The following is a 56,141-nucleotide window of genomic DNA, read 5'->3' as shown; positions in this document are numbered from 1 at the left end:
ATGAATTATGTTTGCATACATTTTTGTAGCTCGATGCCAAATCATTGTAGAGACGTAGCAATGCTACGTCTGGTCATACCCGTGAATTGTAAATTCATATCTTGATTCAGCAACGCCCCTTTAACACCTAAGCTTTGAAAAATCTGGTTTTTATTTATCACTTTTCCCTGCTTGTTTTCCTGTCCACTGCTCCCAACGTATAATTCCGCGACTGACTAATTCCGGGTTCTCATCTCCTATAAAACAGATACGCCCCAATCTTTCACAAGCAATGAGAATTTCACCATTTCCCATGAACGGAGCAATCACAAATTTATCTTGGTAACTTGTGTATAGATTAATGAGGTAATTGACTATTCCCTCTACGCCTTCAATATTGATTGGTGTTTGAGGTTTAGATATTGCTTGGCGAGAAAAAATGCCTACATACAAATTGTCAATTACAAATTCATATTGAAATGGCATCCGAGTTCGGCTGCAAAATTCATAAACATTGCCCTGGGAACGCATTACAGCAACAATCCGCGCCTCGTCGATTAAATAATCATGATTCCAGGTTGGTGATAGGGTAGCGATCGCCAAAGCCGCATTCGAGGGCAACAGTTCCCTGAATTCTTGACTGCTAGTATCGCTACAATAAACTAAGTGCCTACCAAGCATCAATTCGTCACCGACTTTGACTCTCGGTTCTTTGACATTAACAGTTGCTTTCTTAACGGGTTGTTCTGCTTGCAGCGATACTTTCTTAACAGCTGACTTTGCTTGTTTTTGTGCCATAGCACTTTTGAAAGCTAACAACTGTAGCTCTTTTTGCTTGGTTCGTGCTTCTTTTGCCAAGGTAGCTTGCCGTTCGGCTTCTTGTTGCTCTCCTTTGGCTTTGGCTAGTTGTGCAGCCTTTTCTGCTTCTTCTGCCAAGAGACGTTCTTGAGTTGCAGTTCTGGCTATCTCTAATTGAGTTGTCGTACTTTTAGCCAGTGGTGTTTCTTTAATTATCTGTTTAACTTCTGGGTGAATTGCTTTAGCTATCTGTAAGCCTTGCTGCAAAGTACGTTCAGAGTAGCCAGCTTTTTTTGCCATTTCCCGAGTAGTCTTGGCAGGTGGTGCAATGGTTGCACTACCTTGGAGAGTGTATTGGTTATCTCCTGCTTTCGCCCTCAATCCCATACGCTGAAGAATTTGCTCCCGTTCTAACCACAGTTCATGACGCTCTAGGGGTTCTAACTCGTTGCGGATCAAATTCTCGTCAATCTCGGCTAGGCGAGCTTGCTCAGTATATTCATAATTAACAATATTGCACTCAATTTCTTGTAAATCCAGCATTTGACAGGCTGTCAGACGGTGCAGCCCAGCAATCAAGTTATAATTCTGGTCTATTGTAATGGGATTCAGTAGCCCATTAGCTTGAATAGATTCTTTTAAATCCTTAACTTTTTCGCCATTTAATGGACGACGGTTCACACCAATTTTAATTTTGTCTATAGGTATTCTAGGCATAATTACTATTTTTTGTGTCGTCAGTGAAAATACCAACAAGACGATAAACCCAATATTATTTCACCAGTATTATCAAAAACGTGAAATTTTTGAGAAATCTGATGAGAATGTCTTATGATTCATGGTCAAGAAGTAACAGTCAATCAACAGTATTTATTTACCTAGTAGCTCTACGAAGTAAATCGCTATCAAAAAGTTCCCCATCTCAACTTTGATCTGATAACAAAAACTGATTGTTTGCACTCATGCCCAAGTAAGAAGGGCGGTAGTCGCGACAAGGGAAGGCAGAAGTTGTGGCTCTTGACGTTTGCCTTTCAAGACACGGTACTGGTAGCGTAAAGGGGATTGGGGATTGGGAATTGGAAATTGGTTTTCTTACCGATGCCCCATGCCCTTTGCCCTATGCTCCACAATCCCCAGTAAAGAGTACCCAGTCCCGGAGCGGCATTCCCTGCCCACCAACGAATACGTATGGTGGGCATTGCTGAATCAAGATATGAATTTACAATTCACGGGTATGTAGAGACGTAGCATTGCTACGTCTCTACAAAAATGTATGCAAACATAATTCATGACCAAATTCAGCAACGCCGTATGGTGAGGGACTCCTTGCCGCGACCAGTTGATAAAAGTATTTTCATACAATTAAAAGTAGGTTTTGAAACTGAAGCTCAATCTGTAAATTAGACAAATAAAATTTTTTGTAATTTTTGCAACTTTTTAACTATTTTTTATGGATTTTATTGAAATGCTAGCAGTTAAGAATCTTTTTTTTGCGTGTAATGTTCACACTATATATAGTGTCAGCAGCAGCTATGCTGAGAAATATTATTTAGCTTGACAACATCAAACTTTTTTGCCATACTGGAAAGCAAGTTTTTTGATGCCAACATTATCGTCGCTTCGTTGTGTTTTAGTTCTTCCAGAACTGAAGTCTTCTAGTTAATTTTACATCGCTTTGGGAATATTTTTGCTGATGTTTACTGAGAGCAAAGTGCAGAATATTTTGGTACAAAACCACCATAGTTTTTGCAGTTAATTTGTTTGTACCAATACAGCATTTATAACTCCTTTTTGATTAAGTGGGAGACTAGAAGTTTCAGTTACATAAACTAAGTTCGCGCATAATGGCACTGGAGAAAAGGAGATACAAATTTCTCTTCGTGTCTTGGTGTCTTGGTGGTTCAAAAAATTTTTAACCACCAAGATAAATACAAGTATTTTTCGTGTTGAATTTTAGTAGTTTGCTGTTTTTCGTTTGAACCAATCACTGTATCGGCGCAAGGTTTTGCGCTTCTACCAACAACCCTCCGGGTTCGCCAACAGCGAGTGGGGGAGACCCCCTTTGGAGCGCGCTGGCTCACCATCAACAATCAACTAAAAACCAACAACAATATGACAACAGACAAGAAAAGCCTATTTTTCGGAAAACCCGTAGCTAGGTGGGGAATTTTTTTGGCAGTTTCTATTGCTTTAGCTACCGGATTGGTATCTTTTTTCAGTTTGTTAATGTTTCGCTCTCCTGTTCAAACTCAACAGCAAAAGGCTGTTAAAACTACGCCAGCGAGAGTTGCAGTCACAGCTTTAGGACGGATAGTGCCTGATGGGGAAGTGACTCAGTTGTCTGCTCCCAGTTCACTGACTGGTGTGCGAGTGGAAAAACTTTTAGTCAAGGAAAGAGAGCAGGTAAAAGCAGGGCAAATAGTAGCATTGCTGGAAGGATATGCTCGTTCTCTAGCAGCTGTACAACAGGCTGTAGACAATGTTCAAGTTGCTCAAGCTAAACTGGCACAGGTGAAAGCTGGGGCGAAAACAGGTGATATTAATGCCCAAAAAGCAGCGATCGCCCAAGTAGAGTCGCAATTACAAGGAGAAGTAAATGCACAAAAAGCAGCGATCGCCAGCCTCCAGGCGCAAGTAAATAATGCCCAAACCGAGAACGCCCGGTATCAACAGCTATACAAAGAAGGTGCGGTTTCTGCGTCTACAGCAGCTAGTAAATCCTTGCAACTAGAGACACTGCAACAGCAGCTTACCGAAGCCAAAGCTACCCTTAGCCGTACAGTAGACACTCTCCAAGAGCAACTGAGAGAGGCAAAAGCCAAACTCGGGAGTATTAAAGAGGTACGTCCAACAGATGTACGCTTGGCAGAAGCCGAACTCAAAACAGCAATATCTGCTGTTAAACAAGCCAAAGCAGAACACGATTTAACTTATGTTAAATCTCCCATAGATGGAAAAGTTTTGAAAGTTCACGCCAAATCCGGAGAAGTAGTAGCCTCTACGGGAATTATTGAGGTAGGTAAAACCTCTCAAATGCACGTCATCGCAGAAGTTTATCAAACCGATATCCAGAAAGTACGTGTAGGTCAAAAAGCTATTATTACCAGTACAGCTTTTCCTGGAAAAAAATTGCAAGGAACAGTCAGCGAAATAGGTTTGCTAGTTGACAGACAGAACATCTTAAGCATTAATCCAGGAGCAGATACAGACCGCAGAGTAATTCAAGTGAAAATCCGCATCGATAACCCAGCAGATAGCCAACAAGTTGCTGGTTTAACCAACTTACAGGTAGATGTAGCTATCAAAATTTAGGTAATCCAGGCATCGTTAAATTACTCGCAAAACTACAATCCCAAAAGCTGGAATCATGGCGTTTAAAATTCCTTTGGCATGGCTGCAACTAGTCAGAAACAAAATTCGTTCTTTAGTAGCTGTAGCTGGCATAGGTTTTATTGTGATTTTGATGTTTATGCAACTTGGATTTCAAGACGCACTTTACTCTAGTGCTACCCAAGTGCATCGCAATCTCCAAGGTGATTTATTTTTAGTCAGTTCCCAATATAAATCTTTGACTGCAATTCAGAGCTTTTTTCGGACTCGATTGTATCAAGCCTTGGGGTTTAATGGTGTGGAATCAGTTAGTCCCATGTATTTGGGATTTGCCAAATTTAAGAACCCCGAAAACGGCGAGAAATATTCAATCTATGTGATTGGTTTTGAACCGGGTAGACCTGTGATGAGTTTGGCAGAAGTGGAGAAAAATATAGATAAAATTAAAATCCCCGATGTCGTGCTTTTTGACCGCAACTCTCGCCCAGAATTTGGCCCAGTTGCTCAGAAATTCGTTCAAGAAAATACCGAACAGATACTTGAAATATTTCCCTTTGATTCATTAAGAGGGTACAGAGTCAGAGTCGGTGGTTTATTTGGCTTGGGCCCATCCTTTGGCGTAGATGGCAACTTAATAGTCAGTGATACAACTTTCTTGAGGATATTTCCTAACAGTCGTCCTGCGGAAATGATAGATGTAGGTGTAATTAAACTTCAACCAGGAGCCAATCCTAAAAAGGTCTTGGAAGAACTCAAAGCCAACTTACCAGATGATGTGAAAATTTTTACTCACGAAGGATTTATTGATTTTGAGAAACAATATTGGGCTACCAGAACTCCTATTGGTTTCATCCTGAATCTTATGCTAACAATGGCATCAGTTGTTGGTATTGTGATTGTCTATCAAATTCTTTACAGTAATATTTCTACTCAACTAATCGCCTACGCCACATTAAAAGCTATAGGCTATGAAAATAACTACTTATTAAATGTTGTGTTTCAACAAGCTCTGATTCTGTCAGTATTAGGTTACATCCCAGGATTGATTATTTCCATATTCTTATATGAATTTGCTATGGAAGCAACCAAATTACCTATCATGATGAGCTTTCAGAATGCAGCAATTGTTCTCATATCAACGATACTAATGTGCATGACTTCGGGAGCATTGGCTATCAATAAACTCCGTTCTACAGATCCAGCAGATATTTTCTAATGCGTTGTTTGTTGATGGTTCATTGTTGTTTGGATAAAAACAACAAACAACCAACAACCAACAAACAACAAACAACAAACAACAACCAACAAATAACACAGAGTTAGCATGGATTTCCAAAATAAAACTCTTCTCATCACCGGAATTGGCGAATTTATTGGTTTACGTACTGCTGAACTTGCTATTGCAAAGGGGATGAAAGTTTGTGGATTGCAAAGTTCCACAGATAAAGCTAAAAAAGCGCAGAACTTGGGCGCTAAAGTCATGATTGGCAGCATCACCGATCCTGCTAATGCTGAATTAGCTTGTCAGGGAACAGACATAGTTATACACACAGATGAAATTGCCAAAGAAGGTGGTTCAATTGAAGAATTTCGTGAGGTAAATGTCGGCGGTAGCATTAACATAGCTAAAGCTGCTAAGACTGCTGGTGTTAAAACCTTCGTTTATATTTCCAGTGCTTTAGTTTACGGCTTCAACTATCCTAATCGTGTTACAGAAGACGGGCCGCTTTCAGGCGAGAATAATCCTTACTGTCAGACAAAAATAGAAGCTGAAAAAGCACTTTTACAACTGAATAACCCACCTAATTTTGGCGTTATTATTATTAGACCAGGTGATGTTTACGGCCCAGGTAGTATTCCTTGGATAGTTCGACCGCTATCATTAATGCGGCAAAAATTGTTTGCCTATGCTAACGATGGGCAGGGAGTTATCAATCACGTATATATCGACAACCTGATTGAAGCTATCTTTCTTGCCTTAGAAAAAGAAACCTACGGTGAAATTTTTAATATCACAGATGGGCAAGAAACTTCTTGGAAGGAGTATTTCATACGCTTGGCAGAAATGGCGGGTTTACCAGCACCATTTTCTCTGCCAAAAGATGAACTTAAATTATTTCTCAAGCTGCGTTATCAAGGGCAAAAACTTTTTCGCAAACAAGCCGATATTTTGCCGGAAGTCGTAGATTTTATGACTCGTCCCTATGCTTATTCAATTGAGAAAGCACGAAAAACCTTAAGTTATGAACCAACCATTAATTTAGAACAAGGAATGCAGCTGACACAAGAATGGCTGAAAAAAACGGACATCAAAAAAGTGATGAACTAAGTAAATGGTTAGTAGTTAGTGGATAGTGGTTAGTAGTCAATGTCCCCTACTAACCACTATCCACTAACCACTAACAAACAAATACATTTATTGATGGGAATGACAATGTTAGCTAAAGCCTCGAAGTTTATTTTGTTTTTTCTACCTACCATAGCAAGTATTGGTTTAGCTTGTACTGTTAAAGCAGAATCCAACACTACACTTACTGTAGTAGTAAATGGCATCAAAAGCCAAAATGGTCAGGTTTGCCTCAGAGTATTTTCTAGTGAAAAAGGGTTTCCTTTTAGTGATACCAGTGAAGTTAAAAGTGGCTGCACTAAGATTACAGGGAGCTCTATCAAAAAGCAGTTTGCTGGTTTGAAACCGGGAACTTATGCAGTTGCTGTTGTTGACGATCAAAACGGAGACTATATACTCAACAGAGATTTTTTAGGCATTCCTCAAGAAGGTTTTGGTATTTCCAATAACCCAACCGTGTCAGTTATAACTGGTGCACCAAAGTTTCGCGATGCAAGTTTTTCATTGAACAAAAACACAACAATCAAGATTGCAATGAAGTATGGACTCGATCCATAAACATTAGTCATTGGTCATTGGTCATTGGTCATTAGTCATTAGTCATTGTTTAGTAGGGGCGCAAAGCTTTGCGCCCGTACAGTGGTAAACAACCAACAAACAACAAGCAACAAATGACAAATGACAAAGAACAATTTTGTTAAAGGCTGGCTATCTTATCTCTCTTCCTTCTTCCTTAACAATGAAAGAATTGGCGATATTTCTGTGTAGACTTTTGATAGGCTGGCTGGTCATTCAAGTATCTATATTACTGGTATTTTTATGGGTATTGCGATCGCACCGCAAAAATTCCTTACCAGACGATCAGTTACCCAAAACAGCAGTCATTCTTTGTTTGCGGGGTGGCGATCCGTTTTTGCCTAATTGTTTGCGATCGCTCTTACAACAAAACTACCCGCAATACGATCTAAAGCTGATCGTCGATAACCGAGAAGATCCAGCTTGGCAAATTGCCACTGAGACTATAGCCTCTATAGGAGCAACTAACGTCCAAATTAGCCCTTTAACGATCAGGCGATACAACTGTAGCCTCAAATGCAGTTCCATCGTGCAAGCTGTCTCAGAATTGGATGATTCCTACAAAGCAGTTGCACTGGTAGATGCTGATGCAGTGGTTCATCCCAACTGGCTGCGCGAATTAGTCAGTCCTCTAACCGATGCTAAAGTTGGGGCGACTACTGGTAATCGTTGGTACTTACCCACAGGTAGATATTGGGGTTCATTGGTGCGATACTTCTGGAATGCCTCCGCAGTTGTGCAGATGTACCTGTATCGCATTCCTTGGGGTGGTACTTTGGCGCTGAAAACAGAAGTAATTCGCCAAACCGGATTGCTAGATAGATGGGCGCGAGCCTATTGTGAAGATACCATGATTCGCAACGTCCTAGCACAGCATGGGTTGCAGGTTAAGTTTGTACCATCTCTGCTGATTCTCAATCGCGAAGAGTGCGACTTACCCAGATTAATAGGCTGGACAAAGCGTCAACTACTTGCTTCTCGACTTTATCATCCCCAGTGGTGGGCTGTAATTGCTGATGCGCTGCAAACAGTACTGCTACCAAATTTACTTTTAATATTGTGTCTGGCGGCGTTATTTCAGCAAAAATGGGATGCGGCTACAGTTGCCTTTGCTGGTTTCGGCGGTTATATAGTGGCATTGCTATTAATGGCGATCGCTCTAGAAAAAGGAGTACAACCAATAATTCGCAACAATACAGGGACAATCACCAGATTGTCAATTACCACTGTAGTGAAAATGTTGCTTGGCATTCCCCTGACACACTGGGTTTATGCGTTTGTGATGGTATCGTCTGCGTGGATGCCAAAAATTAACTGGCGCGGCATTACTTATCAGATCAAAGGGCCTTGGAACATCCGGCTAGTCGAATATCGCCCTTATCAAATGTTAGACCAACCTGTTGATAGCAAAGTATCTCTTTGACATCTAGGTAGTTAGTAGTTAGTGGTTAGTGGTTAGTAGGGGCGGGTTTTGTTGATTATCTTTCGGTTCAAACCGACATTTTATCCTCTAAACCCGCCCGTACAGTGGTTGTTGGTTATTTCCAATGCCCAATACCCAATGCCCATCTCCCCAACTCTTTAAACAACTCCCTTGAACTATGAATAAACAACCTCTTCGCATTGCCCTGATTACAGGATTATATGCGCCATTCTTGACAGGGGTTTCAGTTGCAGTACACCAACGGGTGCGGTGGTTACTACAACAGGGACATGAAGTTTTTCTTGTTCACCCAGAAATCAACGACCAGTATCCCAAAGAGGTTGGTAGTCGTCCCATGCCAGGACTGGAAGAACTACAATCTTTCCCCAAATTTTCTTCTTACGCATTCCCTACCCAACCTCTGATATTCTACAAATCTCTTCCCCAACCATTACACTATCGCCATTGGAGTGATACCAAATTGTTGGAGGAATTCCAACCAGATATTGTGGTGGTTGAAGAAGCACCGCAAATGAGAGGATTTTATTCACTGTATTTGCAAGGTTACGGTCGTCCTGTGGGAGCTGAATACGCTAGAAAAACTAACACCCCAATCGTATCTCTGTTTCACACAGATATCGTAGCTTATATTCGATATTACATGGGAAATCAGTTTTTTAGCTTTATTCGTCCCATGCTGCCTATGTTAATTAAGCAGTTCAGTGAAACCTACGACTATAACTTCTTTCCTTCGCGAGAACAACTTGAGAAATACAAAAGTCTGAAATCCCAACGCAGTGAATATCTCCCCTATCAAGGAATAGATTGCCAAAAATTTAATCCTGCCAACATCTGTTACGATCCTATTCCTGGCGATCATCGTCCCACCCTCCTGTTTGTCGGACGCATTGCCCCGGAAAAAAGTGTCATTCAGCTTCTCGATATATATCCAATCATCGCTGCCCAAATACCTGATGTGCATCTAGTTATTGTTGGTAGCGGTCCCCAACAGGAAGAGATGCGCCAGCGCGCCGCCAAATTTGGATCGGGTGTTACAGTATGGGGTGAATCTCACGGAACAGAACTTTTGGGTTGGTATGCACGAGCCGATGTGTTTGTCAATCCATCCATTACCGAAAACTTCTGCACCTCCAACAACGAAGCCTTAGCTTCTGGAACTCCTGTAGTTGCAGTCAAAGCACCTTCAACCTCAGAACAGGTATTCCCCGATCGCAACGGCTTTTTAGCCGAACCCAACAATCCTTGGGATTTTGCCAACAAAGTGATTCAAATTTTAGAAAATCCCGACCTCAAAGAAGAAATGTCCATGCAAGCCCGCTTTTCCGTACTCGAATATGATTGGTCAGTATGTATGGAAAAGTTTGAAGAGAAACTATATCAAATAGTTGAAAAATCAAAAGATTTGGCAGCAACACCGATTTAATAATTGGTAGTAACGCACCGCCCATTATATTTTGCTTGGTGTCTTAGTGCCTTGGTGGTGAAAAAGAATGTCTTTTTAAACCACAAAGACACTAAGACACAAAGGTTAAGTATTCATATCTTGAACAATCCGTATTGTTTCCACGTCACTGTCCATACTTATTGCCATAAATCTATCACTTGTTCGTAGTAAGCGCTTTAGCGCTTGAATATTTCAGGCTTAAAGTCCTTACTACGAACTTCTTATAATTAATGTCACTTCATCCTTTCTAGCAAATGTTCTCCCACTCGCAAAGCATTTGCCATAATCGTTAGAGATGGATTCACAGCACTACTAGAGGGGAAAAAGCTACCATCGACAACATAAAGATTATCAACATCGTGAGTGCGGCAGTTGATATCAAGTACAGACTTTCTTGGATCTTCGCCAAAACGACAAGTACCACACTGATGTCCCACCTCTTTTAGAGTCAATTTTTGAGGAATAAAAAAAGAAAAATGTCCTTTTTGAGAGTGTAGTTTAATTGATTTCAGTACCGAAATCCAACGCTTAATTAAACGATTAAAAGCTTGTTCATTGTTATTTGTATATTCGAGAAAAATTTTATCACCTTTGACGCGCACGCGATTTTTGAGATCTGGTAAGTCTTCAGTCATTAACAACCATGAAACAGAATGATTTGCGATTGCCTCAGCAATAAGATCGGGTGTAAAAGGAGGTGCATATGCAGCGACTCTATTTGTAGTGATGTTACCTAACAGTTGTGCGCTTCCCATTGGATAAGGAAAATATTTTTCCCCCCAATAGAAATCATTGACAGCTAGAGTTTTGTGAAAAACTGTAGAATTTAATTTTGTAGACAAAGCCATGACCACGGCAAACTTATGAGCCATATAATTTCGTCCTACGAGATTAGAACTATTAGCTAATCCATTCGGGTGTTGATCATTAGCAGATTTGAGTAACAATACTGCTGAATTAATTGCACCACACGCAATAACAACAATATCTCCAGAAAAAATATGCTGTTTACCTGCGATTTCTGCTGTTACTCCAGTGACTTCGCAACCAGATGCACTTGTATGCAGTTGGAAAACTTTTGCTTGAGTAATTAAAGTTAGATTCTGATGAGCTATGGCTGGTCGCACACAGTTAACATCAGCATCAGCCTTAGCATTAATAAAACACGGAAAGCCATCACAAGTATCACAACGAATACAAGTACTTAAAAAACGATTAGCTTCATTAAGCTTAATACCAAGTGGCAGATAAAATGGATGTAAGCCTTTATCTTTTAAGGCATCGTGAATTTCTTGAATGTAAGGTTCGTGGCTGACTGCTGGGAACGGATAGTCTTCACTGATATGAGGTTCAGTAGGATCTAAACCTCGTTGACCGTGTACTTCATATAGTTTTTCTGCTTGAGTATAGTAGGGGGCAAAGTCCCGATACTTTAATGGCCATTCAGGAGATATACCATCTTTATGAAAAACTGTGTTGAAGTCATGGTCGCGAAATCTAAATAATGCACCGCCATAAAATTTAGTATTACCACCAACATAATAGTGCGTGACTGGACGAATTACTTTACCGTGTTTGTCATACCACACTTCTGCTGGGCGATAGCGCTCTTTTTGAAAAAGTTGCAGTGAATCCCAATTTGCTTTTTCTTTAGGTACAAAAGTACCTCGCTCTAGGACTAAAATTTTCTTCCCACTTGGGGCTAATTTATATGCCAGTGTTCCGCCACCAGCACCCGTACCAATGATGATGACATCATAATGACTATCAGCCATTTTTTCTCCGTTTGTTGAGTTAGTGGTGATTCACTAGGTGTGAGGAGAGAAGAAATAAGTTGAAGAATGAAATTAACGACTTATTAATTGGAGTAAATCTATGAAAAATGAAAAATCCAGACTTTTCAGTTGTGATTTTTGCTATTTTTGTGTAATATTTATGATTTTTATTAAAAAAACACAGTCTAGATATTAGAACTGTGTTATATATCAAAATACTTAGTTTTTGATTCTACTAAAATTGATTTCAGTTTGTAGTAAGTCCTACCTATCTATAGCACTAACTACAAACATCAAAAATCATTAGTTATGCAATCGTTTTTCGATACGCATTTGATTTTCTGCACAAGTTAGGTTCAGATTGGTCAAACCAATCCAACGGTAAATTGCATCTCCAAAATCGGGGAAAAGTTGTATATTGGAAAACAATAGCCTGGTAAGAAATCCATCAAGTAGAACTTCTCCTTTGTTATGTTTAATAGCTTGTAGCACTGCATGAGCCACAGCCTTTGGTTCAGAAATACGCGCCAATTTAGGTGCTGGCAAGCCAAACTTTAAAAACATTCCTGCTTTTGTGTATCCCGGGCAAACGACTGAAACCCCTACATTGGTATTAGTTAATTCCTGCCGTATCGCATCTGTCCACATAATTAAACCAGCTTTACTAGCTGAATAAATGCTGTTGTAAGGCGCTCCTTTTTTCCCAGAACCAGAGGCGATATTAACAATGTTACCGCTATTACGCTCTAGCATGCTTGGCAATACCAACCTAGCCAACTCCATCCCAGCTAGTAAATTAGTTATTAATATAGACTGGATATCCTTTTGGGAGTAATATTGAAAAGGTCGGTATTTTTCAATGGCAGCATTATTAATCAAAATATCAACTGCACCTGCAAGTTGATTAATCTGCTGCACAAGGATTGGTAATTCTTCCAATTTGCTGATATCAAATGGAATACTGATACCTTTACCACCTGCCAATTCGACCTCAGCACGTATTTGTTCCAGCCGATCTTGGGAACGAGAAACACAGACTACTGTTGCTTGTTCTTTTGCTAACGCACGGGCAATAAATACTCCAATACCACCGGAAGCACCAGTCAACAGTACTGTTTTACCTGCTATGTTTTTCATCATTACTTATGACTAATTAGGTGTTGTTGGTAGTTTCTAGGGGCGAAGTATTTGTATGGGTATCTTTCCATCAAAACGAAATATCTTCGTACAAATGCTTCGCCCGTACAGTGGTTAGCTGTTGATTTTTGTTGACTACTAACCACTAATTTTTACAGCTGTAGCTTCAAATTATGGTGCGTTAGGACGGTAGTCCGTAACGCACCCTACAGTTTTTGTTTTGTTTATTTGCAAACCGTCCAATTTGCACTTTTTTCGTTAAGACTGTCATGAGTTATTTGTCTTTAGTACGACAGCAAATATAAATAACAAATGACTACTGACTCATGACAAATAAATACAACGTTCCAAAAGACGGTTATTACTCTACTTCTTCCAGTAGATCTTTTACATCACTTATTAACCACGAACTTTGAGAGCAAATGCAATTAATAACATATCGAGTGTCTTCTTACGCTTGATTCCCTTAATGCTCTCAGTCCACTTATTGAATTTGACACTCGATACTAGATGCAGCAATGCTGCTGCATTTTTGTAGGGATTAATGGCTAATTTAATTTAATTAAAACACAAGTTTAATAATTTTCACGTTTTTTTAGGCAACATACAAAAATCTCTTCCCCATATGAAGGAAGGTAGTGTTATATACGTGTTAATTTAATTATCAAATTCTTGTTGGCAAGCGTTTTATTTTTGGCTTTTCAACACATCTTGAACACTAAGTAGATGGACGTAATTAAACATAAAGTGCTTATTTTTTGACAAGGGTGGGCGTCTCGCCCGCCCTATTTTTACTTTATTTATGTCTATCTACTTACCTGTTTAATCAATATATGGTAAGGATCTTAATCATTAACTTCCTTAAGTTGCGATCGCTGGTGAATGTTGTTGGTGTCTGTCAGTAACTGGTTGTGATTGCACAGGTAGTTCTCGATTTTAAGCTAAATGAGTGTGCGATTCGGAGTTAGAGTGTTAGTGCAAGATATTAAAATAAGAATTAGGATCAGCAAATGCGATCGCACTCCTCCCTTTAGAAAAACCTGCTCAAATCAGCAAGCGCCTTATTCAAATCTACTCACGTCGGACACCGTTTTTGGCTTGCATATTAGTAAATATTTATACAAAAACCCCTAACAATCAAACCCATCCAGCCGCACGCTAAGCGCAGATTTGAGTAACTTTTATGAAACCCAAACAAACAGTCAGAGGCGTGGCCTATGAAGCGAGAACGAAGAATGAGTTGGCGGCTCCCGATCTTAGTCAGCCTAGTAGCGATCGCTTTTGCTGGTTTTAGTGCGAATACGTTGGCTGACGATGGCAACCAAGAAAATCCCTTTACTAATAAGCCCAGCTTCATCCACGGAGAAATCATCAAAACCAGCTATGATGGTAGCAAAAATGACTTATTAACCGGTGGACTGGGGAAGAGTGGGTTAGCTGGTTCAGCTCCAACTTTCACCGACCCCAAAAACCCGACTGCCAGTGAATTGCGTACACTAGCGATTTACAATAACTATCGAGCGCTGGTTGACATAAGTGAGGGTGGGGGCTACGGTGTTCTTTACGGCCCCAACATAACGATCAACGGTAAAATTACTGATAACGAGGGTCTGATTGCTGGAGATGAGTTCCTAGCTTTCGCTGACAATGGCTCAGGTAGAGAAAACATCACTATGATGGTGCAGGTGCCCGCTACCTTCAACCCTCTTCTTGCTTGTATCATCACCGCTCCCTCCCCAGGATCGCGTGGTGTCTACGGTGCGATCGCAACGGCGGGTGAATGGGGACTCAAGCATGGCTGTGCTGTTGCATACACCGACAAGGGAACCGGCACTGGCGCTCACAACCTCCAAAATCATATGGTGAATTTAATTCAGGGCCAGCGCGTGGACGCCGATACCGCAGGCAAAAACTCAAACTTCACCACCATGCTTAAAGAACGCGATCGCCAGATCTTCAATGCTAAAACTCCAAACCGTTTTGCCTTCAAGCACGCTCATTCTCAGCTCAACCCAGAGAAGGACTGGGGCAAAAATGTGTTGCAGTCTATCGAATTTGCCTTTTTTGTGCTGAACAAAGAGTTTGGCGAGTCCATCGGCAATGGAAAGAATAAGAAGGTGCAGCCCAGCATTACCCCAGACAACACCATCGTTATTGCCTCCAGTGTGTCCAACGGAGGTGCTGCTTCAATACGGGCGGCAGAGCAGGATAAGCAAAGCCTCATAGATGGCGTGGCTGTTTCTGAACCCAACGTTAATCCAGTGTTCGATTCAGGATTTAGAATCGTCCAAGGTAATCGCAAACCAGTATTTGAACATAGCCGCAGCCTCTATGATTACACGACCATGCTCAACGTCTACCAAGGGTGTGTTAACCGCGACCCTGCACTGGCCGGTGTGCCGTTGAACATGACCCCTTCAGAACTCGGCCAGAACCGTTGTGTGTCCCTACACGAATTGGGTCTGCTGCAATCGACCACACCAGAAGAGCAGGCAACCGAAGCACAGCGGCTGATTAACGACTTTGGGCTTCTTCCCGAGCAAAACATTATCCAGCCATCGAACTGGTTTATTAGCGTGCCACAGGCACTTGCAGTTACTTACGCCAACGCCTATGCTCGGCAGCGGGTAGAGAACAATCTCTGTGACTACAGCTTTGGAGCCACTGATTTAATCACCGGTAAATCGGTGCCACTATCTGTTGAGACTGAGGTGAAACTGTTCAGCGTTAGCACTGGTATTCCGCCAACCCCGCTCATTGGGGGAGTGGACGTGATTAATAACGCCTCGGTCGGCGAACCCAAGCGGCAGCGCGAGTCGATATCGCCCTCTAGCCAGCGCCAAGACGAAAATTTGGACGGTGCGCTTTGTTTGCGCTCGCTTGCGACTGGTATTGATGTGATTACCAAAAACAAGCTTACAGGACAGATGAGGAGCATACATGCCAAACTCACCAGAGGAATTGAACAGGTTCGTGCCACCGGAAATCTTCACGGCATCCCAACCGTCATTGTTACCGGACGCAACGACCAGATTCTGCCACCGAATCATACTTCCCGCGCCTATTTTGGTCTCAACCAGCGTGTCGAAGGCGAAGCTAGTAACTTGCGCTACTACGAGGTTACTAACGCCCAGCACTTGGACACCTTGAACGCCTCTAGCGGCTTCGACAATCGCTTCATCCCCCTGCACTATTACTTGATCGAGGCGTTGGATTTAATGTTTGCTCACTTGACGAACGGTACACCCTTACCGCCAAATCAAGTTATCCACACAACACCGCGCGGTGGAACTGATGGATTGGCTTTGCCCATCAGCGATGCCAACTTGCCGCCGATTGCTGCAAATCCAGATGCTGAGGATTTGATCACCTTTACAGGTGATGCCGTCTTGATTCCAGAATGAGACTGTTTAGCTAAGAGGAACTCTTAAAAAAGTGCCCTTAGCATAGAGCCAACCCGGAAAGGGCTTGGCACGTCCCTAAGGTGAAGGAGGCCATGATGAGATTACAAGGTAAAACAGCCCTAATTACCGGCTCGCTGACTGGCATCGGTCGCGGCATTGCCTCAGCAATGGCGCAAGAAGGAGCGAATATTGTTCTCAATGGTATCAATACGCCCGAAGAAGCAGAAAATACCCGCCAAGAGTTGGAAAAGATGGGGCGAACAATTTTATATTACAAGGCCGATGTGGGTAATGTGCAGGAGGTGACGACGATGATTACCGATACACAAAAGAAACTAGGTAGCCTAGATATTCTAGTTAATAATGCCGGTATTCAGCATGTCGAGCCGATAGATACTTTCCCAATTGAGAAATGGGATGCGATTATTGCCACAAACCTGTCTTCAGCTTTTTATACTATCCGTGCCGTATTGCCATTTATGAAACAGAACAAATGGGGACGGATCATCAATATCGCTTCTGTACATGGTCTGGTAGCATCGGCTTACAAGTCAGCTTATGTGAGTGCTAAGCATGGACTAGTAGGGTTAACCAAGGCAGCAGCGCTAGATTTAGCCGAATTTGGCATTACCGTAAATGCCATCTGTCCTGGCTATGTTGATACTCCTTTGGTACGTCAGCAAATTTCCGAACAAGCGAAAGCCCACAATATGTCAGAGGATGAAGTGATTCCTAAAGTCCTGCTGGCGCATCATGCCATTAAGGAGTTTGTAACTGTAGAACAGATTGCAGCTATGACCATTTATCTATGCAGCGATGCCTGTAAAACTTTGACTGGAACAGCATTGCCGATTGATGCGGGTTGGTCGGCACAATAACAGCGATCGGCGTTTTAGCGGTGCTTAGTGGTGCGCCACACCAACGCGTGCAAGTGGTGAACTTCAGGGGCTACTCAGGGGCGGAGGAGAAAAATAACTTGTACAAATCTCTCCTCTGCACAAGCTGCTTTATCTAGTGTTTGGGTAGATATGAACCGCCAATAGCAAACAGAATAGAAAACTTCATCGGTGAGAATAGATAATTCCTCGGTATAGCATCTGCACTATACCGAGCGATCGCCTTACCGAGGAATTTGTCCAGAAACTTTTTGAATTTGCTCGGAAAAGTAACCTTCCTCATATTTTAATTGTTGCGCTACTTCTAGCCCTTTTTGAAAAGCTTTTAATGCTTGAGGATAGTCTTTGCGTTCTAAATTCATCTGTCCGATGAGGTCGTAGGCGTTCATCAAACCGTAAAAATTTGATGCTAATTGTTGAGACTGTACAAGAATTTCGCTAGCTTGCAGTGCATTGTTTATTTGTCCTTGAGAACGGTACAGTGCAATTAACTTTTGCAAAGCCTCACTTGCGCGTACGTACTGTTGCAATTGCCAAGCAGTTGTATAAGCTTGTTGATAGTTATTGAAAGCTTCTTGTAAAAGATTAGGATTTTCTCGCGCCAGAGATTCATAATCTGAGCCAATGGCTAGCTTTAAAGCTGGTAATGCAGTGAGATTGTTTTGTTTCTGGTAGATTTCTGCTAGCCGATTGCGTATGTTCACAGCTTGTTGGGGTTGTTTTGCTTGCTCGTAAATGTAAGCTAACTGTTGCAAGTATATTAGCTCATTCACACTATCGCCCCTAGCAGTAGCTAATTTCAATAATTCCTGATAAATAGCCGCAGCTTTGGGATAATCAAACCAACTCAGATGCACTTCTCCGATTGTCTGTAGGGTTTGTATTTCTTTGGCTGTGTCTTGTTGCTGTCGCACATTAGTTAAAACTTGCTCATATACTACCACCGCGTTTTGAGGCGATCGCACTTGTCGGTAAGCTTGTCCTAACGCTTGCAATAGTTCTAGATCGTTTGTTTTTTGGGATTGTGCCTGTTTTTGAATTGCTTGCAACCTTTGAGTAATATATTGTACCTCTGGGCGGTTGTTTTTTTGATAGGCGATCGCACCCACACGTCCTAGTGCTTGTACCTCTTTTAGCGAACCTAAGTAGCGACGCAACCGCAGTTCTCGGTTCCACGTATCAAATGCTCCCAACTCATCTCCCGCTTGCAACTTAGCCGCAGCTTCTTGATTTAACTGATCCAGTGCTGTCTCTAACTGTTGTAATTCACTCGCAGATAACGGCTGTTTTTTTGGATCGCGTGGTAATAGTGGATCGGGTGTGGTAGTCTCTAGCGGATTAGGGGGAAATTTATCTGGCTGTTGAGGCTTTTTAGTCTCTGCCAGCGTCAACGAATTGCAAAGTAGCCAAAATGTAGCAGTGGCAGTAATTGTCACACTTAATCGCTGTAACATCAATATTTTACCTTGTTAGTGGATAGTGGATAGTGGTTAGTGGATAGTGGGTAGTGGTAAATTATTTGGAACTACTAACTACTAACCACTAACTAATCCCAATATGACGATAGCCACTCAAAAATTCTCCTGCAAAACAAACATCTACAAGTTTTAAAATACTCGCAGACTCTTTAAAAGTAACTGGTGTATTGTCTGTAATGACTCATTCTACGGATATTGCCACTTTAGCCCGCTGGATGGCAGCAGATTTTAGCAATCAAGAACAAGCTTTTGAAAACCCGCCTTTTTATGCCCATATTCGGGTTTGTATGCGTCCTCTTCCTTTGGAAATGCTATCAGGAGTGAGTTTTTTTGTTGAACAAGCTTATGACTACACGCTTCACGATCCCTATCGCCTGCGGGTGTTAAAGTTGGTTAACGGAGGAAATCACATCGCCATTGAAAATTACTGTGTAAAAGAAGAACAGAGGTTTTACGGTGCGTCTCGTAACCTCGAACGCCTGAAAACTGTAAGCGTCGACGATTTGGAAAAACTACCAGGCTGCAACATGATTGTAGAGTGGACTGGTAACAGTTTCAAAGGCAAGGTAGAGCCAGGAAAAGGCTGTATAGTCTTTCGCAAAGGTCAAAAGACCTATCTTGATAGTGAATTTGAAATTGACGAAGAAAAATTTATCAGCCTGGATCGAGGACGCCACCCGGAAACCGATGAACATATCTGGGGATCTGTCGCTGGCCCATTTCACTTTGTCCGCTGGCAGAGTTTCGCCGATGAAGTGAGAATTTAAGAGGGAATGGGGAATGGTAAAAGAGTAAACAGATTTTTCTTTCCTTTCCCCCTTACCCTTTCACCTTTTCCCTTGAAATCTTTCACCGTACCCTTACACCTAGCTGTTTATCCCAGTGAAGTGGTTTGTCTGCTTTTGGCAGAGGAGATTCTGGAATTTGACCCACTGACACGCCATATTTCCAGTCTGGCGGACAGATAGCAATATAACGTGCATAACCTCCCAAGCCACCCCGGAATTTGGGATAGCCAATTGCCACCAAAGCGCCAGTTTCCGGCACTTTATCCAGATTTGCCACACCCTCTGCTTGGGTATATCCGTTATTTAACAGCCAATCTTCCCCTTCCAGAGTAGGCGTGCTATCTGTATCGAGGGGTTCGTGTCCGTGGAAAAGAATCTTGCGCTGGAGGTGCAAAAACTGCAAGGCTTCTAATTTTACCCCAGGAAACTTTTTTCTTTTAGTTAGTTCGGGGTTTGGCCATTGCTTAGACCAGTCAGAGCGAACAAACACAACCGAGCCTTCCGGAATTCTACCATGCTTGCGTTCCCAATCCTGAATATCCTTGACAGTGAGGTGATAATTAGGGTCACGAGCTACTTTGTCTTGAATGGGAATGACTACCAAAGGGCGAACAGCAAAGGTAGCAGGTAACTCATCAATAGCCGGATAGTCAGGGTTCCAGTGGGCGGGTGGATCTAGCTGGGTTCCGAGTTGATCGGTGGACAAATCGTAATGAGTTGCTTCAAAGCCATCTTTTTGGTAGGTGTATGGTTCACCCGTTTTTGGATTAATGGTGGGTGCAAACTTGGACGAACCAAAACCTGACCATACAGGAATTGTAGGAGCGATCGCATGAGTCAAGTCAACATATTTGGCTGATTTAAGCGATCGCTGATAGACTTGCCATAAGGGAGGCTCGCCTCTGGGTTGTGCTGCATCTACCGAAAGAACAACAACTGCGCTCAACAAACCTAATAAACAAACAATTATTGAGAAGGTTCTTTTGACTGGTTGACGAAAAAATCCATGTAAAATGCTGACTAGAAAAGAGTTGGCACGAGATCTAGCTTGGCTCATACAGAAATAAATTTTCAACTTTATGTAATAAGTAAAACAAAATCTTACTACAGCGATCGCGCCAAACTAGATATTTCCCTCTGAGGAACTCGAACCTCCCACGTAGACGGCGCTTTCTGCGAAGTAGTGAGGATTAAAAGCACTTCTTCTGATTCCCAATTTCTAGACTGTTCTCCCACCACAGAACTCATCACAGAAAAATTTGCGTTTTAGGAGTGCAATTCTATATAAAACTTTGGTAAGATAGAATCTCGCAAGTCTGGCGGCATAGCCAAGTGGTAAGGCAGAGGTCTGCAAAACCTCCATTCCCCGGTTCAAATCCGGGTGCCGCCTTTGAGAAATAACAAGCCTCAGAGCTATTACAGGAATGGGTTTTACTCATTCCTTAATTATTTTCTGGGGTAAATCAACCTCCAACTAACTGCTTTTTGCTTTGCCATTCTTTGCCATTTTTAGCCGTATCATGTCAAAAGTTGTCACAATTTTTGCTACAAAATGGACATTGATCGGAAGATACAGCAGGCGAATGAGCAACTTAAGAAGAAAGGGACAAGGGTAGTAATTTATAGGCGTGGTAATAAGTTGTGGCTTAGGGGAACGCTGCCACCCAAACCGCACATTAACAAAAACGAGGATTATTCACAATATGCATCGCTAGGAAGAAACGCGATCGCCTCAGACAAAGGCATACTGTACGCTGTTACCAAAGCTCACTTACTTACTGCTCAACTGCTAGCAGGCACTTTTAACTGGGACGAGTGGATTGATTTAGATAAAGTTGCTCCCACTAGAATTGAGGCGCGGCGGGTGGGGGATTGGTGTAACGAGTATGAGAAAGACTATTGGCAAAAAGTAAAGCGCACACCGGAGCGCGAGGTTAACTGGAACAAGGATCACGGTTTGGTATTTTCTAAACTGCCACAGGATGAGCAGTTAACTATTGAAGTGTTACTGGAATACATTCAAACCACAGAACCCGATAGCCGCTCAAGAAAACGGGCTTGTGATTACTGCTACAAATTGGCTGAATTTGCTGGACTAGAAGGGAGAGAGCAAATTCGCTCATGAACAGGTAATTACTCTTCAGCGTCCGCTGACCCGCGATCGCTTCCCAGCGATCAAGAGATTTTTAATTTCTGCAACAGTATTAAAGACCCTAGCTGGCGCTGGGTTGTGAGAATGCTTGCTACCTACGGACTCAGAAATTATGAACCATTCCGACTGGATTTACAAGATTTTCCCACAATTAGAGTGCTAAAAGGAAAAACTGGTAGACGGTTTGTGGTTCCCCTTTATCCTGAATGGGCTTCGGACTGGGAATTGCACAAAGTTTTTTTACCAAATATCAGTTTAGATCATCCCAATTCAAAAATCGGGACTAAGGTTTCAGGCTGGTTTTACGATAATAAAATTCCGTTCTCAGCGTACAATCTTAGACATAGTTATGCTCGTCGCTGTTTTGAATTCGATATTGCACCTGACAGAGCAGCTAAATTTATGGGGCATTCGCTTTCTGTGCATCTAAACGTATACAGAGCGTGGTTTGATGAATCAGTTTATTTGGCTGATTATCAAAGGGCGATCGCGAAACTTGATAGACCAAAACCACCTAGCTATTAATATCAATCAGGTTTTGCTTAATTAATGGTAAGTAGACTTTGATGATGCCATTTACACCACCTGTGCGGAAGTAATGCTTGCCTTGGATGTATTCACCATTGGCAATTCTTCGTCTTAAGGTTCTAGGGCTGTACCCCCTCCCTAGCTTGGCGTGTACCTCGTCTAGGGTAAATAAATCAGACTCATTGATGTCACCAGCTTTTAACTTGGACTTTGGCATATTTGCATCATCCGTAGGTAAAGCGCGGATGTTTTTATTTTTTAATCAGAGATCAAAATCTGAGTGATGGGGCTTTCAGACTTATTTGCTGGATAAACTCTCACAGGGATGATTTTGAAATCACTTTTTGTGAGCTTCAGAAAGCATTGGGATATGGGCGGGACAAGTTAAGGGCTATTGTGCAAAACGGCATTGAAGCCGGCTATATCATCAGACAACGTTTTAATAATGCCGCAACTGGACTTTTTGATTGGATATATGCAGCTTTTACAAACAAGGAAGAAGCAAAAGAATTCGCTCAAAGCATTATAAATCAACATTTTTTACCATCGACTGAAAACCCGTCTATGGATGGGGAACCATGCCCTGAAAATCCGGCGATGGTTGAACCATCGCCGGATAACCCGTCTATGGACACATATATAGATAAAGAAAACAAAAAAGAAGAAAAACAAAGTAGAGAAGATCCCCCTACCCCCACAGCCGATTTTCTGCTTGACGAAATTCAACAACAGCCCACTCCACAATTACTCGCTTCGTTGTCAAAAGAGCCAGAATCTCTGCACCAAAACGAAGATCCCTCATCTGTCCCAGTTGTGCCAAATTTGTTCGGCAAACCCGAATTATCGAACATCGTCTTATTTCCAGACGTGGCAGATCATTCATCGCGCGATGCTGCCAAGCGACAGAAATATCAACAACTTGATGCTGATGGTATCAAGCTCAAACAGCCAGAACTACGTGACTGGGCGGCTTTAGAAATTGGTCAATACGTCAAGACTTACCGTAAAAGCGGCTTTATCCTCACTGGCGGTAACGATGTCTCATGCGAGTTTGCTATTTATGTCGCCAAACAAAACTGCAAGAAGGGACAAGAACCAACCATCACACTCGGTTTCAACGCGATCAACAAGTGCGAAAACAATCCCCGTTGCTGGCAGAAGTTGGCAATTTGGGTGACGGAATGGCAACAGCAGCGTCAAACCGGACAGTCAGTGAATGTCGCTGCTGCCGTCAATCACCAACAGGAAATCCAACGCATTCGACAAGCTGCTAATACCAAATTTGAACTTTAGGAGGAATTGTGATTAGCCAATCGAAATTTGAAAACGGAATCACACTACTGCAAGCACACTTCAATCGCAAGTTATGCCCAAGCGCGATCGCCATTTGGCTAGAATATCTCAACGAGCATCTTGATGATGAGACATTTACGCTTGCGGTCAAAGAAGCAATTCTCTCGCTTGATTTCTTCCCCAGCGCTAAGAGACTCGTAGAATTCGCTACCACCAGCAATGAAGTTCAAGCGATCGCTGACTGGCAAGTCATTCTCGCTGCTGCCAGGACTTCTAATGAACAATGGCAACAAAAAATTCTCCAGCCTCTGTGTGAACGCGCTCATATTGCACTTGCGGCTATTGGCGGACTACAAGCAGTAGCGCTGGCTGAAGATTGGCAGTTGAACAAAAAAGAAAAGCAATTCCACACCGTTTACAACCAATCTCCTGCGGGTGTTAAATTTTTACCTCCTCCTCGTATACAGCCTTCAATTGTTGAGGTAATTGAGCCTGATAAACCGACTGCAAACATTAACCTGGAGACGAAATCACCATCTATCCGCCGGGTACTCGAAAATCTCAATCTGCGATCGCTGGGCTATGACATTCCAATTGAGCAAGTTTACGCCAATACCTTTGCTCGTTACGGTTGGGAGATTGATGAAAACCGCTTGAACTATTTTCTAGCGATGGACGCAGAAAGTAAACAGCAGATTTTAGCTAAATTCCAATTTGCAATGAAACATAAAAGCGAATGGCGCTCTGCTGTATCAATCTTTGACGAGATCAGTGGCTATCAGGCTCCACGTCCTGAGATTGATGCGAAGGCGATAGCTCGTGAGTGGTTAGAAGAGAGTGCTTGAAGATGGCAACCACAAAAACTAACCAATTCGCCACCTTAAGCGACAAACAGCTAAACATGGCCTGGAGCATTGCCCAATACGACGTACAAGCCGCTTATAGATATTGCACAATTATCGCTGCCAAAAACTTGATGAAATGTCCATTTTGTGGACAAGACTTTTCAAGGATTTATCAGCAACGACATGGGAGTTTAGCTTTGGCTTGCTTTAGATGCAGTCCGAGGAGGAAGTATGCAAGCCATTAGCTTATTTACTGGCATCGGTGGATTTGAAATTGCTAAGACCCCGTCCTTAAGGACGGGGATTATCCAGATGGTAGAAATTGACCCCGATGCACAGCAAGTCTTGCGATCGCACTTTCCCTACACCCCCATTCATCCAGATATCCGCACCTACAGCCCCGATGTCAACTGGAACTACACAACTGGACTTATTTTTGGTGGATTCCCTTGCAGCGGCACAAGCGCCGCCGGAGATAGAACAGGACTTGAACATCCCGAATCAAGTTTGTGGTGGGAGATGCACCGAATCATTACCACAGTTAAACCCCGTTTTATTCTCATCGAAAATCCAGAAGGTTTGCGACATCGAGGACTTACCGAAGTTATCTACTCCCTTGCCCAAGTCGGGTATGTGGGTGAATGGCAGTGTATTTCAGCAGCCCACCTTGGAGCGCCCCATCAAAGAGAAAGGTTGTTTATCATTGCCTACCCCGAATGCCTCTACGCCCAAAAACAGCCGCCCCTCTGGTCAGACCAAATGCGAGCAGTGGTTCAAAAACAACGGGCTATTAGCTCCTTCCCAGTGTTTGAGCAGCGAGATGATGGCGTTGCTTATGGGTTTCCCACCGGATTGGACAGCGTGCCTCTCTCAGTCTCCCAAGGTACACCAGGGAGAATCCGCAGCCGCTACCTGTACGGACGCTCAGTCGTGCCAGCCTGTGCAGCTGTTGCCTTTCACAGAATCAAGTTCCTTGAGCAGTGGTGGCGAGATGCGTAAAAAGTACGAGTACGTAAGTTTTGCTTGTGGGAATGTGATTGTTAAGCTTGTAAATGGTGAATTTAATTTCAGACGCGAACAATTGAAATGGATTTCCACAAAAGAACAAGCGCCGCAGTTTCATAATTTCCAAGAAGGCGATCGCGACGACGAAGGTCAATATGAGAAAGCAGCTAGTCATCCTGATAAAGAACTTATAGAGTTTGTAGTAGCGCGAGATAGAGGGCGTGAATTTATAGAGAGAATCAGGTCTAAAGCTGGTATGAATAACGTTACTTGGCCTATTATCAGCAAGGTGTGTCTAGGCAGTCTTCATGCTTTTGAAGAAATTAATCTAGCGGCTACAACGAAGTATCAAAAAGAGTTGGTTGAGAAGCTGCCTACTCTTATGGCCGATTACATCCTTGAAACAGGAGATATTACAGATATGCAGTGGCTTGACGAGACCTTCAAATCCAAAGTGGAGGCATTGTTAGAAGCAAAAAAGCAGCATCCGTACCATTCTAATGATTGGGTACGGAATCTGGAGACTGGTGAAATATGGCAAGTACGCAGTTTTGATGGTGAATGGTTATCGGTGAAGCAACAGAACAAGATTGCTTCGCTGCATAAATCGGAAGTTGAGTTAATTAAACGGGAAGCGGCTTGATGCGATTTGCTCAGAGTCTTTTGTACGGAGGAATGATTCTATGCCTACCCTAGAAGCCCTCAAACGCCGTCACCCTGAACACCAGCGCTACTGCGAATATTGGGAATTACTCACCGCCGTAGTTGAGGGCGGTGACTCGATGACGGACGACATGAAACGCAAGCTGCTACCCAACCCCGATGGTAGACCCGAAGCAGTGATGAAAGAAAGGGTGAGACTTGCTACCTACTGTAGTAAGATTACTCCTATTTTGTCCCGCTTCAACTCGGAACTTTTTAAAAACCCAGCTACACCGACTGGGAGTAATGACCCATTTTGGAGTGAGCAATTTTTCACAGGTGGCGCGCTACTAGATGGTGATGACGATGGTAGGGCCAGCTTTAACAGTTTTTTAATGCAAGCGATGATGACGGCGTTGACGACCGGAAAGGCGATCGCCCAAATTGACACCAAAAGAGCCAATGGTGCGGTAAATAAGGCGCAGCAACGAGAAGCAGGCGAACTCAACCCCTACGTCATCTTGCATCCCCGGTCAGCATTGTGGGATTGGGATTCGGGGAGGGATGGGTTTAATTTCGTCAAGCTGCATCAGTTTCGAATAGTGCGATCGCGTTGGGATTCACCACCCATCCCCGAACACGTTTTCACCATTTTCTACCGTGAAAATGGTGCAATTCTCACATCTAAATACGTGGTTCGCAAAATAGAACGCGATTCTAAACCGCTACTTCCAGAACCTTTCATTTCGCACTGTGCTGAACGTGATATATCCATAGAAGCAATTATGGAGAACGCGCCTATATTTAACGTGGGAGGTAGGTTTGAGTTTCCGGTGGTGACTCTCACTTTACCCAAAGCACTTTGGATGGCGGCACAGTTGTTTGATTGCCAAAAATCTTATTTCAACCAAACAGCGGCGCTCGAATATGCGCTCTACAGTAATAACTTTGCTATGCCAGTTATCACCGGGGTTGACGATGATGAAGACCCATTGCAGGGGCGGTTGATGGGTGACGGGTATTATCTGACCCTCAAGTCCGGACAGGGAATAACCACCTTTGAGCGCAGTGGTGCAAGTATTCAAACAGCAATCGGCTACCGCGCTGAAGTAAAACGAGATATTTACGATGTGCTGCAACAGATAGCGATGAGCGCGGCTGATGGTGCTTCAATTATTGCTCGCAGTGGTGAAAGTAAGGCGGAAGACAGGCGACCTGAAGAAATTTTACTGGAACGCTATGGACAGGTGGTGAAAGAGTTTATTGTGCAGGTATTAAAACCTGCTGCGATCGCACGAGGTGAAATCGTAGATTGGCAAGTAACTGGATATGATGAATTTCTTGGTTTTTCGATTACTGACTTACTAACTGATATGCAGGGCATCGCCGCCGTTAATATCCCCTCACCTACATTTAAAAAGGAAATTCAAAAGCACTTTGTAAAACGGGCAGCAAGAGCGTACGACCTTGAGCAGCACGCGGTACAAAAAGCACTTGAAGAAATTGATTCAGATACTAAAATTCCTTAGACATCCCTTGCCGTGGTTAAAACATTCTGTTTAACCCAGGTATAAACTAAGCTGCGTACTTGATTATAAGCTAGAGTCATTGTGCTTTGTTGGTCTTCCAAAGGTATAGGGATCTCATAGCGTAATCGCTTGATGGGCAATTTCCCCAGTGTCTTTGCCTCAATAGAAGCCCAGATATCTAAGGACACCTCCGCATGAGCGCCACCCTTCCAAACAAATTCTCGCAAAGCAATGTAAGCGCCTTCAAGTTGAAGACCAATTTCATCAATAGAAATATCTGTTTTTAAAGCCATATTCAAGAAAAAGTACAACGACTAAAAACAACACTGAATGTGCCTTGAGCATTGTTGCCATTTGTGTAATTTACACGAGCGTATGCTCCATAAACTTTTTGCTCAAAAAGCGTGATTCCCGCAGTGCAACTAATAGAATTTCCTATTTGTTTGAAACCACTAGTTGTGTGGCTTTGCTCTAAAACTAAAGTTCCAGGTTGATCAGTTTCAACCCAGCCCCTGATAGTTGAGTAACTGCTTAAAGCTTGAGTACTAGAAGTGTAATTGGCATTCGCACCCAAGGGTGTGGATGTTAGCTGAATGGTTGAATTGTTGGCATTATTTGTGGCAGCGACGCTACCAGAAGAAACAGTGACACTAGGGGTGTTATTGACTGCGACAGGAACAGATTGATTTTGTCCGCCGCCACCGCCTCGACCAGCCGTAATTTCGGCTGTAATTTCTTCAATATCTTGAACTACAATTGCATCTAGCTTTAAGTTTGTGTTAGATGCGGGTGCTGTACCTAAATTTTTGGCGCGAATGCGGATGAAATAATCTAAATTCGGGTCAGGAATTTGTCTGGTCAAAACAGCACTTGATAAGCCTCTGCCATTGCTTGAATTAGCATTTCTACTGTATAAATTCACTTCATCGGAATTAATTTCAAGCTCTGCAATTCCATAAGAAGAAGTGCTAAAACTTGTAGAAGAAATTGAGCCAGTGGAGTTATTATCGTTCGCACAGTTGAGTTTTGCTGTACCCGCCGAAGTGGCATCTAGTAAAATAGAGGCGCGATGATTGCCACTAGAATCTGCAATTTCTAAATAAAATTCTTGGTTGACTATTCGCTGTGAAAGAGTGAATATAAATAGTACTCTAAAGGGAATTTTAAAACTTAAAGTGCTGGTAATAATCGTTTCTGCATTCGCCGTTGTTCCAGCAGCAATTGTCAATTCAGAGGCACTTACTGTGATGGATTGTCCTGCACCAGTTTGATTGATTGTCCAATTACTTGAAAGGCTGGTTCCGTTGAACTCTTCCCGCCATTTCTTGAGCATACTTTTGATTGGAGCAGCTGTGCCGACACTGGGCAGGCGATCGCGTATAGCCTCAAGTCTATTAATCTCGATTAATTGGTTGGCAGCCGAAGCATCACCAGAACCTCCACCACCAGTACCACCAGAAACTGGAAGTGGATTAGTCGAGGTAAATTCTTTTCTAAGAGCTTTTGCTACGTCTTGGCTCATAACTTTGTATGTTAAGTACCGTTATTTTGTCCATAAAAGCCCCTCAGTATTGACTGAGGGGCTGACATCATGTGTGCTTTTAGAATGGCACATTATCTACATCTGGTTCGTCGTCATTAGCTTTTTTCAAAAGTTTGTTGTTATAAAAGCCTGTTTTACTCTTACTCCGCAACACTCACTAAGAAGATTTTGCAAGGGAGTGACGCTCTAACCATTCCATCACAGATGGCAAAATATCGGCTGGCAAAGGATATCGCACCCTGAATAGAAGTGTGTGCTAAGGTGCGATCGCCTATCACTCCATTCACCACAGCAAAATCAGCACACATATCACAGATGAGTTTCTCCAAAGCATCTGGTGGCATCATGCCTGTGCGATCGTAACCATAGTGGCGACACTGAGCCACTATCCAGCTTGCATCGTGATTAGTAACTGTCCTCACTTTTTGCACAATATTTTTGTGAGCGGGATATAAATCTTGCTGTTGATTATTAGCTGATATATTGCCAGCAGTTAGTTCTAGCAGTGAAGGCTCACCTTTCACAATAGGACTTGGCTTTCCTGATATTCCAGCTTCACGGCGTACTTCGGTAGCTAGCTTGCGAACTGCTTGCTGTCTTTCTTCATCACTTTGAGGGTCTACAGTCACAATATCTAGCAAGCAGTTGATATTGTATCTGCGTCCATAAGAGATTTTTATGCCAAGCTCCTTTGGTTCGCCATCAGGTGAGAAAGGCAGAGGAAAGAACGATTCGATTGACTCCCCACTTTCGTGCCTGAGTGAGGTAATCAAGCCGAATTTATCACCCACGAAGCCAAGCTGAGAGATTGTAGCTAATCCGTGCTTGGACAAAATAGGCACAACCGCCTCGGCAATTTCTTCTAGTTCTGTGTAGGTAAAGCTGATTTCTCTACCGCTTTTGGTGGGGATCTTCACTTTTCGATTCTCTAAGATTTTTGGAAACTCAGCCTTGGCTTTGGCGATCGCTTCATTTAATTTTGGTGTTTGCATCTTTCGTCCCTTCACTTTACGCCTACTCATCAGAACCTATGTGTCCGTTTTATCGTGTGCCACTGCCTATAGGTTGTCCATCCGGGCCACCGCAGTTGGGTGGTTTAAATCCCCGTCCTTAAGGACGGGGTCTCTAATAGCAACTAGGATCGGTTGAAGCTTTGGTTGTTGGGGATAAGCAACCTTCACGGCGGTTGCCACAATCTTCTCTGGAGACGGTAGCAGCTGTAGCTACAGACAGGGCAACAGTCAGCGTCAAACAAGCATTGACAATAACTACAAACAATTTCATAATCTATTACCTCGTTTCGAGTAGAGGTAGCGATCGCTTGCTTTAGTCGAGTCGGGCGATCGCAAAGCGGCTCCCGTAAGGGAGCATCGCTTGTTACGCTGCTACAGTCTGATACAAATCCTTGCGAGTTAGTTGTGCTAGCTTCAAGCCACACTCGCGCCAATCTTTGTACTCTGTGCCATCACCATTAATCCAAAATTGTCTCCAATTGTTCCAGCGATCCTCTGTTTCAGTAAGCCAGATGTACCCAATGAGTTGACCATTGATTCGGAAGGTATATTGCTGTCCTTTGTTATCAATAAGGTTGCAATCCTCGATTGTGCAGGGTTCGGTTTCTTCTACCGCTGGTAAAGTCCCCTGTTTGTAGTGCCAAATGATGTAATTTTCTGCCCTAGTTTGGGTATTGGTGCGGTGTATTTCTGTACCACCTACAGCTACTACATAGCGCTGTGTCAGATGTTCGCAGTCGTAGCTAATTGTGGCAATGGATAGCCCATCTACAGTAGCTTCCCAATTGTCATCGAGTGAGGTGAATTGAATATTAGGTAGTGGTGCAATCTTTTGGGCTTGCTGCTCAATATACTGATTTAGTTCAGCTTGGGCAAAGACTCGGTAGCCCTGCTTTTCTTCTGTGCTGTGCTGGGCTTCATATTCCAGGTGGTAGCCTCGAATTGCAAGGGGTGCAATTTCCTCAATCTCGCCTGAGCGCTGCTGAATTTCTGTGCTATTTGCTTCTATAGAAATATCATCTATTAATGCCCAGGCTTGAGCAAAAGCCGCTTGCTTCTGGGGTTGTGTCGCTCCCCAGAATATTGCTTGGCATCCTTTGACCCCTTCAATGGGTTGGTCGAAAAGGATGGGTGACTCTAGGTGGTAGGCGTAGCAGCCATATTCAGCATCCCAGGTGCAATTTGTAATCTGGGCTGCTCCAATTATTGCGCCGCGCTTGATTGTGTCCTTAGAAATGCCGTAATCAGCAAAGCAATGGTCAGAGTCTTTTGATTGGGAGGCATGAATTAAAATCCAGCCGCGTCTATCGGTTGGCTGGCTGCGGTATTCCGCCTTTTTGATGCCCATGCAAATAGCGTAGGCATGGGGCGCATGGATTGATATGGCCTTGAGAGATTCGGGATATGATTGCATATAAGACTCTTGCGAAAGGGTTTATCAAAGAGCGATTGTTTTGCTTGCGAGGCGGCGATCGCTCTTTTGATTTCTATCTCGTATTATTAGCGGCAATAGTAAAAGTCAATAGCCGCTAAAAAATAATTTTACTGCTGCCAACTATTACAGAAGCTAGTAATTACACAGATTACGCACCTAAATATGTAGTTGTAGTTAAGCTCTTGTGAAAAGAGTTAGCAAAGCTAGCCGGATGCACACACTAAATACAGCGTGTTTTTGGTGAATTATGTTTAAACCTATTAAACTTGCTTTTATTGCTTTAGTGGCTTTGCTGCCTACTCAAGCTTTGGCGTTAGAGCCTTTCATTATTCCACAGCCAACTGAGGCACATTAAATCCCCGTCCTTAAGGACGGGGTCTCTAAAGGACGGGGTCTCTAAAGGACGGGGTCTCTAAATACGAAGTGGGGTTAGAGCGATTTTTCTCATTACCTGGAATATCAGACAAAGCTGGTACTTATTACAGAACTAGTGACCAAAAACGCAGAAGAGACGGGTGGGTATTCTGTAGTATGCTAACTGCTTATTCTGTAGGGGAACATCTACGCTTAACACTAGGATCTTATGAAATAATTTACCGAGATAATCCTAAAAAACATCAGGAAGAGTCCGCTTACACACTAGGCGTGGCGACAGCAGCTATTGATTCTATATGCACTGAACATAGAGCAGAACTTATAGATTTTGTTGAGCAGTCAAATAAGTAAAAGTAAAGTGAGCAGGTAGGTTATGACAACCTACCTGCTAGTGCGACATACGCTTTACTCATGAATAAATCCATCACATCGCAACCCAAGGCATAACAAAGAGTTGTTAAAACATCTAAAGAAACTTCTATTGTCTCGGAATAACCCTTGCTTTTGCGTCTTTTCATTTCGTACTTTGGGGTTTCTAGCTGTTGAATATACTGCCAAGTGATTTTTAGGTATTTATCAGGATATTGTTCGTTTAATTCCTTGGTTTTATCAGCTAATGCTTGCCTAGAAATTTTACCCCTTAAGTTTTTTAGCTTGTCCGCAAGCTCTTCATCCCACTTAATTGCGGCGATGTACTTAATATCTATCATATACGCTTCATTTTTACTATCGGCACTAGTTGACATTGTGAACATCTAATTATATCTTTGTCAATAAGCAATGTTAAAGCATTTACTGTTCGGAACGGTACAGTTGAAATGCTTCGCGTTTGCCTGCCCATATTTTGCTGACTGTAAAAATTCACCAAGCCCTAGAACCTATACAGTTGTTAAGAAAGACGGAGAGAAACATGTTATTGCCAATCAAGGTCAGACATAATAAGCCTCATAGCCTGATGTTTATCCTAATTTAAACTTATTACTCTCACTCCCATTCTTCTGAAACAAAATCCCAGTATACGGATACAACCTAGCTCGAATTGCAGCTAGGTTTTTGTGCGGTCGCAGCTGATATCCATCTTTATCGATGTTGCTGGGGTCGAGTGAAATACACTCGAATTCTTCTAAGATTACCCCAACCCTTTCAACTTGCGATTGTGATTCATTAATCGCCGCGATCGCATCCAGTAGTGCTTGTCTTACTGATGTATTGCTACCAAATAAATCAGGTTGCAAGCGAGAAGTACCCTCACCACCAATCACAACAGTAGTAGAGCGCACAGTTATTTCATAGACTTCAAAAAGTAGATTTACTTGGTGGTCGGTGAGCATACATAATTCGTAATTCGTAATTAACAACCCAATTACGAATTAAAAGTATCTATTCAAAATTAATTTGGGTTGATAGTGTTACCCAGTCAATATCAGGAATTTTAGCTATCAAGTCTTCAACTGTTGCGTAGGGCCGCCCATCCTTAAGTTCTTTCGCCTGGGGTGTGGATAGTCCAAAGCGTTCTGATAATTCTTTCAGGGATGCGGAGTTGATTTTGACTCTACCGGGTGCTTCCTCTTCCTTGTTCTCTGGTATTTGTTCACCTGTGGGCTTTGGAGTCGGAGGAGGGGGCGTGTATGGTGGCGTGGTGCGATATCCCAATGCCAGAAAATCATTTTCTCTTCCATCGGGTACTTGCACAGGCATACCATGCTGGGGTTCGTACATTATTGGCATACTTTTAATTCTCACGTTCTTAATTCGTAATTCGTAATTAAAGACTCAGAATTAAGCCACATTTGCGAAAGTCGGTAATTTTGGAACCCGTCAGCATATAGGCAGCGTTTTTCTCTGACACCGTGCCTAAATCGTACTGTCCTGTGAATACCTGGATGCTCAAGTTGGTATTAGGGTCTGTGATACTTGCTGCAACTGCACCACTACCCCTTCTTGGTTCAGCAATGCGGCGTGTAGCCATTGCTAATCCTTCCATGTGATTGACGGTGTTTACGCTGGGGATGGTGGGGATGCTGAAAAGGTCTGTTCCTGGGGTAATTCTGGCTGCTGTTAATTTAGTGCCATCGGGAGCATAGGGGACTAAGGTAATCACGTTGCCAGTAATCCGCAAAATCACACCAAAGGCGGTAGCCTTTGTGGCAGTCCCAATTCTGGCAATTTGCCCTACAGCCACACCTTGTAGTGCTGTACCCACAGTTAGAGTAAAGTCCACCGCACCCACTGAGGTTACAGTTCCTTGGTCGGCGTAACGAAAAACCGTGTTAGCGGCTACAGAAGCAATGGGCAGAGTTGCTTGAGTGCCGGCGGCTGTGTCCAGGTCAGCAATACCTGCCTGATTACCTACAGCATTGGAGCCGCCAACCATAAAACCGTAGCGCTCAACAAAGTCACCCAATTGCAGTCCGCGCTGAATTAGCTGACCACTACCGATACTTGCGGCTGCAAAACCAGTGACTACAACAGAATCACCAAGGAACGCTCCTTTGGCAGTGGAAGAAATTATGCAATACCGATTAGAGGAAGGTACATTTTCCATATCAAGGAAAACGGTCGCACCACGCAAGCCTTCGTTGTCGAAGTTGGTTAATTGCCCATTGCTATCTACACACGCACTGATGGCGATTGGGGGATGGTCGCCCAAGTCTACGTTGCCAGTTGCGGCAATGTTCCACGTCCGAAACTGGCTGTACATGTAGCTATCGTTGGGAGTAACGATAGCATCGGCAATCTGTTCTGCTGTCTCGGCTATGTAACGCTCCATTGTTTGCGTTGAATCGTAACCATAGGTCAAAAACCCGTCTGTCCACAACCTTTCAAGCCTCACGTTCCCTGCAAAGAATTGAGCTTCAGTGAAGGTATAAGGTGCAACACGGGGGTTAAGGTCTATGGCCGTACGACGCTTTGGGCGACGAATTTTCACTTCATCCCCACGCTCAAATGCTCCAGGCTCAAAATCCCGCACAGCGACACGGGGATACATGGCGGCGAGATTCAATTGAGTTAAGGCGCGTTGAGCGATCGCGGTTTCTAGTAGTGCGGTGTTGGGTGAAAATGGCGGGGTTGGCATATTCTAAGTATTTTTTAGCTAGGTTTCCCATACTGCTTTTCAAGTTCGGAAATCAAAGCTTTTTGGGCTTCTTGGTTATTGCCGTAACTGTTGTAGATATCTTGGGCGGTCATCCCCTCAAAATTGTATTGTGAATGTGAAGGCGTGGCGCGAGTTCCAGGGCCGCCATCTGTACCTGTGCCGCCACGAGGTACGGCAAAGTGGGCAAAGTCAGTTTCTAGCATCTTGGGCAAGATGTCTTTGAATTCTGATTTAATTACATCACCGAATTTATCGACATCTTTGACAAACAAGCGATCGCCTTCTTCTACCAGTAATCCGCGTTTTTCGAGTAGCGTCAGCAAATCTTCTTCGGTGTTGGGACGCACTGTACCCAGTCCACGCATCGTATTTAATACTTCGTTACGCATTTTGGCTTGACGTTCAGCTTCACGCAGTGCTTTGGTTTCTTTATCGCGCTCGTCAAGCTGTTGCTGTACTGCTGTTAATTTACCTTCATACTCTTGTTTAACTTCACTAAGAATAGATGCGCGAAGGGCTTCAATGTCTACTGGTTCTATTTTATCTTTGGGTTTAGTTTTATCTTTAGGGTCTGTTTCTTGAGCTTTTTTCAGTTGCTCTAAATAGTCTAAGGATGGCTTGATATTGTTAAATCGCTCATCTAATTGCCGAGGGATTGAAGTAGTTAAAGTTGTTACGGATTCTGATAGTTTTTTGTTATCGTGTTGAATTTTTTCAAACTGCTCAGAGAATGGTTTGATCGCTTCGTTTATAGCTGTGGGCAAAGATTCTTTGATGGCTTCTTGAATGGCTTTGAGAGTTTCGGAGTCTAGGGGCATAATCGCGTTACTGAAATGTCATATCGATTATTCCCCCTCAACTTCTTCGTACAAATCCCAAGGCAAACAATTCAAAGCCTTACAAATTTTAGCAACACGGACTATTTGCTTTACCCCTGTTCGCTCATGTTCCCAATTGGCAACAGTAGTTTCTGTTGTTCCCGCTAAATCAGCTAATTCTTTTTGTGTTAAACCAGCAGATTCTCTCAATTGTGTAATTTTAAGTTTTATCCGCTTCTTTTTTACCATAAGATATCTTAGCTAAAAATTCATAAGTACATCATAAACCATAAGATATCTTAGGGTAAAATAATAATGAGGATGAAAGAAAACGAAAACGAACAGGAGGATAATGAAGAGGAGGATAATAAAAACTAAGTAAAATAGTAATCAGCCCCAGGTCGCATCTGGGGCTGATTTCAACTAAATGACTTATGACCATCATACATCCTGCTCACTGGCAAATTTACATTCGCAAGCCTGATGGCTGGTGTTACAAAACTGGGCCTGTTCTTTACAATCCCAATAACGAGACTATTGACCCTGACAACTTGTGTTCTCTCTACGATCTCACTCATAAAGATGTGATTGTTGAGCTATTTCGGCGCTATCACGGGAAACTGGGGTATTACTTGGCAAATCTGCGTGACAGACAATATTATTACTGTGGCTTAGAGTTTGAAGATGTGAGAACAAAATTCCTGGAATTGGGTATTGGTAGAGTTGATTAGAGACCCCGTCCTTAAGGACGGGGATTTTTAATCCATCTTAGGCTGCTAACCCTCCGGGTTTACGTTTACCAGTTTTTTTGTCGCGTGTTTCCTTTTTAAACGGATAAATACTGTGTATCAAATAACCCGCTGCGTCTGACAAGTGAGAGAGTAGCGGGTTATCTGATTTGTTGATACTCTCTTCATTCCACGTAACTTGTTCAAAATCCTTCACCAGATTTTGGCAATTAGCAAAATGCACGAAGCAACGAGATTGACGAAATAGCTGATTAACTGAGTGAACGCGGTTAACCACGTAGGGATTGCTGTCAGCGAATTTCCGTACCAGATACCCCCTACCGCGTTGTTTGGCTAATGGTTCTAAGCCTTGAAAAACGATATCCCAACTACTTAGCTTGCTAGCAGCTGTGCGAGCGCGTCCTGTGGCATCACCAAATATCTGAATTTCTGGTGGGATACCGTTGCTTTCTACCCAATCCACAATTTGCTCGGTCAGTTCCCAAATGTCACTATCCATCAAAAACCACTCTTGACAAAAGTGGATTTCGTTACCTCGGCGTTGGGCTGCTAGAGCAACTATAGGAGTGTGGTTAAAGTCAAATGTCAGCAGTAGAGGTAAATTGTGGTCGTATTCTAAAAGCTGCGCGTCCTCTTCATTCAAACAATGCTTTGCCCTTGAAAAGTATTTGTAAATCAATCCCTGTGCGCTGTTGACGAACTGTCCCATAATTTCTTGCTGGTACAGTTCATCTGAGTAGTTCGCTTCCAAAGACGCTACATAATCTTCACCCAAGTGCTTTTTGTTTTCCAGTGATGGCATGGAAACCATTTGGTAAATTCGCTTGAGGTCATCACTGCGAGTTGGATCGCCAAATTTATCCCAGAGGTAGTTATAGCCGGCTGGTGAAGTGGTAAGTATCCCCTGTCCCTTTAATGTGCCAGGGCCGCGTCCTAAGCGTCCGTCAATTGTGAGAAACGCTTTCTCGGCAGCATAAGCAAATTCATCTCCCCAAAACCAGCGTATTTGCAAACCCCGTCCTGCTTGGGTGTTTCCGGTGAACGCCGTCGCGGACAAGACGTACACAAACGCTCGGTCAGGCCCAATATAACATCGCTGACAGTTGGCGATCGCTAGCGCCTGGTCTTCAGGAGACTCGCGCCACGGTTCTAGGGGGATATTGAAGGTGCGGCAGACTTCCACTAGTGCTAGCAGCGTAGCACGGGCTAATTGTCCGTAACTATTGGCTGAAATCATCCCCCGTGCATCTGGTGCAAGTAAAGCACGGCTGCACGCCCAAATAGCCCCGGCGTAACTCTTGCCCCCTCCTATTCCACCCAAAAGCCCACTCCATCTGTGTTTTAGCGGTTCGGTTGATGTCCAATTGGTTAGCTCCAAAAACCGCGCCTGTCCACCAGGATTAGGCTCAAAGTCTTCAAACAGCGTGATTTTACTCTCGCCCTGTGCTTCCACAGCCAACGCCTGCTGTGTTGCTATCTCCAAAATATATGGATAAATACTTTTAAAAGTTATGTCACGCAAACCACTTATAATTATCCATCCCGATACCAAAGAAGAGTTAACAGTTGAGCAAGCAGCAGCGCTAGTGGGAATCACACCAGGGGCAATGCGGCGGCGGCTAAGTGACCCTAGCTGGAATTTAAGAAAAGCACTGACACAAAAAGGCGATTGGAGCCGTTCTAAGAATGCTAAGAGTCGGAAACCACCTGCTTTTGTGACTACAGTAATGGTTCATGAGTCACTATTGAATAAGTTGGGGCGATCGCCTAATGCAGTGGTTAAGGAAAGGTTGGCGACAGTTGAGAAATTAGCACCTGTACAATTAGAAACCGGGACAACCAAACAAGTCAGAATTGCACTTACTGAAGAAGAACGAGATAAGTTACATTGGCTGATGCTTGATGGCAACAATAGTAATTTGACATCTGCTATTGTTGCGTTGCTAAGTCATGTTCAAGCGAGTCAATGTTCCTCTACGTAGCTTTTACTGCAGGGGCTAAAAGCTTTGCTATATAAGGCTTATAAAATGTGCAAGTTAGGAGTTAAGAGTTCCCTCTGAACCGACCCTTGGATAAAAGGCGCAAACCTCCTGTAAAATTTTTCAGCTTTGATTGCTCTAAGAATGCAAAAAGTTCCTTAGCCACCTAATCGCTTCACTTGTTGTTTGCTCACTTGCAATTTGCAGGCATCGCTGCACAATTTCTGAAACGTTAGGAAAGTATTTGCTTTCTCTAAGTACATAACTAGAGTCTTGCAACCTATAAACTAGTAACTGTTTATTCTTCAGGAGCCAAACCTCTGGCACTTTGTAAGGGAAATAATCATTAACATTAGTGTAACTAGTAACGTCTATTTCTATTACCAAATCTGGTGGCGGGTCATTTAGCCAGTCGATACGATTTTTGCCTTGGACTTGCTGCCAATTCTCAATGTAAAAGCAATAGTCCGGCTCAATACCACTAATCTCTGGCAAACTCATGGTGATGGGTGTAAATGAGTCGTAGGTGCAATTTAAATGGTCAAGTAGAGTTATTACCACCAAGGAAAGTAAGCTTGCATCTCTTCCATGCTCTGGTAGCGGGGCCATCAACAAAATTTCTCCTGGTCGGTATTTAATTCGGGGTATAGAGCGATCGCCCAATTGCAAAACCATTCTTTGGTACTCTTGCCAGTTTCCTAAAAGTTTCAACACCGCCCCAGGTGGCAACTCTATTTTTTCTGATGTAATTACAGTTTTCATAAATATCGATAGCAAAATATATAGGGATAAACATTTATGCGATCGCACTTCCTGGTAGGAGCGAACGCTATTTTTCTGCCCTGTAAAACAAATCTCCCAATGGTTTTTTGAAGTAATCACAAATTAGCTGCCAAGTTAGACAGTCAACTCTATCAAATTGGTTTTTAGCCAATCTTCTAACTGCTCCAACACTGATACCCGCAGCTTCAGCAATTGTTGAATAGTTTTCGCCTGATTCATCTATCCATTCCTGAAGTCGGCAGCGAATACTGTGCTTTTCGCTCATTACTGCATACACTCAAGTTTCTCCTGCAAGTTACTCGATATAAATATATTAATCTATATTGCTATATCACTACTGCTATAGTAGCATAGTGAAAGAGAAAACAAAGCCGCTTTGGTTCACAAGTTTCTCAGGCTGGAGAACCAAAACGACTTTCTTAACCCCTTTACGGAGTCTATCTATTCAAAGCACCACCAGGGCGCTGCTGTTTCAAAAGTTCTTCAACCACCACACCCCGAATTGAACTTTGTAGTCGTGGCACATCCACCGAAGTCTGACCACCACCCTGAACAGTCACAGGAATATTGATGGTCATACCTCCTTCACCTTCTGCCCTTTGCCTTCCGGCCGGCGTAAGGGGGTTTCTGCCAGTTGATGTCGTGCCCACAACCCCACCATTAGCAAAATTCAAAACTTTATCTAAACGCAGTTCTTGAAAGCGTTTAGCTTGTCCCACCGTCAGCACCATTTCACCAGGGGTTAGTGCCGCCAGTACTGGATTACGCCCAGATGCAGCGCGCTCTCGCTGCAATGCGTTGGCGATCGCTCTTACACTACCTCCTTTTGCATAGTTGGGGACGATTCCACCTTGATAAAAACCAAGCAGACCTAAACCGCCCCCGTTCCCTCCGCCACCCCCACCGCCAAATAAACCACCACCAAATAAGCCAGATATCAATTTATTGACTGCTAGCTGTGCAAGTTGGTTAGCGATGTTGCCAATCAAATCTTGAAAAGCTTCACTTGCGGATTTGGAACCAGTAATAATATCGGTAAAGAAAGTTCCAAGAGCGTTTTTAGCAACGTCCATCAAGTCTTTGCCAAGCGTCCTTACCTGAGAAGAAATATTTTCTAAATTAATTTTATTTAGTGCTTCAGCATTCGCCTTCATCGTGGCTATTTCTTCTTCTGTATATTCAGAAGCAGTCCCTCTTGCCGAAGCAATTTGTTGTTCAATAGCCAGTAATTCTTGTTTGTATCTAATCTGTTCTTGCATCTTCGCGGCTTCTGCTTCTAATGCGGATGCACGATATTCGTCACCACCACGGTTACGTATCAAACTAGCTTGTCCTTGAAGCACAGAAGCGCGTCCACTAATCAAGCCCGATTCTTTATTTAACGCCGCTTCCATGTCAGCAAACTTGGCTTGTTCAATTGCTTTTTGTGATTCTTGAGCGAGAGTTTCAAAACTGATTTTAGATTGTTCACCAACCAATTTTATTTGATTATTTAACCGTGCAATCTGGCTATCAAGCTCCTTGTTAAATCCCCGTCCTTAAGGACGGGGTCTTTAGTCGTTCACGAGATTTTACTAAATCATCATATTGCTGTTTTAGTGGTTGTAACAACTGCTGTTCTTCACGCATAGCAGCCAATTTATCAAGCTGGAACTGCAACTCAGCTTTTTGCTGTTGAGTACGCGCTCCTGAAATTTGCGATCGCAGTTGGGTTACTTGTTGGTTGTATTGCAATTCTTGATTCTCTGCTTCCCGTAAGCGTTGTGATTGCAGTTCAATTTGTTTACGTTGATTTTCAAAAACTGATAAATCAATATCAGATTTATTGGCAAGTGAATGAATCTGAGCAACTAAATTATCAATTTCTTTTTGCAGGCGCTTCACCTCTTCAGAATCATCCTTCAATCCGCCTTTGCCCAATAGGTAAACTTTCCTCTCTTGCAAATCATCAAGTTGATTTTGTAGTGGCATTAATGCTAATTTTGCTTGATGTTCAGCTTCAGCTTTATCAATTATTAATTGAATTTTCTGTTTACTTGGCTCATCACTAATCAATGATTGCTGTAGCTTCAATTGATTAATGTATTGTTCATGGTCACGAGTTAATTTTTCTAGTTCGCGTTGTCGCTCTTTATCTCGCTCTTGTTGCTGCTCAGAATTAAATTCGTTTAAATTATTAGTTTCTAATTCTATTTTTTGCAATTCTTTAGTAGAAGCAATTATTTCATCTAATTGATTAATTGCCTTCGTGTAATCTTTACCGGCTTCCTCACCCAAATCAATGGTTTGACCACGTTTTTTAGCCTCAGCTATAATTTGTACTTTTTTATCTCTAGCTGATATTAAATCTTCTCTTTGCTGTGCCAATTTAATTAAATCTTCTTCATATTTACTATCGATCTCGTAACGAGATAAGCGACGTTCGATAATTCGTTTAGCCTCATCATCAGGGGCTTGAGCGATTGCTAATTGTAGTTGTGCTTTCTTCTCTTTATTCAATTGCTCACGCTTTTGAGATGCTAATTCCCGTTGCTGTTTTTGTATAGCATCAGCTTGCTGAGTAGCGAAATCAATTTCTTCTTTGATTTCACGGTATTTCTGCTGTGCCAGCCTGCGCCGTGCCGCTACTAAATTGCGTTGGTCTTCTGCGTTACCACCAGTACCAGTAGCTGTAGGACTTGTGATTTGCAGTGCCGATGGTTGGCTGCTGACTGATGATTGTTGACTATTGACTGTTGACTGACTCAAAAACAAATCCCTCTCAGCCTTACGCCGTCTTGTTAACCCTGGCAACTCCTGTTTTACGCCTCGATGCTCGCCTTTATTCCACCGTCCAAATTCCGCCGCCGCACCCGCGTAATCACCAGCATTAAGCTTCTTGAGTAGCGTGCTTTTCTGCAAAGCCCCATCACCAACGTTAAATGCAAAAGAAGTCAATGCATCTAACTGGTTGGTGTTGAGGGGAACTTTGACCATGCTTTGCACACGCGATCGCTTGTATTGCAGTTCTTGCAAAAGGCGCTCATTGGCCTGTTCTACTGTCAGCCGCTCACTTTGAGATTTAGCCTTGGTTCCAAAACCAACTGAGTATTGTGTTCTGTCCCAGTACGGAGTTGCAGCGAAACCCTCCGCCTGCTTCACTAGTTCTACTAATTTATCCGTCACACCAGCCTGCTGAAATATCGCCTCATTCTTGCCACGGACGACGTTAGCAGCTTTACTCGAAAGTCCCGCACCTGCGGGAAGAGTTTTCTGTACTTGAGATGCGATTGCGCCCCATATTCCACCTGCACTCTGAACCTTGCCAACACTCACACCCTGGGCTGCGTCAGCAATTCCTATCCCTTGCCCTTCTTCAAATACCAGCTGTTTCGCGCCACTCCGCTTAAGAGCTGCACGGAAAGCGTCAAATTCTTGTTGTGTCGCGAAAACAACACATCCAGCACTACCTGGTGCTACAGATCGATTTGCATCAAGATGAAAGCCAATCGCGGAACGTTGCGTTTTGAAAGTGGGGTTAATTGGTATAAAAGTTTTGCCTACACCCGCACCCATGCCAGCAGTTTCAGCTCCAATATTGTATTTACCATATTCAATCGGAGCCATAGAGCCACTAGCAGTAGTGCCACCTTTACCAAATTTATTTTGAGTGCGGCGTTGTCCGCTATTTGCGTAGAAAGTCTGTCCATCGGGGAGAATAACGGCTATCTTCTCTAGTCCGTATTCATCCTTAACTCCAGTGCGGCGCAATGTTACTTGACCTGCAACACCTCGATTTGAGTTACTAGAACCGCCAAGCAAGCCCTGTACACCTTGTATTGCCCTACCAACTCCACCAACAAGGTTTTGTGTACCTTGAATCAAATTCCCGATAAAGTTTCCAGCACCACCGCTAGTAGTTTGCGATCGCTGTTCACCACCAAATAATTGGTCTCCTAAACCTCTTACAAAGCTACCAGCTTGCTGTGCTGCACCACTAATACCAGAAACCCAACCAAAAATTGCTTTTCCTATCTGTTTAGAGATATCTAATACTTTTTCTAATCCTTGAGAAAATCCCTGTATTGCGACCGGTAAGTTATCGCGGAAATAAGAAACAATTTGAGTGATTATTTTAACTGCTTGTGTTAATAATTGAATAAATATTTTCAAGACAGTATTAACAACAAACGAAAGCGCATCCGATAATTGTTTTACTAAATCACCATGTAGTTTAAAAAAATTGGCTATTGCCTCACACAATTCCATCAACGCTTCAAATCTAGGTTGTGCTTTTTCTAATTCTCCGTTGAAGAATTGTAATCCCCAAGCAATTGCTCCAGTAATCCATGAAGCAATACTACTAACTGTATCTAAAACGCCGCGAACCACACCAAACAGTGAATTGAATTTATCTGTGGCATCTTGAATAAAATTAGGATTTTTCTGTAAGTATTCGGCAACGTTTTTAATGCCACCTAATAATAATTTAAAACTGCCACTAACTAGTTCTTGAATAGCTTTATTTAATGCCTCAACTAATTGTGGATTAGCTTTGAAATATTCAACTAACTTTTGGGATTCTTTCTTAACTTCACCCAGCACACCCTTCGAGCTAGTCAAGCCAGCGACAATATCACCAAACACCTGTATCCCATAATTCATCAAGGGTTCAAATGCTTGTCCAATGCTTTTTTGGAATTGGTAAAAGGTGTCGTTGACGTTAGAAAGTCTGCCTTCTAGAGTTTTGGCTTTGTTTTCCATCGCCCCGAAGTAAGCCCCACCCTGAGCGGACATAGCACGTATCGCTTCTTCTAGGTGGCGAAATTCCAATTTTCCATCTGTGGCTAATTGCCTTACTTCCTGTTCTGTCGCCCCTAGTTGTTTAGCCAGTTGAGCGCGTAACTGTACACCGCGTCCCGTGAATTGATCAATATCTTCGTTCTGTAATCGCCCTTCAGTCCGGCTTTTAGCGTACACCTCCATCAAATCCTTGAGATTGGCATTAGCTCCCGCCGCCACATCACCAATTGATTTCAAATCCTTGATAATTTGGTCGGGTTTCGCCCCTGTGGCTAGGTTTTGAATTGCCGCTTGTTGTAAGTCCTTAAGTTCAAAGGGTGTGGTCGCTGCAAATTTTTCCAAGTCAGCAACAAACTTGTCAATTTCCTGCTGGTTCCCTTTAAGAAACGTTTTTAAAGAAGATTCAAATCCCTGAAAGTCTTTGGTAACTTCAAATATCTGCCCTGCAAACCCTTTAACGGCATTAATAGCAGTCCCAATTGCACCTGTAACAGCATTAAACGCCCCTATCCCCGCTCCAACAAAAACACCACTGAAAATATTGCCTATTGCTCCTTTTAATGGTGCGATCGCATCTTTAAATTTATCAGCAAAAGTTTTTCCAGCACTTGCACCAGCGCTTGCCCCTTGAGATGAGGCGTTTTGTAATCCTGGTAATTGTGTACTTCTTCTACCACCACCAAAAGCCCGATTGATTTGCAATTCAATGTCCCGCGCTACTCGTGTGGCGTAAGCACGGGTTTGGTTAAGCTGCTGTTGTAGGGCTTGTTGATTAGCGGTTAACTGTAATTCGAGTGTCCCAAGGGAACTACCGGAAAAAGTCATAATAATTCGTAATTCGTAATTCGTAGTTCGTAATTACGAACTACGATTAATAATTGCCTTTTGCCAACTCCTCTATAGCCGCTTCAATATCCGCAAACGCCCCTAATACCCGTGGCGGGATGAGACCTTGCGATCGCAACTCTAAATAAATCCGCGCCGTCTCTTTTGACACTGGTAACTTTTTACGCTCTTGTGTATTGTCAGGAAACGGTAAAAAATCTTGCATAGTCGCTTTTTCTGACAACATCGTGCCTATTTTGGCAATAGGCGATGTAAACACGTTGGCGTGTAGTTTGTATTGCTTGTACAAATTATCAACCATCTCCCGAATCAACCAACAGGGGACGCGGTGGAAGCTTCGACGGTGGAAGCTGGGGTCTGTGACTCCGAAGTATTGGATGGTGAAATAGCATTCACGGTAGAACTCGCGTTCTTTTTGGGTGACTTCTTGGTATTGGCGAAGCCTTTGGAGCGCTCCCCCAGCGTTACTTCTTCTGGTTCAACTGTAATTACAGGCAATTCAGCCCATTCTCTTTCTTCTCCGAGTGCAAATGCAGCGATTTGGGAGTAGATGTTTTCAGGTAGTTTTCTGACAATCTGTCTGATTACCTTTTCCCTAGCGGTATCACTCAGCCAAAATTCTTCAGCAACGGCAATGAGTTTCACGCACTCGTCTTTATCTAGTGAACATCGAAAAGCGGCGCGTAAATTCTCTATATTTTCCAAAATCCACTGCGGAGCAAGACGCGATCGCAGTATCATCACTGCCACTTCTTGAGATTGTCTTTCTATCAACATATCAGGCTTTTTAATCCGCCCTAATTCGTGTTGATACTCAATTGCAAAGGCTAATAATTTATCAACCTCTTCTTCTGTTTTACCCGCATTACCTTCTAAAGTTTTACGAATAAGTGAAATAGCTTCTGTCTTGGAAATCTTCTCTTTTTCAGCAACAATATCCGCAATTTCCGCTAATGGTGCAATTTCTTGAAACTGCACATTGCGAATTTTATCAGCCATGTAATCCTTTTCTTCTGGATTTAACCCGCCCATTTTCGGTAGTGGAAATCCAGCTACATGAACAACTTCAGGTACTCCCCAAGGGTTTTGCATAATTCGTAATTCGTAATTAGTAATTCGTAATTAAATCTATTTTGATGTCATCTAGTGATGATAATAGGCGTGTGTAAGTTGGATTATTCCTAACAGTTTCAGGAACAACAATTGAACAGATTTTATCGCCATTTAAACTATATAAAATCATGCGTTCTGGTAATCCTGCCACAAAATAAGCTGCACCACAAGTTAAATACTCAGGGTGCAGTTTGCAATTGATGAGAGATACGGTATGCCCGTTTGAGTGTAAGTATTTGTGGTGTATCAACATAATTCGTAATTCGTAATTCGTAATTCAATTACGAACTACGAATTATGTTACAGGTGCTTGGATAATATTTTTAATTTCGTTTGTTGTTTCTCTGATGCTAGCAGTAGCATTTGTAAGTTCAGTTAAAACAGAATCAGGTACTGTACCAGCAATTTGTTCTTTAAGTTGTTCAATTAATCCTGCTTGCTCTGTAATTTTAGTATCAAGTGAACCCAGCTTATCTGCAATTTCTTGTTTTTCGGTAGCTGTTGCTTGTTTAAGTTCTGCGATCGCCCCCACCGCATCATTCAATTCAGTTTGTAATTGTTCAATTGAAGCCATTATTCTATTCTCCAGTTGTTCTAGTCGTTGAAGGATTGCTTGAAAAAACCACTCCAATATTCTTCCCATAATTACGAATTACGAACTACGAATTACGAATTACTTAGGGTGATTGCGGAACGCGCAAATTAGTTAGAAAACTATCCATATTAATTTGTACGGGTTGCCCATCAGTGGATACCAAATTAATGGTTTTGCTGGCATTTGCAGCTGTCCCTGCTGTACCCCCCAACGAACCATCATAAGTATAAAGAGCTACGGTTAACCCAAATACCGAGCCAGCTTTCGCATGAGTAACTTTCAGCGCGTACAGTGTCGGTGTAACTGCTGGCGGGTCAAAAGTCAGTGTCACTGTATCACTAGCTGTAGCATTGTTATTGAGAGTGATGGTGTTATTGTTTGCTTTGGCTGTTACTGCGGTACTGACTGGAATGCCCGTACCTGTTACCACATCACCAACCCTGACGTTAGCGAATCCGTTGTTGGTAGTCGTAACTTGGTTGCTACCACTAGTTATGGTAGAGTTGGCAACAGTAAATGATGGCGGGTCAGTGGAAGCCAGGTTGATAGGAATGAAAAAAGATTCTTCCTGCGCTGTGTCGGTTTCTACGGCTGTGCCAACTGATAATACTGAGTTAGCAGCGTTAGTTGTAACGGATTTAGGGCGTGTAAGTTCAAGTGTAATTGCCATATTTAGAAAATATTAACTACTGCGGGTGGGGTATAAATGTAGGTATCCCCTTGTACCTGGGCATCACAAGAAAATGAGCGTTTATCTTGTACTTGTTGTGTGGGTGATGCTGATTCTAGAAGTGCTACTCCTTCATGTGCTTCACCACTAGGGAAAAGCAAGTAGAAGTAGAATTCACGCCCTGCATAGGCTTTGTCGTAGGCGATACGTCTGAGTATCGCGCCGCCGCGATCGCCATACACTAAGTTGAAGTCCAATTTCATCCTTTTGGCATTCCCGGTCGTTGCCTTCTCCATCCCAATTCCAGAGAGATAATTGGTAGTCTCTACGTTTTTGATTTCTGGTGATACCGTTGCATCCGTACACCCAGCAACAAAAACCAGTGCTTTGGTGGTAGCGATCGCACCATTGCCGATACTCCCTGGTAATGGTAGTGTTTGTAGTGTGGTACTGCCTGCGGGTGCAGCGTTAGAAAGTGTGGCAATCACACCACCAAAATTAAGTCTTTCACCTGCATCTAAAAGTACAGGCGTGGCAGAAACAGAAAGCGATTCAGCGTTAACAGTCGCCGCCGCAGTTGTTGTGATTGTGTACGTTGGCACATTGCGGTTAGTTACGATCACAGCACCTACTTGCTGTGTGGGCAATTCACCAATTTGAAAGGTGATGCCAAGAGTAGTTTCTACTACACTGGCACGGTTAATGGTTTGTGGCATCGATTTTTACAAACTTTTTGAGATTATTCCCAGTAAATCGATTAATACTCCCCACTTTGCAAAGTTGACTTTCTTGTGCCACTTCTCAATTTTTTGAATGGAAGGGGAGAAATGATTGTAGCCTGCCTTTAAATAATCTGCATGGTGTTGTTCATCATCGGCAATTTGGGAGGCGATCGCGCCTAGTGGTGTACCTTGGGCGATTTGGGCTAAAACTGTATAAAATTTGTGTGCTTCTTTCTCTAAAATATGCATGAAAGCTAGTTTATCTGCCCAATCAAAACAAGAGGCTTTATCACCACCAAATAATAGTTTAGCTGCAAGGTATTTTTGACTTATGCCATCAAAGTTTTCAAAAATACCTTGCAGCTTTTCACCTTTAAAGGTGATAGAATCCCACTCAATAAATATGCCATTTGATATTTTAATCCCCGTCCTTAAAGACGGGTTCTCAATCAGATATTCTCCCGTAGCAGGGCGAAAAATAGATAACCATTGCCCATTTCCTTTTAATTTAATTTTATTGTTGATTAAAGACGACAACATTTTGCCGTGCTTGATTTCTTGCTGTGCGTGGGATTCTAGGAGTTTAGCTAGATGCGGATAATCAGTAGCTTGAGAAGACAATTTACGACAAAATACAGCCACGCCGTATTCAATTTTGGCAATTGCTAAAATGAACTCACGCTCTTTCTTTAACCCCAAGTAAATAATTAGTCTGAGTAACACTAGATAAAAGTCTGTTTAAATGTCGCACTAATTTGATGAGCCATTAATCCCAATCTGATTAATGTCCACCCTTCGCAAGTGAATATTTTTTTAGGTATTGTTAATTCATTATCTGGACTCCAGTAAAATGGATTCATACCAGAAAATACGCGCAATTGATTTAATCTATCTTGTGCATATTGAGGAGGCATAGTGGGCGATCGCACATCCCACTCTTCAATTGCTCCTGTTGTCCCTTCCACCACAATTTGTTCGTACCCATCACCTAATTTAGTTCTGGTGACGGGGATGCTAACCTTTTTAATTGCGTCCCATGTTGGAGGTAATTCGAGTATTGCTATTGGCATGATGTTAACGGTAGGTATTGAGTCCAGGCGCACCACCGAAATTTAATTCTGCATAAGAACCAAATCTACATTCACAAGCCGCGAGTGACTTCGCACACTGGTCTAATGCGGGGTTGGTGGTTGGTTGATTATTTAAAGTAAACATTCCCCCTGTCCATCCACACTCAGCACTACGGTATCGCCATGAACATGACCGCAATAAGGGACGCGCTGGTAGTGTCACCCCTTCTACATCAAAAGGACTACCCAAACGAAACTTCACAGCCAAATATGTTTCTTCCTGCATCTGCTCAATGATGTACTGCTGTTGCGGAAGTTCTTTAATAGCGGCACTTGCGTTTGGTTGACCATCTAAAAATCGCCTTTGCGTAACACGACGCAACACCGTAGAACCTTCAAGTCGATAATTGGCGTTGGTTTTGCAATTATAAAGTAAATCGCTAATCACACGCCCAATATTTGAAACAGTTAATTGTGGTGTGGGTATTGGCCCTTGGCCAATCAAATCAAAACCTTCGCTTTCACAGCCAATTGCTTGATAACTTTGCCCTTCAAAAGTTACACCTGTAAAGTTACAAATATATAAAGTTTCTGCAAGATTAGTAAGGTTCCACCCCGATATTTCAAATAATTCAATAGGTGAATTGGGACTGAGTGATGTGATGGAATCATATTTAAATCCCCGTCCTTAAGGACGGGGTCTCTAAAAGCCGTTTAGAGAAATAATATTACTATTTAAACTGAAGTAAGGTGTATCCCAAAATTCCGTATCTGGATTGTATTGAGAAAAAGATAAGTATCTTGCTTGTTTTAGCGGGATGTAATTAAACGAATCTCCGTTATTAATATTTGCAATCCAAATACGGTTATCAAAATACCCGTAGTTAAGATAATCATTAAAATTTAGCCACTTATGTACTTGAATAACTCCGTCTCCTGTATGTGCAGGATCGTGATTAACAAAAAATGTAAAGTTAAGAGAGAAAGCAGGAGATAAAAATTCTAAAACTTTGCCATCACAAGCAACCTTAAAAAGCGAAAATCTCCGCACCTGATTGATTTGTGCGCTAAAAGATGCAGCGTTGGGGCCTAATTGCTGTATCTGCCACTCAGTACAGATATACAACTTGCTATCGTCACTCACGCCACCATCCAAACTTAGCCGGAATGGTTGTCCGCGACGCGATCGCAAAAAATCATCAACTTCTTGAAAATTACGAATATTGACATTAATATCCCAACTTGTAGAGATGGGATTAATGCCAATAAAATCACGCTGCTCAACACCCGCTTCACCATATTTAGTTTTGGCAATATCAGCCACCTCTTGCTCTGTATTACCCCAAGTCGGTGTTAAGGGAAGGATAGGGTAAGTCATAACGAATTTTCAATTATGATTACTATTACTCTGTGTGGTGAATTAGCTGATATATTTACCGAGCAAATCACCGTTGCTGTTAGTAGTGTTGCCGAAGCGATCGCGGCATTACGTGCTAATTTTCCAGGTTTTGCAACTTGCTTATATGAAGCTGCCCAAAGGGGCGTAGGGTATCAAATAAAAGTTGGATTCCAGGAGGTCGATGAAACCCAACTATATAGCCCTATAAGTAAAAGCGTGAATACCATTCGTATTATTCCCGTTATTGCGGGGGCGGGAACTGTAGGACGAATTATCGGCGGTGTTGCGCTTTTGGGCTTAGGTTTGGCTGGTGTGGGGTTCTTGGGTTTATCTTCCACAACCCTTGCCCTAACTGGTGGTGCAATGCTTTTGGGTGGCATTTCTTCACTGTTTGGTCGTCAAGCATCACCAGACGCTAAAGAAAGCAAAAAATCTCTCACCTTTGGCGGCCCGTCAACCACGGTCAAGGAAGGGGGACGAGTACCGATAAATCCCCGTCCTTAAGGACGGGGTCTCTAAGTAAAGTAGAAGGTGGATGGCAAAAGGGTTTAAGCCAAAAATAAAAATATCCGGTAGAGGCGGCAAAAAGAACAAAAAACCCAAAGAGCAGGCAGATAGTGGGCGTAGCGTTTCTTACGCTCAAATACTAGGTATTGTCAGTGAAGGTGAAATCGAAGGACTTGTTGATGGGGCGCAAGGTATCTATTTTGACGAAACCCCAGCCCAAAACAGTGACGGTTCATCGAATTTTACCAACTTTAGCTGGGATTGGCGCTCTGGAACACAAGCCCAAGATAGAATACCTGGGTTTTCTGATGAAATCAGTTCCGAAACCAATGTCAGTACTGAAATCAAGCAACCAATACCCCTTACCCGTTCCATTATCAACGCCAACCTTGATATAATCCGCGTTCGTCTTGGGGTAGTGCTGCAAGAATACCCTCCCAAAGGTGGGGTGTTGGGGTCAAAAATTCAGTTTCGTGTCTATGTAAAGGAAGGTGCTGGGGCATTTGTACTAAGACTCGACCAAACTATCAAGGGTAGATATTCGTCCTTGACTGAATTTGAGTACAATTTCCCAGTCAACAATCTAGGCGGTACAGTTAACAATTTTAGCGTCAGGGTGGAACGCGTTACTCCTCAAGATTCAGACACCACCCGCTATCAAAGGGTGCTACAGTGGCGAACCCTAATTGAAGTCACAGAAGCCAAACTGCGTTACCCGAACAGCGCCTTATTCGGATTTCGATTTGATGCCGCACAGTTTGAATCTTTGCCGCAAATCTCACTCAAACTTGCGGGGCGTAAAATTGCCATTCCCACCAACGCCACCCCAACCGCTACAAGGGGGCTGACATACAGTGGTATTTGGGACGGCACTTTTTATGTGCCATCGGTGGCGATCGCAGACCCTGCTTGGATTCTCTACGACCTCATCACCAACACTCGCTACGGCTTAGGACGCTACATCAATCAAAACCAAATTGACAAATGGGCTTTGTACGAAATTAGCCAATACTGCAACGAGTATGTACCCAACGGTGAAGGAGGTACAGAACACCGCTTTCAATGTCACGTACTGTTAGAAGGTAAAGAAGAAGCTTACAAAGTTATTGAGTCAATTCGTTCGATTTTCCGTGGCTTCTCCTACTGGATGAACGGTGCAATTTCTTTTGCAGCTGACAAACCAGCTTCCCCGGTGGCGCAATTCACCCAAGCTGATATTGAAAATGGGATGTTTAGCTATAGCCGCACTGGTTTGAAATCCCGACATACGATCGCACTTGTTACGTGGCTCGATCCTGACGACTTCTACCGCCAAACCATAGAAACAGTAGAAGACTCTGAAGGCATTGCTAAATATGGTGTGCGTGAATTAGAAATGTCGGCGTTTGCTTGTACTTCCAGAGGACAAGCCCGACGCGCTGGACTTGCTGCACTTCTGACAGAACGCCTAGAGACAGAAACAGTCACCTTTCGCGTCCGCGCTTACGGTGCATACACCAAACCCGGCGACATTATTAGAATTTCCGATGCGAAACGTGCCGATATTCGTTACGGCGGGTTGATTGCAGATTCAACCCAAGACAGCGTCACTTTAGATAATCCAGTAGCTCTAGACGCTGGTGAAGCTTACACCCTAACTATAATGATGGCTGATGGGACAGTAGTTGAGCGCACTGTCACCAATCCCCCAGGCTCCCATACCACCCTGAACCTAGATTCACCCCTAGATGAACCACCACCATTAGAAAGCAATTGGATATTAGCTAGCACCACTGTACAGCCTCAATTATTCCGAGTGCTGAACCGCGTGCCAGCACCGGGAAGTAGAGAAATGCTGCACGAAATCACCGCATTGGAATACCGAAGTGATAAATACAATGCAATTGAACAAGGTTGGTCGCTTACACCACGCCCCACAATCAACAGAGTGCCTGTTGTTGTGAATGTGCCTAGAAACATTGCTCTATCTTACCGAGCGGTCAATAATGGAGCATCCTTTACCTACACACTAGATGCTTCCTGGCAATACCCGTTAAATAACGGTACTCGTGACCAATTTATTACCAGCTACTTTGTGGAGTACTCCAAAGGTGATGATGGCGACTGGATAGATACTCGAACTGTCACCAGCACCGGTACGCAATACGAAGGTTTATCAAGTGGGAAATATTACGTGAGAGTAGCGGCAATAGATATTAATGGCAAGTCTTCTCGTTGGGTGGAGTCGTCACCAATACTATTAACAAATATCAACTATTCAGCAGTGTTCACCACCCAACAAACCACTATTTTTATGAGTGATTTTTAATGGCAAGCGTACCTTATATCGATGGTTCTGGTGCATTACGCCAAAGAGAAATATCCACTGGAGATGGCACAACTGCTAATCCAGATAGATTCACCTTTTCCGACCAAGGGACTTACGATCGCTTAGGCGCAACCAACGATTCACCCATCAGCACTCCCACCACTATAGGATCGCTTGGGGCTATTATTCGGGGTCTTTGGCAGAATACATTGGGTGCAACATCAGATGCTTCTTCACCCACAGGTTCAATTCATGCCAAATTGCGATCGCTTGCTGATGCCATAGGTGCAATTTCAGATACGGCGGCGCGCTCTGGCTCCCTGATGGCAATGTTGCGATTTTTGGCTGAATCTAATTTTGTAGAGTCGCAAACAGCCAGTGCCGTAACAGTTGGAACTAGCCTGACAACGGTAATTACGTTTGATTGCCGTGGAAAAAAAACGCTTGGCGTGCAACTGCAAAATACTGGTAGTACGGCACTTTCATCCTTGCAGGTACAAGCACGTTTTAACAGCAATCTAAGTATTTGGAATACCATCGCTTCCACTAATGCTGATTTCACTACCAATAATGGTAAGCAAAATAACAACGCCAGTACTGAAATAATCAATAGCAGTGGAACTATCGTTACTATTCCTGGTGGTGGTGATGGCTGGTTTCGGATGCGCTGCGATGGTATGGAATCAGTGCGAATTCAGGCACAAGTAGCAAGCGGAACTACTACGATACTGGCTCATGGAATCGCGGAAGCATAATAATTCGTAATTACGAATTAAGTATAAATAGGTATATATAAAATTTTTATTTGTGTACTTTCAGTAAATTTTGCCTAGATGAGCGCACTTGTCCTAAGCCAGACTTGAAACAAAAAGTCATGTGGAAAATAAGTGGTGAAAAGCGATTTGATTCAAGAGGCAACACCTTTATTGTTAGGGGTGATTGGTGGGGTGATTGGCGTTACCGTAATATTTTCTAATTTAAGTGACGCTAAAGCAGCAGCTGGTTTTGGTCTGGCTGGCACGGCGATAGCTGGAGCTTCTGGTTTAGCTCAAAGCGCGAAAAAAGATTGAAGACCCCGTTCTTAAAGATGGGGACTATTTCAGGAAACGAGCATGAGGCAAGCTTTGATCAGTTCAACACCAAACCCACAGCCGTCGCTGACAATCACTTTGGAATCGGCTGGCATATTTTTAGGAAGTTTAGTGTCAGTTTCGATATTAATAGGAATAATTATTAAAATAGTTTCAAAAGTTAATTCAATCAATAGTGAGATTAAAGATTTAAAAGAAGACTTGAATGAAAACAAAAAAATATTTGAGCAAGTGAAAACATTAGAAAGGGAAGTTCACGGACTTGATAAGCGTCTTGACATTCATCTTCAGGATTATTCAGGTTACAAGGATGTTTTACTTTTGGCGGTTAATGGAAACAAAGAAGCAATAGCCCACAAATGGAAGCGAACAGAAGAGGAATTTGAAAAAACTAATAGCGAGGTGAGGGAATTACAGAGGTATTTGCAGCAACGGGGAGATTTTAAAATTAGAGAATGATTGATTTGCTCACATTAATCTATTAACAATGCGATCGCGCATGGCTCCCTACCCTGGAGCATCGCCTCAATTCTTATATAATACTGATATTTATACTGGGACAAATGCAACAAAACACTACAACAGTATCTCTAACTTTAGAAGAAATGACTGCCTACACAAAAGCATTTGCAGTACTCCTACAAAATCGGCAGTATGCAATCTCAAGCGCTGCACTAAGCGCCCAAGAAAAACTCAAAGCAGCGATTCGCTTTGCCCAAACGCCAACAACTACTGAAGTTCCTACTGAAGAAGTGATTGAAGCTGAATTTTTGGGCTAATGAATCCAAGATTATTCCAGTTTTACGATTTGGTGTGTTTTGAAGAAAGTTCTAGTTGTCAATCCCTGTCGCTGTACATCGTCCAGCAACACCCAATAGCCTTTGTTCCAGGCATTCGTTACCACGCCGCTACAGCCAAGCCAGCCATCTTCACAGCAGACAACTTTGACGCGATCGCCTATCTTGATTTCGGTCGTGGTATTATTTGCAGCGCGGGCATTGTCGTTTTTCAAAGCGGTGGAGAAGCCGCCCGCACCCTTCAATAATTCTCTGATAAACGAAGGCAACGGCAAACAAGATTGTTTGTAGCGCGCTTCTAATTCTGTTGCTGCTTCTGGGTCTTCCAGTCGAATCAGTAAAGAGCGATCGCCCGTTTTTGCTCTTTTCCACTCCATCACTGGCTTGGGCGGCTTTTGTTCTTTAATCTGTGTGTTGATTTCGGACATGCGATCGCGCACTTCCCGTACCATCAATCGCTCTTGTTGCAACTGTTCCAATATGGGGCGATATTTTTCGCAGCACAGAGACATCAACGTCTTGATATCCAACAGATCCAGGTTATGTTCTGGGATTTCTGCTAACCATTCACCAATTTTTGCATAGGGTGTTGCTGTGGAAGATGCCCAGCCAAGCGATTCTCTTGCTTCCTTCCACTGGGTGCGATCGCTTTTGAGCTTGGCAACGTATACACCTTGACAGAAACTGATGAAAGCGCGGGTTAGTTCTGCGGCTTGTTGTTGAAGTTGAGTTAGGAGGGCGAAGAAAGTTTTGTCTTCACCCCAGGAAGAGCGCATCACTTGCCTGTGTACGCTCCTCCTGACTTTCAAAAGCAAAAGCGCCCAAATCTAATCTGGGCGCTTTGAAAGAAAATTACTTGTGTCATACACAATAACATGGTTGCCATTCTAGAGTCGATCCAAGTTTATCAACCTACTGAACTTGCTTCCATGGGTGAAGACCAGGGTAAGAGCATCTCAATCAGGCTTGACACAAGGAATCAGAAGAATCTAAAGTGTTGCTAATGAAAAAACAATTGAGAACCTGAACCATATAATTGTTATCCATAGCAGTGCGTTT

General features: G+C 42.9%; 60 protein-coding genes and 1 tRNA gene. 26 read left to right on the top strand and 35 right to left on the bottom strand.

The window, feature by feature from the left end; genetic code table 11:
* Positions 1–150: 150 nt before the first annotated feature.
* Positions 151–1,494 carry a ParB N-terminal domain-containing protein gene (locus HXY43_RS22195; protein WP_290887887.1) on the bottom strand — a complete coding sequence of 448 codons (1,344 nt, stop codon included), beginning with the start codon at positions 1,492–1,494 and terminating at the stop codon, positions 151–153.
* A 314-nt stretch (positions 1,495–1,808) separates the two neighbouring features.
* Positions 1,809–1,976, bottom strand: a complete 168-nt coding sequence (locus HXY43_RS22190; RefSeq protein ID WP_290887884.1) for a hypothetical protein — start codon at positions 1,974–1,976, stop codon at positions 1,809–1,811.
* Positions 1,977–2,889: 913 nt separating this feature from the next.
* Between HXY43_RS22190 and HXY43_RS22185 the strand changes: the two genes are divergently transcribed.
* The 6 genes from HXY43_RS22185 (at position 2,890) to HXY43_RS22160 (ending at position 9,897) form a co-directional block, all read left to right on the top strand.
* Positions 2,890–4,089, top strand: coding sequence for an ABC exporter membrane fusion protein (locus HXY43_RS22185; protein WP_290887881.1), 1,200 nt, complete (start codon positions 2,890–2,892; stop codon positions 4,087–4,089).
* A gap of 55 nt (positions 4,090–4,144) precedes the next feature.
* Positions 4,145–5,323, top strand: coding sequence for an ABC transporter permease DevC (gene devC / locus HXY43_RS22180; protein ID WP_290887878.1), 1,179 nt, complete (start codon positions 4,145–4,147; stop codon positions 5,321–5,323).
* Positions 5,324–5,431: 108 nt separating this feature from the next.
* Complete coding sequence (locus HXY43_RS22175) at positions 5,432–6,436, top strand: NAD(P)-dependent oxidoreductase (protein WP_026732265.1); 1,005 nt, start codon at positions 5,432–5,434, stop codon at positions 6,434–6,436.
* A gap of 105 nt (positions 6,437–6,541) precedes the next feature.
* Positions 6,542–7,012 (top strand): DUF2141 domain-containing protein, encoded by a 471-nt coding sequence (locus HXY43_RS22170; protein WP_026732264.1) that lies wholly within the window; start codon positions 6,542–6,544, stop codon positions 7,010–7,012.
* Between the two features lie 181 nt (positions 7,013–7,193).
* On the top strand, positions 7,194–8,453 hold the full coding sequence (locus HXY43_RS22165) for a glycosyltransferase family 2 protein (RefSeq protein ID WP_290887873.1): 1,260 nt from the start codon (positions 7,194–7,196) through the stop codon (positions 8,451–8,453).
* Positions 8,454–8,631: 178 nt separating this feature from the next.
* Positions 8,632–9,897 (top strand): glycosyltransferase, encoded by a 1,266-nt coding sequence (locus HXY43_RS22160; protein ID WP_290887870.1) that lies wholly within the window; start codon positions 8,632–8,634, stop codon positions 9,895–9,897.
* A gap of 254 nt (positions 9,898–10,151) precedes the next feature.
* On the opposite strand, the gene HXY43_RS22155 is transcribed toward HXY43_RS22160, so the two are convergent.
* Both HXY43_RS22155 and HXY43_RS22150 read right to left on the bottom strand, forming a co-directional pair.
* Positions 10,152–11,693: a GMC family oxidoreductase gene (locus HXY43_RS22155; protein WP_290887867.1), complete on the bottom strand. Its 1,542-nt coding sequence runs from the start codon at positions 11,691–11,693 to the stop codon at positions 10,152–10,154.
* Positions 11,694–11,996: 303 nt separating this feature from the next.
* Entirely contained in the window at positions 11,997–12,830 is an 834-nt protein-coding gene (locus tag HXY43_RS22150; RefSeq protein WP_026732260.1) for an SDR family oxidoreductase, read from the bottom strand.
* 1,304 nt (positions 12,831–14,134) lie between these two features.
* On the opposite strand from HXY43_RS22150, the gene HXY43_RS22145 reads away from it, so the two are divergent.
* Together HXY43_RS22145 and HXY43_RS22140 are read left to right on the top strand one after the other, a co-directional pair.
* Complete coding sequence (locus HXY43_RS22145) at positions 14,135–16,234, top strand: 3-hydroxybutyrate oligomer hydrolase family protein (RefSeq protein WP_290887864.1); 2,100 nt, start codon at positions 14,135–14,137, stop codon at positions 16,232–16,234.
* Between the two features lie 92 nt (positions 16,235–16,326).
* On the top strand, positions 16,327–17,112 hold the full coding sequence (locus HXY43_RS22140) for a 3-hydroxybutyrate dehydrogenase (RefSeq protein WP_026732258.1): 786 nt from the start codon (positions 16,327–16,329) through the stop codon (positions 17,110–17,112).
* A 242-nt stretch (positions 17,113–17,354) separates the two neighbouring features.
* Here the strand turns inward: HXY43_RS22140 and HXY43_RS22135 are convergent, their stop codons facing one another.
* Positions 17,355–18,584 carry a hypothetical protein gene (locus HXY43_RS22135; protein ID WP_290887859.1) on the bottom strand — a complete coding sequence of 410 codons (1,230 nt, stop codon included), beginning with the start codon at positions 18,582–18,584 and terminating at the stop codon, positions 17,355–17,357.
* 200 nt (positions 18,585–18,784) lie between these two features.
* Here HXY43_RS22135 and HXY43_RS22130 point away from each other — a divergent pair, with 200 nt between their 5' ends.
* Positions 18,785–19,375 (top strand): chromophore lyase CpcT/CpeT, encoded by a 591-nt coding sequence (locus HXY43_RS22130; protein ID WP_290887856.1) that lies wholly within the window; start codon positions 18,785–18,787, stop codon positions 19,373–19,375.
* Positions 19,376–19,457: 82 nt separating this feature from the next.
* On the opposite strand, the gene HXY43_RS22125 is transcribed toward HXY43_RS22130, so the two are convergent.
* Together HXY43_RS22125 and HXY43_RS22120 are read right to left on the bottom strand one after the other, a co-directional pair.
* Entirely contained in the window at positions 19,458–20,453 is a 996-nt protein-coding gene (locus tag HXY43_RS22125) for a cyclase family protein (RefSeq protein ID WP_290887853.1), read from the bottom strand.
* A 47-nt stretch (positions 20,454–20,500) separates the two neighbouring features.
* Positions 20,501–20,647: a hypothetical protein gene (locus HXY43_RS22120; protein WP_290887850.1), complete on the bottom strand. Its 147-nt coding sequence runs from the start codon at positions 20,645–20,647 to the stop codon at positions 20,501–20,503.
* Between the two features lie 67 nt (positions 20,648–20,714).
* Between HXY43_RS22120 and HXY43_RS22115 the strand changes: the two genes are divergently transcribed.
* From HXY43_RS22115 to HXY43_RS22105, 3 genes are all read left to right on the top strand, one after another.
* Positions 20,715–20,786, top strand: a tRNA-Cys gene (locus HXY43_RS22115).
* A gap of 162 nt (positions 20,787–20,948) precedes the next feature.
* Positions 20,949–21,521 carry a hypothetical protein gene (locus HXY43_RS22110; RefSeq protein WP_290887847.1) on the top strand — a complete coding sequence of 191 codons (573 nt, stop codon included), beginning with the start codon at positions 20,949–20,951 and terminating at the stop codon, positions 21,519–21,521.
* A gap of 111 nt (positions 21,522–21,632) precedes the next feature.
* Positions 21,633–22,073: a hypothetical protein gene (locus HXY43_RS22105; RefSeq protein ID WP_290887844.1), complete on the top strand. Its 441-nt coding sequence runs from the start codon at positions 21,633–21,635 to the stop codon at positions 22,071–22,073.
* Here HXY43_RS22105 and HXY43_RS22100 read toward each other — a convergent pair.
* Positions 22,063–22,293 carry a hypothetical protein gene (locus tag HXY43_RS22100; protein WP_290887842.1) on the bottom strand — a complete coding sequence of 77 codons (231 nt, stop codon included), beginning with the start codon at positions 22,291–22,293 and terminating at the stop codon, positions 22,063–22,065. The genes HXY43_RS22105 and HXY43_RS22100 overlap by 11 nt on opposite strands.
* A 179-nt stretch (positions 22,294–22,472) precedes the next feature.
* Between HXY43_RS22100 and HXY43_RS22095 the strand changes: the two genes are divergently transcribed.
* From HXY43_RS22095 to HXY43_RS22075, 5 genes are all read left to right on the top strand, one after another.
* On the top strand, positions 22,473–23,369 hold the full coding sequence (locus tag HXY43_RS22095) for a hypothetical protein (RefSeq protein WP_290887839.1): 897 nt from the start codon (positions 22,473–22,475) through the stop codon (positions 23,367–23,369).
* Positions 23,370–23,377: 8 nt separating this feature from the next.
* A complete protein-coding gene (locus HXY43_RS22090) occupies positions 23,378–24,214 on the top strand; it encodes a hypothetical protein (RefSeq protein WP_290887836.1) in 837 nt (278 codons plus the stop codon).
* Between the two features lie 231 nt (positions 24,215–24,445).
* The gene (locus tag HXY43_RS22085; protein WP_290887833.1) at positions 24,446–25,213 is read left to right on the top strand and encodes a DNA cytosine methyltransferase; all 768 of its coding nucleotides are present in this window, start codon (positions 24,446–24,448) and stop codon (positions 25,211–25,213) included.
* On the top strand, positions 25,206–25,862 hold the full coding sequence (locus HXY43_RS22080) for a hypothetical protein (protein WP_290887831.1): 657 nt from the start codon (positions 25,206–25,208) through the stop codon (positions 25,860–25,862). Before HXY43_RS22085 ends, HXY43_RS22080 begins: the two co-directional genes overlap by 8 nt.
* 40 nt (positions 25,863–25,902) lie before the next feature.
* Entirely contained in the window at positions 25,903–27,390 is a 1,488-nt protein-coding gene (locus HXY43_RS22075) for a hypothetical protein (RefSeq protein ID WP_290887828.1), read from the top strand.
* Here HXY43_RS22075 and HXY43_RS22070 read toward each other — a convergent pair.
* The 5 genes from HXY43_RS22070 to HXY43_RS22050 form a co-directional block, all read right to left on the bottom strand.
* A complete protein-coding gene (locus HXY43_RS22070; protein ID WP_290887826.1) occupies positions 27,387–27,683 on the bottom strand; it encodes a hypothetical protein in 297 nt (98 codons plus the stop codon). The genes HXY43_RS22075 and HXY43_RS22070 overlap by 4 nt on opposite strands.
* A gap of 2 nt (positions 27,684–27,685) precedes the next feature.
* Positions 27,686–28,912, bottom strand: coding sequence for a hypothetical protein (locus tag HXY43_RS22065; protein WP_290887823.1), 1,227 nt, complete (start codon positions 28,910–28,912; stop codon positions 27,686–27,688).
* A gap of 161 nt (positions 28,913–29,073) precedes the next feature.
* Positions 29,074–29,925 (bottom strand): ERF family protein, encoded by an 852-nt coding sequence (locus HXY43_RS22060; RefSeq protein WP_290887820.1) that lies wholly within the window; start codon positions 29,923–29,925, stop codon positions 29,074–29,076.
* 133 nt (positions 29,926–30,058) lie between these two features.
* Positions 30,059–30,217: a hypothetical protein gene (locus tag HXY43_RS22055; protein WP_290887817.1), complete on the bottom strand. Its 159-nt coding sequence runs from the start codon at positions 30,215–30,217 to the stop codon at positions 30,059–30,061.
* Positions 30,218–30,310: 93 nt separating this feature from the next.
* Positions 30,311–31,360, bottom strand: coding sequence for an ASCH domain-containing protein (locus HXY43_RS22050; protein WP_290887814.1), 1,050 nt, complete (start codon positions 31,358–31,360; stop codon positions 30,311–30,313).
* On the opposite strand from HXY43_RS22050, the gene HXY43_RS22045 reads away from it, so the two are divergent.
* The gene (locus HXY43_RS22045) at positions 31,351–31,479 is read left to right on the top strand and encodes a hypothetical protein (RefSeq protein WP_290887811.1); all 129 of its coding nucleotides are present in this window, start codon (positions 31,351–31,353) and stop codon (positions 31,477–31,479) included. The genes HXY43_RS22050 and HXY43_RS22045 overlap by 10 nt on opposite strands.
* A gap of 648 nt (positions 31,480–32,127) precedes the next feature.
* Here the strand turns inward: HXY43_RS22045 and HXY43_RS22040 are convergent.
* From HXY43_RS22040 to HXY43_RS22015, 6 genes are all read right to left on the bottom strand, one after another.
* Positions 32,128–32,502, bottom strand: a complete 375-nt coding sequence (locus HXY43_RS22040) for a hypothetical protein (RefSeq protein ID WP_290887808.1) — start codon at positions 32,500–32,502, stop codon at positions 32,128–32,130.
* Positions 32,503–32,715: 213 nt separating this feature from the next.
* Positions 32,716–33,087 (bottom strand): hypothetical protein, encoded by a 372-nt coding sequence (locus HXY43_RS22035; RefSeq protein ID WP_290887804.1) that lies wholly within the window; start codon positions 33,085–33,087, stop codon positions 32,716–32,718.
* Positions 33,088–33,136: 49 nt separating this feature from the next.
* Positions 33,137–33,484, bottom strand: coding sequence for a hypothetical protein (locus HXY43_RS22030; protein WP_290887799.1), 348 nt, complete (start codon positions 33,482–33,484; stop codon positions 33,137–33,139).
* Positions 33,485–33,521: 37 nt separating this feature from the next.
* Positions 33,522–34,832 (bottom strand): hypothetical protein, encoded by a 1,311-nt coding sequence (locus tag HXY43_RS22025; RefSeq protein WP_290887797.1) that lies wholly within the window; start codon positions 34,830–34,832, stop codon positions 33,522–33,524.
* A 14-nt stretch (positions 34,833–34,846) separates the two neighbouring features.
* Positions 34,847–35,671: a hypothetical protein gene (locus tag HXY43_RS22020; RefSeq protein WP_290887794.1), complete on the bottom strand. Its 825-nt coding sequence runs from the start codon at positions 35,669–35,671 to the stop codon at positions 34,847–34,849.
* Between the two features lie 27 nt (positions 35,672–35,698).
* Positions 35,699–35,920: a helix-turn-helix transcriptional regulator gene (locus HXY43_RS22015; RefSeq protein WP_290887791.1), complete on the bottom strand. Its 222-nt coding sequence runs from the start codon at positions 35,918–35,920 to the stop codon at positions 35,699–35,701.
* Positions 35,921–36,105: 185 nt separating this feature from the next.
* Between HXY43_RS22015 and HXY43_RS22010 the strand changes: the two genes are divergently transcribed.
* The gene (locus HXY43_RS22010) at positions 36,106–36,402 is read left to right on the top strand and encodes a hypothetical protein (protein WP_290887788.1); all 297 of its coding nucleotides are present in this window, start codon (positions 36,106–36,108) and stop codon (positions 36,400–36,402) included.
* A 37-nt stretch (positions 36,403–36,439) separates the two neighbouring features.
* On the opposite strand, the gene HXY43_RS22005 is transcribed toward HXY43_RS22010, so the two are convergent.
* The gene (locus HXY43_RS22005; RefSeq protein WP_290887786.1) at positions 36,440–37,903 is read right to left on the bottom strand and encodes a terminase family protein; all 1,464 of its coding nucleotides are present in this window, start codon (positions 37,901–37,903) and stop codon (positions 36,440–36,442) included.
* 28 nt (positions 37,904–37,931) lie between these two features.
* Here HXY43_RS22005 and HXY43_RS22000 point away from each other — a divergent pair, with 28 nt between their 5' ends.
* On the top strand, positions 37,932–38,402 hold the full coding sequence (locus HXY43_RS22000; RefSeq protein ID WP_290887782.1) for a hypothetical protein: 471 nt from the start codon (positions 37,932–37,934) through the stop codon (positions 38,400–38,402).
* A gap of 135 nt (positions 38,403–38,537) precedes the next feature.
* Here HXY43_RS22000 and HXY43_RS21995 read toward each other — a convergent pair whose 3' ends face one another.
* The 14 genes from HXY43_RS21995 to HXY43_RS21930 form a co-directional block, all read right to left on the bottom strand.
* Entirely contained in the window at positions 38,538–39,161 is a 624-nt protein-coding gene (locus HXY43_RS21995; RefSeq protein ID WP_102176742.1) for a Uma2 family endonuclease, read from the bottom strand.
* Between the two features lie 67 nt (positions 39,162–39,228).
* Positions 39,229–39,447, bottom strand: a complete 219-nt coding sequence (locus tag HXY43_RS21990) for a helix-turn-helix transcriptional regulator (protein WP_102176744.1) — start codon at positions 39,445–39,447, stop codon at positions 39,229–39,231.
* 172 nt (positions 39,448–39,619) lie between these two features.
* Positions 39,620–40,660 (bottom strand): hypothetical protein, encoded by a 1,041-nt coding sequence (locus HXY43_RS21985; RefSeq protein ID WP_290887775.1) that lies wholly within the window; start codon positions 40,658–40,660, stop codon positions 39,620–39,622.
* Positions 40,661–40,706: 46 nt separating this feature from the next.
* The gene (locus HXY43_RS21980; protein WP_290887772.1) at positions 40,707–44,789 is read right to left on the bottom strand and encodes a tape measure protein; all 4,083 of its coding nucleotides are present in this window, start codon (positions 44,787–44,789) and stop codon (positions 40,707–40,709) included.
* 46 nt (positions 44,790–44,835) lie between these two features.
* Complete coding sequence (locus tag HXY43_RS21975; RefSeq protein WP_290887769.1) at positions 44,836–45,111, bottom strand: hypothetical protein; 276 nt, start codon at positions 45,109–45,111, stop codon at positions 44,836–44,838.
* A gap of 8 nt (positions 45,112–45,119) precedes the next feature.
* Positions 45,120–45,902, bottom strand: a complete 783-nt coding sequence (locus HXY43_RS21970; RefSeq protein WP_290887766.1) for a hypothetical protein — start codon at positions 45,900–45,902, stop codon at positions 45,120–45,122.
* Between the two features lie 16 nt (positions 45,903–45,918).
* Positions 45,919–46,176 carry a hypothetical protein gene (locus HXY43_RS21965; RefSeq protein ID WP_290887763.1) on the bottom strand — a complete coding sequence of 86 codons (258 nt, stop codon included), beginning with the start codon at positions 46,174–46,176 and terminating at the stop codon, positions 45,919–45,921.
* Positions 46,177–46,218: 42 nt separating this feature from the next.
* Positions 46,219–46,497, bottom strand: coding sequence for a hypothetical protein (locus tag HXY43_RS21960; protein ID WP_290887760.1), 279 nt, complete (start codon positions 46,495–46,497; stop codon positions 46,219–46,221).
* 103 nt (positions 46,498–46,600) lie between these two features.
* Positions 46,601–47,188: a hypothetical protein gene (locus tag HXY43_RS21955; RefSeq protein ID WP_290887757.1), complete on the bottom strand. Its 588-nt coding sequence runs from the start codon at positions 47,186–47,188 to the stop codon at positions 46,601–46,603.
* A gap of 2 nt (positions 47,189–47,190) precedes the next feature.
* Positions 47,191–47,904 carry a hypothetical protein gene (locus HXY43_RS21950; protein ID WP_290887754.1) on the bottom strand — a complete coding sequence of 238 codons (714 nt, stop codon included), beginning with the start codon at positions 47,902–47,904 and terminating at the stop codon, positions 47,191–47,193.
* Positions 47,905–47,910: 6 nt separating this feature from the next.
* A complete protein-coding gene (locus HXY43_RS21945) occupies positions 47,911–48,633 on the bottom strand; it encodes a ferritin-like domain-containing protein (protein WP_102176754.1) in 723 nt (240 codons plus the stop codon).
* Complete coding sequence (locus tag HXY43_RS21940; RefSeq protein WP_290887748.1) at positions 48,633–48,980, bottom strand: phage tail protein; 348 nt, start codon at positions 48,978–48,980, stop codon at positions 48,633–48,635. Before HXY43_RS21940 ends, HXY43_RS21945 begins: the two co-directional genes overlap by 1 nt.
* A gap of 4 nt (positions 48,981–48,984) precedes the next feature.
* Positions 48,985–49,644 (bottom strand): phage minor tail protein L, encoded by a 660-nt coding sequence (locus HXY43_RS21935; protein WP_290887891.1) that lies wholly within the window; start codon positions 49,642–49,644, stop codon positions 48,985–48,987.
* 39 nt (positions 49,645–49,683) lie between these two features.
* Positions 49,684–50,358, bottom strand: a complete 675-nt coding sequence (locus HXY43_RS21930; RefSeq protein WP_102177418.1) for a phage tail protein — start codon at positions 50,356–50,358, stop codon at positions 49,684–49,686.
* Positions 50,359–50,373: 15 nt separating this feature from the next.
* On the opposite strand from HXY43_RS21930, the gene HXY43_RS21925 reads away from it, so the two are divergent.
* From HXY43_RS21925 to HXY43_RS21900, 6 genes are all read left to right on the top strand, one after another.
* On the top strand, positions 50,374–50,883 hold the full coding sequence (locus HXY43_RS21925) for a hypothetical protein (RefSeq protein WP_290887743.1): 510 nt from the start codon (positions 50,374–50,376) through the stop codon (positions 50,881–50,883).
* 31 nt (positions 50,884–50,914) lie between these two features.
* On the top strand, positions 50,915–53,194 hold the full coding sequence (locus HXY43_RS21920; protein ID WP_290887738.1) for a host specificity protein J: 2,280 nt from the start codon (positions 50,915–50,917) through the stop codon (positions 53,192–53,194).
* Positions 53,194–53,949: a hypothetical protein gene (locus HXY43_RS21915; protein WP_102177421.1), complete on the top strand. Its 756-nt coding sequence runs from the start codon at positions 53,194–53,196 to the stop codon at positions 53,947–53,949. Before HXY43_RS21920 ends, HXY43_RS21915 begins: the two co-directional genes overlap by 1 nt.
* A 135-nt stretch (positions 53,950–54,084) precedes the next feature.
* Positions 54,085–54,264: a hypothetical protein gene (locus tag HXY43_RS21910; RefSeq protein ID WP_102177424.1), complete on the top strand. Its 180-nt coding sequence runs from the start codon at positions 54,085–54,087 to the stop codon at positions 54,262–54,264.
* Between the two features lie 42 nt (positions 54,265–54,306).
* The gene (locus HXY43_RS21905; protein WP_290887733.1) at positions 54,307–54,744 is read left to right on the top strand and encodes a hypothetical protein; all 438 of its coding nucleotides are present in this window, start codon (positions 54,307–54,309) and stop codon (positions 54,742–54,744) included.
* Between the two features lie 104 nt (positions 54,745–54,848).
* Positions 54,849–55,064 (top strand): hypothetical protein, encoded by a 216-nt coding sequence (locus HXY43_RS21900; protein WP_102177423.1) that lies wholly within the window; start codon positions 54,849–54,851, stop codon positions 55,062–55,064.
* An 11-nt stretch (positions 55,065–55,075) separates the two neighbouring features.
* Here HXY43_RS21900 and HXY43_RS21895 read toward each other — a convergent pair whose 3' ends face one another.
* Positions 55,076–55,861: a hypothetical protein gene (locus HXY43_RS21895; protein WP_290887726.1), complete on the bottom strand. Its 786-nt coding sequence runs from the start codon at positions 55,859–55,861 to the stop codon at positions 55,076–55,078.
* Positions 55,862–56,141 lie beyond the last annotated feature (280 nt).

The sequence above is a fragment of the Fischerella sp. genome (assembly GCF_013388695.1).
Classification (GTDB): Bacteria; Cyanobacteriota; Cyanobacteriia; order Cyanobacteriales; family Nostocaceae; genus PCC9605.
This window is presented reverse-complemented; position numbering and strand designations above follow the sequence as displayed.

Coding starts and splice junctions, on each gene's coding strand:
- HXY43_RS22110 (WP_290887847.1), top strand. CDS start 20,949: ATGGACATTGATCGGAAGATACAGCAGGCGAATGAGCAACTTAAGAAG.
- HXY43_RS21940 (WP_290887748.1), bottom strand. CDS start 48,980: ATGCCAATAGCAATACTCGAATTACCTCCAACATGGGACGCAATTAAA.
- HXY43_RS22160 (WP_290887870.1), top strand. CDS start 8,632: ATGAATAAACAACCTCTTCGCATTGCCCTGATTACAGGATTATATGCG.
- HXY43_RS22135 (WP_290887859.1), bottom strand. CDS start 18,584: ATGTTACAGCGATTAAGTGTGACAATTACTGCCACTGCTACATTTTGG.
- HXY43_RS22190 (WP_290887884.1), bottom strand. CDS start 1,976: ATGCCCACCATACGTATTCGTTGGTGGGCAGGGAATGCCGCTCCGGGA.
- HXY43_RS21980 (WP_290887772.1), bottom strand. CDS start 44,789: ATGACTTTTTCCGGTAGTTCCCTTGGGACACTCGAATTACAGTTAACC.
- HXY43_RS22185 (WP_290887881.1), top strand. CDS start 2,890: ATGACAACAGACAAGAAAAGCCTATTTTTCGGAAAACCCGTAGCTAGG.
- HXY43_RS21955 (WP_290887757.1), bottom strand. CDS start 47,188: ATGGCAATTACACTTGAACTTACACGCCCTAAATCCGTTACAACTAAC.
- HXY43_RS22195 (WP_290887887.1), bottom strand. CDS start 1,494: ATGCCTAGAATACCTATAGACAAAATTAAAATTGGTGTGAACCGTCGT.
- HXY43_RS22035 (WP_290887804.1), bottom strand. CDS start 33,087: ATGCTCACCGACCACCAAGTAAATCTACTTTTTGAAGTCTATGAAATA.
- HXY43_RS22130 (WP_290887856.1), top strand. CDS start 18,785: ATGACTCATTCTACGGATATTGCCACTTTAGCCCGCTGGATGGCAGCA.
- HXY43_RS22105 (WP_290887844.1), top strand. CDS start 21,633: ATGCTTGCTACCTACGGACTCAGAAATTATGAACCATTCCGACTGGAT.
- HXY43_RS22010 (WP_290887788.1), top strand. CDS start 36,106: ATGACCATCATACATCCTGCTCACTGGCAAATTTACATTCGCAAGCCT.
- devC (WP_290887878.1), top strand. CDS start 4,145: ATGGCGTTTAAAATTCCTTTGGCATGGCTGCAACTAGTCAGAAACAAA.
- HXY43_RS22050 (WP_290887814.1), bottom strand. CDS start 31,360: ATGCAATCATATCCCGAATCTCTCAAGGCCATATCAATCCATGCGCCC.
- HXY43_RS22070 (WP_290887826.1), bottom strand. CDS start 27,683: ATGGCTTTAAAAACAGATATTTCTATTGATGAAATTGGTCTTCAACTT.
- HXY43_RS22150 (WP_026732260.1), bottom strand. CDS start 12,830: ATGAAAAACATAGCAGGTAAAACAGTACTGTTGACTGGTGCTTCCGGT.
- HXY43_RS22025 (WP_290887797.1), bottom strand. CDS start 34,832: ATGCCAACCCCGCCATTTTCACCCAACACCGCACTACTAGAAACCGCG.
- HXY43_RS22030 (WP_290887799.1), bottom strand. CDS start 33,484: ATGCCAATAATGTACGAACCCCAGCATGGTATGCCTGTGCAAGTACCC.
- HXY43_RS22040 (WP_290887808.1), bottom strand. CDS start 32,502: ATGTCAACTAGTGCCGATAGTAAAAATGAAGCGTATATGATAGATATT.
- HXY43_RS21900 (WP_102177423.1), top strand. CDS start 54,849: ATGCAACAAAACACTACAACAGTATCTCTAACTTTAGAAGAAATGACT.
- HXY43_RS22170 (WP_026732264.1), top strand. CDS start 6,542: ATGTTAGCTAAAGCCTCGAAGTTTATTTTGTTTTTTCTACCTACCATA.
- HXY43_RS22165 (WP_290887873.1), top strand. CDS start 7,194: ATGAAAGAATTGGCGATATTTCTGTGTAGACTTTTGATAGGCTGGCTG.
- HXY43_RS21990 (WP_102176744.1), bottom strand. CDS start 39,447: ATGAGCGAAAAGCACAGTATTCGCTGCCGACTTCAGGAATGGATAGAT.
- HXY43_RS21925 (WP_290887743.1), top strand. CDS start 50,374: ATGATTACTATTACTCTGTGTGGTGAATTAGCTGATATATTTACCGAG.
- HXY43_RS22015 (WP_290887791.1), bottom strand. CDS start 35,920: ATGGTAAAAAAGAAGCGGATAAAACTTAAAATTACACAATTGAGAGAA.
- HXY43_RS22065 (WP_290887823.1), bottom strand. CDS start 28,912: ATGAGCCAAGACGTAGCAAAAGCTCTTAGAAAAGAATTTACCTCGACT.
- HXY43_RS22100 (WP_290887842.1), bottom strand. CDS start 22,293: ATGCCAAAGTCCAAGTTAAAAGCTGGTGACATCAATGAGTCTGATTTA.
- HXY43_RS22075 (WP_290887828.1), top strand. CDS start 25,903: ATGCCTACCCTAGAAGCCCTCAAACGCCGTCACCCTGAACACCAGCGC.
- HXY43_RS22060 (WP_290887820.1), bottom strand. CDS start 29,925: ATGCAAACACCAAAATTAAATGAAGCGATCGCCAAAGCCAAGGCTGAG.
- HXY43_RS21970 (WP_290887766.1), bottom strand. CDS start 45,902: ATGCAAAACCCTTGGGGAGTACCTGAAGTTGTTCATGTAGCTGGATTT.
- HXY43_RS21965 (WP_290887763.1), bottom strand. CDS start 46,176: ATGTTGATACACCACAAATACTTACACTCAAACGGGCATACCGTATCT.
- HXY43_RS22125 (WP_290887853.1), bottom strand. CDS start 20,453: ATGAGCCAAGCTAGATCTCGTGCCAACTCTTTTCTAGTCAGCATTTTA.
- HXY43_RS22155 (WP_290887867.1), bottom strand. CDS start 11,693: ATGGCTGATAGTCATTATGATGTCATCATCATTGGTACGGGTGCTGGT.
- HXY43_RS21995 (WP_102176742.1), bottom strand. CDS start 39,161: ATGAAAACTGTAATTACATCAGAAAAAATAGAGTTGCCACCTGGGGCG.
- HXY43_RS21960 (WP_290887760.1), bottom strand. CDS start 46,497: ATGGCTTCAATTGAACAATTACAAACTGAATTGAATGATGCGGTGGGG.
- HXY43_RS21930 (WP_102177418.1), bottom strand. CDS start 50,358: ATGACTTACCCTATCCTTCCCTTAACACCGACTTGGGGTAATACAGAG.
- HXY43_RS21975 (WP_290887769.1), bottom strand. CDS start 45,111: ATGGTTGATAATTTGTACAAGCAATACAAACTACACGCCAACGTGTTT.
- HXY43_RS22085 (WP_290887833.1), top strand. CDS start 24,446: ATGCAAGCCATTAGCTTATTTACTGGCATCGGTGGATTTGAAATTGCT.
- HXY43_RS22020 (WP_290887794.1), bottom strand. CDS start 35,671: ATGCCCCTAGACTCCGAAACTCTCAAAGCCATTCAAGAAGCCATCAAA.
- HXY43_RS22080 (WP_290887831.1), top strand. CDS start 25,206: ATGCGTAAAAAGTACGAGTACGTAAGTTTTGCTTGTGGGAATGTGATT.
- HXY43_RS22000 (WP_290887782.1), top strand. CDS start 37,932: ATGTCACGCAAACCACTTATAATTATCCATCCCGATACCAAAGAAGAG.
- HXY43_RS22055 (WP_290887817.1), bottom strand. CDS start 30,217: ATGAAATTGTTTGTAGTTATTGTCAATGCTTGTTTGACGCTGACTGTT.
- HXY43_RS21905 (WP_290887733.1), top strand. CDS start 54,307: ATGAGGCAAGCTTTGATCAGTTCAACACCAAACCCACAGCCGTCGCTG.
- HXY43_RS22045 (WP_290887811.1), top strand. CDS start 31,351: ATGATTGCATATAAGACTCTTGCGAAAGGGTTTATCAAAGAGCGATTG.
- HXY43_RS22140 (WP_026732258.1), top strand. CDS start 16,327: ATGATGAGATTACAAGGTAAAACAGCCCTAATTACCGGCTCGCTGACT.
- HXY43_RS21950 (WP_290887754.1), bottom strand. CDS start 47,904: ATGCCACAAACCATTAACCGTGCCAGTGTAGTAGAAACTACTCTTGGC.
- HXY43_RS21915 (WP_102177421.1), top strand. CDS start 53,194: ATGGCAAGCGTACCTTATATCGATGGTTCTGGTGCATTACGCCAAAGA.
- HXY43_RS22175 (WP_026732265.1), top strand. CDS start 5,432: ATGGATTTCCAAAATAAAACTCTTCTCATCACCGGAATTGGCGAATTT.
- HXY43_RS21920 (WP_290887738.1), top strand. CDS start 50,915: ATGGCAAAAGGGTTTAAGCCAAAAATAAAAATATCCGGTAGAGGCGGC.